This is a genomic window from Frankia sp. KB5 (assembly GCF_002099325.1).
GTDB classification, from domain to species: domain Bacteria; phylum Actinomycetota; class Actinomycetes; order Frankiales; family Frankiaceae; genus Frankia; species Frankia casuarinae.
On the sequence record NZ_MRUJ01000044.1, the window covers coordinates 1 to 57,671 of the forward strand.

The following is a 57,671-nucleotide window of genomic DNA, read 5'->3' on the forward strand; positions in this document are numbered from 1 at the left end:
CGCCCTGACCTGCGGCATCGCCGTGGCCTTGGCCGCCCGGCGTCGTCTCGCCAGCGTGCCCTGAGCGCGGCGCCCGTGCCCTGAGCGCGGCGCCCGTGCCCTGAGCGCGGCGCCCGTTGCGTCCGTCGCCGGGCCTCACGCCTCGTCGGCGGCCCGGCGCAACTCCTCGATGTCGAGCTTCGACATCTTCAGCATCGCCTGCATCGCCCGCTGGGACCGGCCCGGGTCGGGATCGTCAAGGAGCTCAGACAGGGCCGTGGGCACGATCTGCCAGGACAGCCCGTACCGGTCCTTGAGCCACCCACACGGTCCTGCCTCGCCACCGTCGGTCAGCCGGTCCCAGTACTCGTCGATCTCGGCCTGGGAACCGCAGCCGACCTGCAGCGAGATCCCCTCCGAGAAGGTGAACTCGGGTCCGCCGTTCAGCGCGACGTACTCCTGGCCATCCAGTTCAAACCGGACGGTCATGACCGTGYCCTCGGGACGGGGCCCGGCCGGGCCGTAGCGGGTGATGTCGACGATCCGCGAGTTCGGGAAGATCGACGTGTAGAACCTGGCCGCCTCCTCGCCCTGAGTGTCGAACCACAGACATGGCGTGATTGCTGGCATCCTCCGGTCCTTCCTGTCTGGATGAGAAGCGCGCGGCCATTTCCCGCACGAGCTTTTCCCGAAGAGCTTTTCCCGAAGAGCGTCGTGGTACCCCTGGATCAGGGGCGAAAGCGGTCCGGGTCGGCCGCAGCCCAGTCCGCGGCCCAGTCCGCCGGCGGCTCGACGAGCAGTTCCCCGGGTTCGAGCCACTCGTACAGCTCGGCGTAGCTACGGGTGTCGGTGTGGGTGACCCGGCGCATCAGCATCCCCGGATGCAGCTGTTCGGGACCGGCGCAGCCCAGCGAGGCGATCATCTGTACCGCCTGGGCCACCGCGGCCTGCTGGTAGCGGCGCACCCGCTCGCCCTTGTCCGCGACGTCCACCGCGCGGGCGCGGCGCGGATCCTGGGTGGCCACCCCGACCGGGCAGGTGTTGGTGTGACAGCGTTGCGCCTGGATACAGCCGACCGCCATCATCATCGCGCGGGCCGCGTTGGTGTAGTCGGCGCCCTGGGCGAGCCGTTTGACGATGTCCACCCCGGTGGCAATCTTGCCGCTCACCCCGATCCGGACCTGGTCTCGCAGGCCGACGCCGACGAGTGCGTTGTGCACCGTCATCAGGCCCTCGGTGAGCGGAGTACCGACGTGGTCCTCGTATTCCAGCGGCGCGGCGCCGGTGCCGCMCTCACCTCCGTCGACGACGATGAAGTCGGGGGTGATCCCCTCGGCCAGCATCGCCCGGCAGATCGCGAGCAATTCCCGCCGGGGCCCCATACACAGTTTGAATCCCGTGGGCTTGCCACCCGCGAGCTCCCGCATCCGGGCGATGAACAGCACCAGTTCCMGCGGAGTCGAGAAGACCCGGTGTCCCGGCGGGCTGACACAGGTCACCCCGGCCGGGACACCGCGGGCCCGCGCGATCTCGGCGCTGACCTTCGCCGCGGGCAGGATGCCGCCGAGGCCGGGCTTGGCGCCCTGGCTCAGCTTCAGCTCGACCATCCGGACCGACGGAAGAGCCGCCTTGTCCTTGAACAGCGCCGGGTCGAAGTCGCCGTCCGCCGTGCGAGCACCGAAGTAGCCGCTGCCGATCTCCCAGACGAGGTCGGCGTGGTAGCGCAGGTGATGCTCGGTGAGACCGCCCTCCCCGGTGTCATGGGCGAAACCGCCCGCCGCCGCGCCGCGGTTCATCGCGAGCACGGCGTTGCCCGATAACGCTCCGAAGCTCATCGCCGAGATGTTGAGCAGCGCCATGTCATACGGCTGGGTGCAGTCCGGGCCGCCGATGCGCACCCGGGGCGGCGGGGTGCCTGGCGCAACCGCCAGTGGCACCGTCGAATGCAGCAGGTACTCGTAGCCGACCGCGTTGACATCGCGCTCGGTGCCGAACGCCTGGTCGCTGTGGATGCCCTTCGCGCGTTCGTAGATGCTCGTCCGGATGTCGCGGTCGAACGGGCGGCCGTCGTAGTTGCGTTCGATGAAGTACTGCTGGATCTCCGGCCGGATGGACTCCAGCATGAAGCGGAGGTGGCCGAACACCGGGTAGTTCCGCAGGATTGCGTGCCGGCGTTGCGTGACGTCGTGGACGGCCAGGGCGAGCAGGGCGCCGGACACGGCGGCGGCCCCCCACCAGTCCGCCGACCACCACAGCCCGGCGGCGATTGCCGCCGCCATGAGCCCCGCCAGGGCCGGCAGTATCCCGAACGAGAACATCGCGATCCTTCCCTGCACCGGCCCCGTGCGCAGGCTGTGCGCGGGCCGCGGCCGGCGGAACCCGGCCGATCTGCCTGGACCCGTCGGGTCCGGCGCCTTCGACGCTATACGCCGGACGGTTCACGAGGTGTTCCACGGCCGCGCCGCGGCCGCGGGGACACGCAATGGGCGGGAACTCGCAATGGCGAGCTGGCCGTCGGCGAACAGGGTAACTCCCTGTTCACAACAACTTTCACAGCACTCCGGAATGTCGGCCTCTTTCTCTCGGGCATCGGACCACCGGGGCACCGACGAGGTGCTCGATCCGGGAGAAAGTTTCACCCCAACTTTCCGCAAGGCGGGATCCTTCCTCCACCGCTGTCGTTTCCACTCGAACCTGGATGACTTCAACCAGCCGGTCGCACCTGGGCCGGAGGGCGGCATCCAGGACGCCAACGGCAACTTCGGAACGCCTATGATGGGGGTCATAACCGTGTCGGACAAAAAGCGGTAGACGTCATCAAGCGGTAGACGTCATCGAGGGCCGGCATCATTGAGGTGTGCTGGAAGGAGCGGCACCACATCGTCAACATCCTGGACCGGGATGACGGTCGGCAGCGATGAATCCCGGGTGTCCACGGCCCAGGTGTCGAGACCGATCACCGTCTTCCCGGTCCGGAGCGCGAAGGAGATCTCACTGAGCGTTCCCCAGCTTCCGCCGACGGCGACCAACGCGTCGCTGCCGCGGACGAGCAGGCCGTTGCGCAGCTCGCCCATCCCGGTCGGGAGGCTGACGGTGAGATGGTCGTTTCCCTCGTCCCGGGACAGGCCCGGCAGCAGCCCGATCGTCGTCCCGCCGCATCCGTCCGTCCCGCCACACCCGTCCGTCCCGCCACACCCGTCGATCCTCCCGCCGGTGAGCCGGTCGGGCGACCGCGCGCCGCATCGGACACGCCGCGCCCTGCACGCTTCGTCACGTTTTATCGAGGCCCGGCGGGATAGTAGAGACCCTGGTGGGCCCGTCGGCCCCACCAGCAGGGCCGACGGGCCGGACGGACGGGTCGGACGAGAGTGGCCGCGCGGGTGGGCCGGGCTAGGCGTCGGGTTGAGGTGTCGGGTGGCGGCCGGTACCCGACGATGACAAGGGTGGGGGTGCAGGTCCGTGGCGAGTAGCGCGGGATTCTTCCCGAGGCGGGTCATATCTGTGACACGCATGCGTAACCGGCCGGCCGTAGCGTAGCCCGCCATGAGCGACGCACGAATCGTGGCCGTCGGCGTCGAGGAGGAATTTCACATCCTCGATCTCACTACCCGTCAGCTCGTTCCCAGGGCCGAGGAGGTCCTCCGTCGACTCGACGGGGACTCGTTCTCTCCAGAGCTATTGAAATCGGTTGTCGAGACGAACAGTCAGCCGACGGCGGATCTGCTGGAGCTGCGGACGAACCTGCTCGATCTGCGGCGGCGACTCGCGGAGGTGACCRGCGAGCTCGGGCTCGGGCCGGCCGCCGCGGGCACCGTGCCGATCGTGGACATGGATCTGCTCGACGTCTCCCGGGACGACCGTTACGAGCAGATGACCGAGGACTACCAGATCGTCGCGCGCGAGCAGCTCATCTGCGGCGCCCAAGTGCACGTCGACGTGGCCGACCGCGACCTCGCGATGGCCGTCGTCGCCTGGACCGCGCCGTGGCTGCCGATGCTGCTGGCGCTCTCGGCCAGCTCGCCGTTCTGGATGGGCGCCGACAGCGGCTACGCGAGCATGCGCACGCTGGTGTGGCAGCGCTGGCCGACCGCGGGGGTCGCCGGGTCCTTCCGGACCGCCGCGGAGTACGACCAGCTCGTGGCAGACCTGATCAAGTCCGGGGTGATCAGCGACCCGGGGATGGTCTACTTCGACGTCCGCCCGTCGGCCCACCTGCCCACCGTCGAGCTGCGCATCTGCGATGCCTGCCCGGACGTCGACAACGTCATCCTTATCGCCGGGCTGTTCCGGGCGCTGGTGTGCCAGGCCATCGAGGAGATCGAGGCCGGCGGCCAGGCCCCGCCGCCACGCGCGGAGCTGCTGCGCGCGGCGACCTGGCGGGCGGCCCGGTCCGGCCTGGAGGGCGACCTCGTCGACATCCTCGGTGCCGGCCCGATACCGGCCCAGGCCATGCTGCGCCGGCTGCTCACCGAGGTCCGCCCGCAGCTCGAACGGTTCGACGACTGGGAGCTCATCGACAACCTGGCCGAACAGGCCGTCGGCCGGGGCAGCTCGGCGCACCGCCAGCGCCGGGCCTTCGCCCGTCGGGGTCTGCTCACCGACGTCGCGGATCTGGTGCTGGCCGAGACCCGCGACGTCCCGCCCGCGGGGGCGGCGGCCGCGCTGGGGAGCGCGCCCGCTGTGTCCGCCTCCGACCAGATCGCGCCGCGGCTGCTCGAGCGCTACCAGCCGACCGGGTACGACGAGATCGTCGACGCCCGCGGCGCGGTCCGTCCCCAGTACCGGGCCGTCATGCGCACCTTGGAACGGCTCGGCCCGGGCATCCTCGACGAACGGGTCGGGACGCGCGAGGCCGAGCAGAACGACCGGGGGATCGTCTTCCGGGCCTCGGGGGACTCCGCCAGCCGTCCCTTTCCGTTCGACCTGGTCCCGCGGATCATCGCCGCCGACGACTGGACGACCCTGACGACCGGGCTGAGCCAGCGGGTCCGGGCCCTGGAGGCGTTCCTGCACGACATCTACGGCGAGCGGGCGGCCGTCGCCGACGGGATCGTGCCGGCCTGGGTGGTCAACGACGCGCCGAGCCTGCGCCACGGCGGTCGCGCCGTCGGCCCGGACGCCATCCGGGTGACCGTCGCCGGCATCGACCTGGTCCGCGGCGGCGACGGCGGCTGGCTGGTGCTGGAGGACAACCTGCGCGTGCCGTCCGGTATCGCCTACGCCATGGAAGGCCGGCGGCTCGCCGAGTCGGTGCTGCCGGAGCTCGGTCCGCCGGCCGGCATCCTGCGACTGGACGGCATACCCGCCCTGCTGCACGAGGCGCTGGTCGCGGCGGCCCCGGCGGCGGCGACGGGGGACCCGGCGGTGGCCGTGCTGACCGGCGGGAAGACCGACGCGGCGTACTTCGAGCATTCCCTGCTCGCCGAGAAGATGGGCGTCGCGCTGGTGGAACCGGCGGATCTGCTGGTCGACGACAACGACGTCGTCTACCGGATCGACGGCTCCCGGCGGTGCCGCGTCGACGTCCTCTACCGCCGGATGGACGAGGACGACCTGTTCGGCGCCCTCGGAGCCGCCGGCACCCCGCTGGGGCTCCCGCTGCTGCGCGCGATCCGGGCCCGCCGGGTCGGCATAGCGAACGCTCTGGGTAACGGGGTGGGTGACGACAAGGTCGTCTACGCCTACGTCCCGCGGATGGTCACCTACTACCTGGGCGAGCAGCCGGTGCTCGATGACGTGCCGACCTATGTCTGCGGCGACCCGGAGCAGTGTGAACACGTGCTGGACAACCTCGATCAACTGGTGGTGAAACCGGTCGACGGGTACGGCGGGTCCGGCGTGGTCATCGGGCCGCACGCCGAGCCCTACCGGCTTACCGAGGTCCGCGAGCGGATCCTGGCCAATCCCCGGCAGTGGATCGGCCAGGAACTGGTGTCGCTGTCGACCCATCCGACCTGGCATGACAGCCATCTCGAACCCTGCGCGGTGGATCTGCGGGTCTTTGTCTACGCCGGGCGGGAGCCGCGGGTGGTGCCCGCGGCGCTCAGCCGGGTGGCGCCTCCCGGCAGTCTGATCGTCAACTCCTCGCAGGGCGGGGGATCCAAGGACACCTGGATTCCCCGCCGTTAGCCGGTGATTCCCCGCCGTCAACCGTTCCGTGGCCGATACTCTCCGTAGTCGGATCCAGGGTGGCCCGGTCTTCCGTCGCGGGATGCGCTGCGGTTCMGTGCGGGATGCGCTGCGGTTCCGTGCGGGTTGGCGACCGAGGGAGTTGGCAACATCGCGGACACTGTTGTGAAATCTCCGTCCTCGAAAGTGAGGTCGTAGTCAACGGCTGCGGTATCGGGAAGGAAGCCTCGGGGAATGGATCTCGCCTGACCTCATCGATCGACGGGAGCGCACATGTGCGGGCTGAGTGGCGAGCTGAGATTCGACGGCCGGGGAGCGAACGTCGACGCGGTGGTGCGGATGACCGCGACGATGGTGCCGCGGGGCCCGGACGGCGTGGGAGTATGGTCCGCCGGCCCGGTCGCGTTCGGGCACCGTCGCCTGAAGATCATCGATTTGTCCGAGTGCGGTGCCCAGCCCATGGTGGACAACGAACTCGGCCTGACCACGGTGTTCAACGGGTGCATCTACAATTATCAGGAGCTGCGTGACGAGCTGATCGCGGCCGGCTACCGCTTCTTCTCCACCTCCGACACGGAGGTGATCGGCAAGGCGTACCACCGGTGGGGGAGACGCTGCGTCGACCACTTCGCCGGGATGTTCGCCTTCGCCATCGCCGAGCGGGACAGCGGACGGCTGATCCTCGCCCGGGACCGGCTCGGCATCAAGCCGCTCTACCTCACCGGGAACAGCGAGCGCCTGCGGTTCGCCTCCACCCTGCCGGCCCTGCTCGCCGGCGGCGGCGTCTCCTCCGACATCGACCTGGTCGCCTTTCACCACTACCTGTCGTTCCACTCCGTGGTGCCCGCACCGCACACGATTCTGGCCGGGGTGCGCAAGCTGCCCGCGGCGACCGTGCGGGTGGTGGAGCCGGACGGCACCTCGACCGACGACCTGTACTGGCGTCCCAGCTTCACCCGCGATCCCGCGCACGCGGACTGGACCGCCCGTGACTGGCAGGACGCGATCGCCGAGCGGCTGCGCCTCGCGGTGYGCCGCCGGATGGTCGCCGATGTCCCGGTCGGCGTGTTGCTGTCCGGTGGGCTGGACTCCAGTCTGATCGTCGCGCTGCTCGCCGAGGCGGGGCAGAAGGATCTCGCGACCTTCAGTGTCGGGTTCGAGGCCGTCGGCGGCGAGCCCGGCGACGAGTTCGTCTACTCCGACGTCATCGCCCGGTACTTCGACACCGACCACCATCAGATCCGGGTGCCGGGGACGAGGCTGCTGCCCGCCGTCGACGCGGCCGTCGCCGCGATGAGCGAGCCGATGGTCAGCCACGACTGCGTGGCCTTCTACCTGCTCTCCCAGGAGGTCTCCCGGCACGTCAAGGTCGTGCAGTCGGGGCAGGGCGCCGACGAGGTCTTCGCCGGGTATTCCTGGTATCCGCCGCTGGCGGGTGTTGGGCGGACCGACGCCGTCGACGCCTACCTGCGGGTCTTCGCCGACCGACCGCACCGGGACCTGCCCGCGATGGTGGAGCCGCACCATCTCATCGAGGCCGATGCCAGCCGGCACTTCGTCGCCTCCCACTTCGCCCGGCCGGGCGCCGAAACCGCCGTTGACGCCGCGCTGCGCATCGACTCGACGATCATGCTCGTTGACGACCCCGTGAAACGGGTCGACAACATGACGATGGCCGCGGGGCTTGAGGCCCGCACCCCGTTCCTCGACCACGAGTTGGTCGAGCTCGCCGCAGCCTGCCCGCCGGAGCTGAAGCTCGCCTCCGGCGGCAAGGGTGTGCTCAAGAACATCGGCCGCCCGCTGATGCCGGTCGACGTCATCGACCGACCCAAGGGGTACTTCCCGGTGYCGGCGATCCGCCATCTCGACGGGCCGTTCCTGGACCGGGTGCGCGAGGCGCTCACCGATCCGGCRGCGAAGGCGCGGGGTCTGTTCCGGCCGGTGTGGGTCCAGACGATGCTCGCCGCCCCGAACGACAACCGCACGGCGCTCGGCGCGAACGCCCTGTGGCAGGCCGCGCTGCTCGAGATGTGGCTCCAGACCCACACGGTCGCATGATCTACGTACATCGCACGACCCACGTACATCGCACGACCGAGTCGCATGATCCCTTGGAGTGACATGATCCGACCCGCGGTGGTGGCGCAGCCGGTGGTGGGACGGCCGGTGGTGGCGCACACCGTCGACTCCGGGCGTCCCGGCGATCTGTCCGACGCCTGGGTCGCGGCGGCGAGCTGTCGCGCACCGAGTACCGGCCCGCATGGTCGGCTCGCCTTCGTCGGCGATCGCGGCGGCGCCCCCGCGCTGTGGATCCGGGACCCGGATGGCCGGGAGCGCCCGGTTGACACCGGCCCCGGTCATGTCCGGGCGGTCCTGTGGTCGCCGACCGACGACCGGATCGCCGTCCACGTCGCGCCGGGCGGCGGGGAGCTCACCGAGGTCCGGACCGTCCGGGCGGACGGCGGTGACCTGCGCCACCTGGCCGGCGGCGGGAGGCGGGCCGCCACCCCAGCCCGCTGGACCGACGACGGCCACGGCCTCGTCGTGACCGAGTCCGACCGCTCCGATCCGTCCGGCCGCACCGCCGCGGTGCTGATCGACTCCGACGGGCGACGGACCCGCCTCGCCGCCGGAGTGGCGCTGCAGGTGTGCGACGTCGTCGTTCTCCCCGACCCCGCGCCGGACGGGACGGGGAGCGGCGGTCCGGGGCGGGGCCCGGCCGGTGGCGGGTACCGCCTGCTGCTGCGGGAGGGCCCCCGTGGCGTCCGGCGGGTGCTCGTGGTCGACACCATGATCGCAGCCAGGGAGGGGATCGCAGCCAGGGRGGGGATCGGCGGGTCATGGCAGGTGCCCGGCGGGACGGCGACCACCGTGACCGGTCGGTTCGTCGCCGACGGCCGTCGCCTGCTGCTGCTGTGCGACATCGGGCGGGACCGGGCCGCGTTGTTCGACGTCCCCGTCGACCCCACGGGCGATCCGACCGGCGGGCCGCGGGTCCTCGCYGCCCGGGATGACGCCGATCTGGAGCGGTTCGCCCTGCTCGATCCGGATCGGGCGGTCGTCGTCTGGAACGTGGGCGGGCGCAGCGAGCTCGCGCTGGTCGATCTGCCCACCGGACGGTCACTGACGCTGCCGCCGCTTCCCCGCGACGTCGTCACCGGCGTGCTCGTCCGGCCCGGGGGGCGGGAGCTCGTGCTTGCCCTGGATGGTGCCACCAGGCCGGGGGAGATCTGGACCTGGGATCTCACCGCGCCATCCGCCGGCTACCGTCGGCTGATCTCGCACGCTCCCGTCGAGGCAGTGACCATCCCGGGACCGCGGGTCGTCCTGAACATCGACGTTGACGGCCTGGGATCCGACAGCCCGGGGCCATCCGGGCCATCCGGGCCATCCATGCCATCCGGGCTATCCGCGCCGGCGCGTGTACCCGGGATCCCCGGGCCCCGCACCGGTGACCACCCGCGGCTGGTCCGTCCGGTGCCGTGCGCCCTGCCGGCCCACGACGGCCGGGAACTGTCCGGTTGGTGGTACCGCCCGCACGGCCCGCGAGGACCGGTCCCGACCCTGCTCCACCTGCACGGCGGCCCGGAGGCGCAGGAGCGTCCCGTCTACAACCCGCTGTTCCAGGCCGTGCTCGCCCGGGGGATCGCGGTGTTCGCGCCGAACGTGCGCGGCTCCACCGGATTCGGCCGGTCGTTCGAGGAGGCCGATCACACCCATCGTCGGTTCGGCGGCATCGCCGACGTCCGCAGCTGCGTGGCGCATCTGGTCGCGACGGGCCTGGCTGACCCGGACCGGATCGGCGTCGCCGGCCGCTCCTACGGCGGCTATCTGACGCTGGCGGCGATGGTCCACTTCCCGGAGCTGTTCCGGGTCGGGGTAGACGTCTGCGGGATGGTTGATCTGGAGAGCTTCTATCAGTACACCGAGCCGTGGATCGCCGCGTCCGCGGTCACCAAGTACGGTGATCCACGCACCGAGCCGGCGTTGCTGCGGGCGCTGTCCCCGCTGCACCGGATGAGCGCCCTCGCCGCGCCGTTGCTCGTCGTGCATGGGGAGAACGACACCAACGTCCCGGTGATCGAGGCGGAGCAGACGGTCGCCGCGGCCCTCGCTCGCGGCGTCGACTGCCGTTACCTGCTCTTTCCCGGCGAGGGGCACGAGATCGCGGATCTGCGCCACCGCAGGTCGTTCGTCCGAGCGGTCGTCGACTGGCTGACCCCCCGGCTGCTGACCCCCTGACCCCCTGACCCCCTTGTCCCCTTGCCCCCTTGCCCCCCTGACCCCCTGTCCCCTGACCGCCGGACGGCTGACGGCCGGGGGAGGGACTGCGGCGGAGGGACCTCAGAGTCGGCGGGTGAAGTGGAAGGCCGCGATCGTGAAGCCGGTTCGCAGGTAGAGCCGGTGCGCCTCGTAGCGGTGGGTGCCGGCGTCGAGATGGATATGTTCGCAGCCGAGCCGGCGCGCCTCCCGTTCACTCCAGGCGAGCAGCCGGGTGGCGTGCCCCCGCCCCCGCGCCGCCAGGATCGTGGACAGATCGTCGATGACCAGATGCCGCCCGTAGGCGAGCGAGGTCACCTGCCGGAATCCGACCGCCGCGACCACCCGTCCCAGCTCCCCGTCCCATGACGCGACCAGGCGGTAGCCCTCGGGGCGCTGGACCTCGTTGACGAGCTTGACGAACCCGGTGGAGGTCAGGTGCGGCCGAAGCTGCCGCATGGGGTCGAACGCCAGCCAGGTACGATCCGCCTCCAGCTCCTCGATCTTCACATACCGTATTCTTGCAGCTTCACCAGGTGAGCCGACGTCCCCCGGACGGGTAGAGCGCTCAGAACCAGCCGCGGCGGCGGCCCAGGTGCTCCAGCTGCTGGTGGAGCAGCCCGGCGAGCTGGTGCCGGTCGGTGTCGTGGTGGCCGAGCCGGAACCGGCTGAGCTCGTCGCCGCCGGAGGACAGCAGCCCACCGCGGCGGTCGGCCTCCAGGACGACGTCCACCCCGGAGCCGTCGACGAGGAAGGTGACCTCCAGTTCGGAGATGCGCCGGGCGTACTCGCCCGACGGCTTCAGCTCGATCTCCTGGTAGAAGGGCAGGTCGGAGCCGTGTAGGCGGCCCTTCTCGACGTTGGCGGACTTGAAGTGGAAGCCGAGGTCACCGAGGGCGGCGAGCACCGCCTCCTGGACGGGCAGCGGGTGCACGTTCACCGCGTCGAGGTCACCCGGGTCCACCGCCCCGGGGATGGCCAGCTTGGTCCGCACCCCGATCTTCATCCCGTGCAGATGCCACCCGCCGATGTCGGTGATCGGGGTCTGCCACGGCACGGGCAGCTCGAAGCGGCCGCTGATCTGCTGCTCCGGGTGGATAGTGAAGCCGCCACCGATCTGCTGGGTACCGAAGGTGACCTGCTCGTGCCAGGTCGAGTCGTCGGTCTCGACCTCGACGGTCGCCTCGAGCGCGACGAGGACCTTCTCGATCTTCTGCTCGACCTTGCCGCCGGTGACGGTGGTCAGACCGGTCACGACCTGGCCCGGCAGGGTTTCCGGACGGTCCAGCACGGTCTCGACCGCGGCCCCGCCCACGCCGAGCCGCGACATGAACCGCTTCATCCCCATGGTGTGCCCGTCCTCCGCTTCCGTTCTCGTGTGTGCGCAGGACACGTTCTCACATCCGCCTGACGACCGGACCGCCGGAACGGCTCCCGGGTCGGCAGGGTGACAGCGGGCGGGGCGGGTGACAGCGGGCGGAGCGTGTCAACGGGCGGAGCGTGTCAACGGGCTGGTGACGCGGATGGGGTACGGCGTCCGGCTTCGGGGCGAACCGGTACCATTCCGCTTCGTGACCTGCATCGTCGGGGTACAGCAGGACGGCCGGGTCGTGATCGGTGGGGACAGCGCCGGTGTCGCTGGCTGGTCTWTCACTGTCCGTGCGGATACCAAGGTGTTTCGTAACAGTGAGTTCATTATGGGGTTCACTGATTCGTTCCGGATGGGCCAGCTGCTCCGCTACAGCCTCGTGCCCCCGGTCCCGCAGGACTGGGATCTCGATCGGTTCATGGCGACGGACTTCATCGCGGTGGTCCGGGACTGCCTGCGTGACGGCGGCTTCGCCCGCAACGACTCCGGCAATGAGAGCGGCGGGCTGTTCCTGGTCGGCCTCCGCGGACACCTCTACCGCATCGACTCGGACTACCAGATCGGCCGCAGCGCGGACAACTACTATGCGGTCGGCAGCGGCGACGAGTACGCCTGCGGCTCGCTGCACAGCACCCGGGGCCTCGACCCGAAACAGCGGGTCCGGATGGCGCTGGAGGCCGCGGCCCACCACTCGACCGGGGTGTGCCCGCCGTTCCACATCATCTCCTCCGACGACATCTCCTCCGACGACGTGACCACCTACGACGCCTCGGACTGACCGGGCGCCTCGGACTGACCGGGCGCCTCGGACTGACCGGGCGCCTCGGACTGGCCGGGCGCCTCGGACTGGCCGGGCGCCTCGGACTGGCCGGACAGCGGTCAGCGGTGGAGCCGTTCCGCGGCCAGCGCGGCGAAGGCCGACGTGCCGGCGAGCGGTTCGAAGCGTTGCGCGGCTGCGGTCAACGTGCCGTACTCGTCCTCGGTGAGCGTGATGTCGGCCGCGGCGGCGTTGTTCTCCACCTGGGCGACGCTGGACGCCCCCGGGATCGCGACGACCGACGGATGATGGATCGCCCAGGCCAGCGCGATCTGGGCGGGGGTGGCGTCGTGCGTGGCGGCGACCTCGCGTAGGACGTCGAGCAGCGGGGTGGCGCGGGCCAGATTCYCGGTGAGGAACAGCGGGTTTATCGCGCGGATCCGCCCGGTCGGGCGGTTCGTGACGTCGTAGCGGCCCGAGAGCAGCCCCTGGCTCAGCGGGCTCCAGGCGATCACGATCCGGGACTCCCGGGCGGCGAACGCCAGCAGCTCCTCGCCCCGCCTGCGCCGAACCAGGCTGTACTCGACCTGGTTGGACAGGATGGGCGCGCCGAGCGCCGCCTCGGCGTCCTGCCAGCGGGTCAGCGAGTAGTTGCTGACCCCGACGTCCCCGACGAGGCCGACGGCGCGCAGCGCCGCCATCCCGCGCATCGTCTGGCCGTCCCTGATCACCGGATTGGGCTGGTGGACCTGATACAGGTCGATGCGGTGCACCCCGAGCCGGTTCGCGCTCGCGACCGCCCGCTGCTCGACGATCGGAGCCAGCGGGAGCACGGGGAACACCTTCGTCGCCACGTACGCCCGGTCCAGCGCGTCCGGGATCCCGGCCAGCGCCGAGCCGAGGATGCGTTCGCTGCGTCCCATCCCGTAGATCTCGGCGGAGTCGAACAGCGTCACCCCGAGTTCGAGGGCCCGGCGCACGATGCGCCCGGCCTCGGTGTCGGCGTAGCTCGCCCCGTACCCCCACTCCCTGGACCCGAACTGCCAGGTTCCGAGGCCGATCTTGGATATCTTCTTACCGCTGGCTGTCGTGATGCCCTCGACGTAGCGCATCTGTCCAGTGAACGCCCGACCATGTCGGAGCGCGAGAGGAGCCTCACCGGTAGCCGCTCCGATGCCGGTGTCGTCGTCGAATCGTCCTGTCCGCGAATCGTCTTGTCCGGGGATCGACAGCGTTCCCGGCGCCGACGTGTTCGGCTGTACTCTCCGGCAGCTGCTAGGTTGCCGGCAGTCCGGTTCGTGCGGATGCGGGCGGGTGCTGGCTGGCCGGTTGGGCACGGTAACGCCGGTAGGTCATGGTTGCGCCGGTCCGGCACGGAATGCCAGGTGGAGGGAGCGTGTTGGTCACCCAGTTCAGTCGAGGGCAGAAGGCGCAGCTGTCGACGATCACCCCGGGCACCGACCTGTACGTCGGGATCCAGATCAATGCGCCGGGGGAGTGGGACATCTCCTGCTTCGGCCTGGACGGCGCCGATCGCCTCACCGACGACCGCTACTTCGTCTTCTTCAACCAGCCGGCGTCGCCGGAAAAGTCCATCCAGCTCCTCGGGCCGCAGGCCGGCGACAGTCAGGCGTTCCGGGTCACCCTCGACCAGGTGCCCGCCTCGATCGGCCGGCTGTCGTTCTGCGCCGCCCTCGACGGTGCCGGTAGCGCCTCGGCTATCTCGTCGGGGTACCTGCGGGTCGTCGTCGCGGGAACCGAGGTGCTGCGCTACTCCTTCACCGGCGCCGACTTCACCAGCGAGCGCGCCGTGATGATCGCCGACATCTACCGCAAGGGTGTGTGGCGGATCGCCGCCGTGGGCCAGGGGTTCCAGGGGGGACTGGCCGAGCTCATCCGCTCTTACGGTGGTGAGGTCGCCGACGAGGCGCCGCAGCCGGCCCCCGCTCCCGGTTTCGGCGCTCCCGGTTTCGGCGCTCCGCTCGCTGCACCGCCGCCCATGGGCTTCGCGGGTGGGATGCCCGCCACCGGCATGCCGGGTGGGATGCCGCCGACCGGCGCGTTCGGCGGACCCGAGATCCTGCCGTCGCAGGCGCGACCCACCCTGCCCGGGGCGATGAACAGCCTGGATCCCTACCGTGAGGTGCCGACCGCCGGTCGGTGGACCCAGCAGAACGGCAAGCTGGTCAAGGTCACCCTCGGTCCGGACGCGTTGGCGCTGCGCGGGTCGATGGTCGCCTACCAGGGCAGCGTCGAGTTCGACTACAAGAGCAGCGGGCTGCGCGGTCTCATCGAGGGCAAGCTGACCGGCCAGAGCCTCAAGCTGATGACCTGCAAGGGCTCGGGTGAGGTCTTCCTTGCCCAGGACGCCGCGGACCTGCACATCGTCGAGCTCGGCAGCTCCTCCCTCTGCGTCAACGCGAAGAACCTGCTGGCGATGGACGCCACCGTGCGCACCGAGGTGCGTCGGATCGAGAGCCCCGGCATCCCCGGCGGGGGGTTCTTCCACTTCGAGGTCTCCGGGCCGGGTTCGGTGGTCGTCATGACCAAGGGGTCTCCGATGACCCTCACCGTGCAGGGCCCGACCTTCGCGGACATGAACGCCCTCGTCGCCTGGACCACCGGCATGCGGGTCAGCGTGTCCACTCAGGTCCGGATCTCCCGGCAGATCTACGCCGGCGGTAGCGGCGAGGCACTGGCTCTGCAGTTCATGGGGTTCGCGGGGCACTTCATCGTCGTCCAGCCGTACGAGGTCTGAGGCGTGTCGACCATCCGGGAAGCGCGCCTGGCGGGAGGACCGCCGGGGGAGAGGAGCGGGCCGTGCAGGGCAGCCTGATCCAGCACTACGGACCAACTCCGATCATGGAACGGATGAGCAGGCACGGCTCGAAGATCGCCAAGGTGGTCATGAACCCGGGCCAGGATCTCTTCGCCCGGGTCGGGTCAATGATCGCCTACGAGGGGTTGATCGACTTCAATCCGCAGCCGCCGCAGCTCGGCCGGATCGCCTCCTCCTGGGCGACGGGTGAGGGCGTTCCGCTCATGACGGCGACCGGCCAGGGGCTGCTGTACCTCGCGGACTACGGCAAGGAGGTCATCGTCGCGCAGCTTGCCGGCGAGGGACTCTCGGTCAACGGCAAGAACATCCTGGCCTTCGACGCCGGGCTGCAGTGGAGCATCGAGCGGGTCCGCGGCATCACCATGCTGTCCGGAATGGGGATGTTCAACGTGGTGGTGCGTGGGCACGGCTGGGTGGCGCTGACCGCCAAGGGCAGTCCGATCGTGCTCGACACCCGGGAGGCGTCGACCTACGTCGACACCGACGCCCTCGTCGCCTACACCGATGGGCTGCGCGTCGAGCCCCGGCGCACCGCCCGGCTCGGCGGGCTCATCGGGCGCGGCTCCGGGGAGGCGTTCCAGCTCGGCTTTTCCGGCCAGGGGTTCGTCGTCGTGCAACCGAGCGAGGACGAGCGGCCGACCTTCTCGGTGCGGGGCTGAGGCCGCGATGGCACGGTGGGGGCGGGCGGCCGGGTACCGGCGCCGGACGGCGGAGCGCACCGCGGAGAGGACGGGGACGGCGACATGACGCAGGGCGGGATGTACGGCGGCCACCCGAGTGGTCCGCAGGGCAACTATCCCGGCGGTGGTCCGGGCTATCCGCCGGGCCAGGGCTATCCGCCGGGCCAGGGGACACCTCCCGGTGGCTCCGGTGGGCCGGCCGGCGGCATCCGCAGCAGTCTCCTGGACAATCCCGAGCGTCCCTCGGACGAGCCGTTTTCCCTGCAGAACGGCAAGATGCTCAAGGCGACGCTTGGCGCCCGCGGGATGCGGGAGTTCTATGCCCGCAAGGGCGCGATGGTCGCCTACCAGGGTGCCGCGAACTTCGACGCGCACTGGGAGGGCTGGGGCTCGCGTTTCCACAGCTTCTTCAGCGGCGGCGAGGGCCTGAACCTCATGCAGGTCTCCGGATCGGGTTCGGTCTTCCTCGCCAACCAGGCGCAGGACATCCACATCCTCGACCTGGTCGGTGATGGGCTCACCGTCGACGGCAAGAACGTGCTCGCCTTCAACGCCGACCTGACCTGGGACCTGGTGCGGGTGGACAGCCAGGTCGGCATCGCCGGTGTCGGGAGCTACCAGGTCGAGCTGCGCGGCAACGGCCGGGTCGCTGTCTGCACGTCCGGGGCGCCGCTGGTCATGCACGTAACGCATCAGAACTACTACTTCGCGGACGCCGACGCGGTCGTCGRCTGGTCATCGAGCCTGCAGGTCTCGATGCAGGCGGCGGTGACGTCCTCGGCCGTGTGGCGACCCCGGGGGAACACCGGGGAGAGCTGGCAGATGCAGTTCACCGGCGAGGGCTTCGTCATCGYGCAGCCCTGCGAGCTACTTCCGCCGTACAACGCGCTCGCGGGTGCCGGTCTCGCCGGACAGTTCGGCCTCGGCCAGGGCGGGTTCCAGGGCAACCARCACGGCGGTCACGGTGGTCACGGCCCAGGCGGCGGTTTCGGCGGTGGCGGCCTAGGCGGTCTGTTCGGTAACCGCTGAGGCGACACCGCCTGCGACGGACGGGCGGCGAGGCGTGGGGGGTCATCTCGCCCGCTCGACGCCCTCGGCGTATCCGGCATTCTTGGCGTATCCGGCATTCTTGGTGTATCCGGCATCCTCGGCGAACACGTCGGGGGTGCGGACGTGTTCGGGCCGAAATCCGATGCCGATGACTCGCCCGAGTAGCCGCCCGAGTACCCGCCCGAGCACCCGCCCGATCCGCGGCGCCGCCGTGGYGGTCACCCCATAGGACATCATGGCCGTCACCAGGTTGGACATCCCGGCCCGCACCGCCCCCGTCATCGTCCTTGCCGTCGCGTTCGTCGTCGCGTTCGTCAGGGGGGCACGCGCGACCTGGCGCGACGGGCTGCCGCCGTGCGCTGGCCGCTCGTCGTCACCCAACAGGCGTACCAGGAAGGCGCCCTGCCGGACCTGGATCATCTGCATGAGCACGACCGGCCAGGTCCGCCGGCGCTGCACCCGCCGCAGCTCGGCYGGCTCGGGTGGCCCGGCCCGCAGCGTCACGGCCATCAGGTTCGCCGTCGCCACCGCGTCCTGGACGGCGTAGTTCACCCCGACGCCGCCCGCCGGGGACATCGCGTGGGCGGCGTCGCCGATGCAGAGCAGACCCGGCTGGAACCATCGGCGAAGCCGGTCGACCTGCACCACCAGGGTCTTCACCTGGTCCCAGTCGGTGAGGTCGTCAACGGCACCGGACAGCGCCGGCGCCGCGGTGGTGATCTGCGCACGGAACGCCGCCAGCCCGCCGGCCGTCCTTGGCTGCCGCTGCGCCGACCCCTTCCGGACCACCATGCCGCACTGCCAGTAGTCGCGTCGATCCAGGGTGATCAGGGCGTGGCCCTTGCGGAGGTGCGCCAGGGTGAATCCGTCCCCGTTTCCCTCCTCCCCACGCTCGTTCCCCTTCTCCTCCCCACGCCCGTTCCCCTCCTCGTTCCCGTTCCCGTCCCTCGCCGCCCGGCGGCCGCTCGCGGACCTGTCACCCATGTCTTTCGGCAGCCGGAACCAGAGGACGTCGAAGGGAGCGCCGCGCTCCCGCACCGGCAGGCCGGCACGGGACCGCAGGGTCGAGTGCCGGCCGTCGGCGGCCACCGTCAGATCCGCCCGGATCTCGACCTCCCCGAGGGGGCCGGCCGCGCGCACGCCCACGACCCGTCCATTCGCCCGGACCAGGTCGGTCGCCTCGGTGCTCATCGCCAGGCGGAACGTCGGATAGGCACCGGCCCGCTCGGCCAGAAACGTGAGAAAGTCCCATTGGGGCATCAGGGCGATGAACGGGCAGGGCGTCCGCAGGTGCCGGAAGTCCACAACGGTCCGGCGCCGGCCCGCCATATCCAAAGCCAGCGTGGCGGCCCGGGTGTGCGGGATGCGAAGGAAGTCCGTCAGCAGGCCCAGCTCCGCCATCACTGCCATCGTGGACGGGTGAATCGTGTCACCGCGGAAGTCACGGGCAAAATCATCGTGCTTTTCCAGCACGATGACGTCCACCCCTGCGCGGGCCAGCAACAGACCGAGCATCATCCCCGCCGGCCCACCGCCCGCGATGACGCATCGGGTGGTCCAGCGCAACGGTGCGGATGATGTTCCCATGCCAGCTCCCCGGATCCCGCCCCGGGCCTGCCCCGCGTCGGCCGCCACCAGGCGGAGCGACCGCGGCGGTCCCCGGAGCCCGTCGTCCCCGTCATCCTGCCCGGACGTCCTGCCCCGCCGAGGAGATGATCGAACCTGCCGTCGCCAGGCGCTGAGACTCCCGCTCGTCAGGTGCAGCCCTTCCAGCGCGAACCATTCGATGGCCGGAGGCTGGACTTCCGCGAGTACCGGTAACAGTTCGACCTCGTCGCCCGCCAGGAGGGGGGCATCAGGAGGGGGGCATCGGGGCGGGGGCATCGTGGCGAGAGACGTCAGGCAGGCGACGGGTGGGGCGTGGCAGGGCGGGCGAGCGGGCGAGCAGGACGACCCCGCCCACGACCAGCAGAGCCGCCACCGTGACACCCGTGATAACCCCGGGGGTGTCCGGGGCGGGTACCCCGAAGACGAGCACGGCGAGAGTGTAGGAGACCGTCGGATTGGTGATGTTCATGGCGGTGACGGTCGGCGCGAGCGGACCCACGGCGAACGCCATCTGCCCGAATACGAGGCTGGCCATCGTGACTCCGCACAGGGCGTAGGCGAACCAGTGGGTCGCGGTGGTAGCGATCCCCTCGTTCAGGGTCTCGTCGGTGGCCTGCTTCATCAGCAGGGCGCTCAGCGCGAAGAACAGCCCGGCGCCGACTCCGAGCATCGCCGCACGCATTGCTGGTCGCCGGCCGCGGGAGAAGACCGTCAGCGTCGCCGCGAGGGCAATGATCGCGAGGATGGTCAGCGCCAGCCGGTATTCGTCCAGGGGAGCATGGGCGGGTAGGCGTCCCTGGACCGTGAGGAGCAGCGCGAGGCCTGCGCAGATCGATGCCACCGCCCACCATGCTCCCCGCGCCATCCGTAGATGGGTGCGGACCAGGCCCAGCGGGAGCGCGAACAGTAACTGGGTGACCATGAGGGGCTGCACCTCGGCGAGGGAACCAAGGTGTAGGGCGAGCGCCTGGGTGAAGAACCCGGCGACGTTTGTCAGCCAGCCCAGCAGCCACATCGGTTCGCGTGCCAGGTCGACCAGATGCCCCATTCCGGGCAGCGCGTGCGTCCGGTCGTCACGGGCGGCGAACCGGCTGCGTCCGGCGGCGCGTTGTTGCAGAGCCGCGGACGACGCGAGCAGGAACGCGGCGCACAGGGCCAGCGGGATGAAGAGCAACACGGATCGTTCGGTCCGTCAGGCGGAGCCGGCCCGCGGGGCGGCTGCCGGCGGGCGGCCGGACGCGCCGGCGGGATGGCGGCCGCCCCGCGCGGGCGTACTCATCGGGCTGGGTGCCTCGTCGGGGAGCGTCGGAGACAGCGGGACCGCCGGGACCGCCGGGACCGGGTGTACGCCGCCGAGCGGCCGGTCGAGCCGCCGCGGCGCATCGCCTGGACCGCGCATGTTGGACACGATGGCCGTAATGTACCGGCCCGGGGAACCGGATGTGATGTATCCCGGCTGGTGGGCGCCGGTGTGATCCGAGCGGGAACGTCCTGCTCGCCGGGCCTCGGCGTAGCCGTCTCACACCCCCGGTCCACGGAAGCGGGATCGCTCCAGACCGACGGGAGCGCGGCGTACGGCCGACCGGCCGTACGCGTTCCACGCCCATGGCGGCAGCGACACCACCGGCGTCGTGCGCGGCGTCGTGCGCGGCATCGAGACGATTACCACGGGGCTGAATTAGAAACGCCTGCGCGAGCCGTTTTCGTCTGCCATGTGAAAAAGATTTCCGTCGGCGACCGGTAGGGTCCGACACGGGCCGGGTGGACGGCTGCCTGCTTGACGCGGCATGGCGGCGATGCAATTTTTTTTGTGACCACCGGCACCGGATGGGATCGGTGGGGCCGGTGCCGTGCGTGTCGTCAATTTCCGTCCCGGGCACGTGGTATTCTTTCCGCTGCTCTACCAGATTCGGAGGTGCGCTTGTGCGTCACTCTCTTCGTGGGCTCGCTGTGGGATCCTGCATTGCGAGCACCGTGCTGATCGGAACGTCGCAGATCTCGGTGACCGCGGCGATCGCGGCGCCGGCGGGGCCGGTACCCGCGCCCGTCCCGGATTCCGCGGTCGCGGCTGGCGCGGTCGGCGCGGATGGCCTGCGGGGCAGGAGTTCCCCAGCCGGCATCACGAAATCCGCGCGGGTGTGTTATTTCGAGACCAGAGGCGAYGACGTACACGTCTCCAGTTCCGCTCATGAGGCGTCCGGACACGGCTGGTGGGTCAACATCGACTGCGACGTCACCAAGGCGGTCGTCACCGTCCAGCTGCAGGAGTACTACAGCGACGGCACGTGGCGGAACGTCGGCGCGGTGGGCCGGTCGACGGTGAAGTCCGGCGGCGGCGCCGGAAACCGGGCGACCGGGCGGGGCCACTGCAGGAGCGGCAGTCTGACAGGGTGGCGTAGCGTCATCGACGTGGATCTGGTGGGCGTGCCCGACGACCCGAACAAACTCGTCACGACGGGTCGGAACATCAGGTGCCGGCGGTAGTGCACGAGGGTGACGCGGCCGGGCCCGCCGGCACCCTGTTCGCCTCCCTGTACGGCGAGCTGGCGCCGCACCCGTGGCGGGATCCCTTCGTCGCATCCTCCGACGCGTACAGCCTGTTCGTCGCGAGGTCGTCCGCGCTGGGCTGGCTCACCGAGGCCATGCCGGACGCCTCCGGCGGCCTGTGGGGGATGAACGATGCCGGGCAGGACCGGCCTGCCGCCGCCGGGGCGTCGCCGTCCCGCGCCGCCTGGTTCCAGGTGTCGTTGACCGAACCGGTCCCGAACCGCCGCCCCCTGCCGGTGCAGCCGTTCCTGGCCTGCGCGGACGATGTCGTGGCGCGGATCGGCACGCTGCGGCTGACGGCGGTGCAGCTCCTGCTGCCGGTGCAGCTCCTGCTGCCGGTGCAGGTGTCGCCGGTGGAGGGCCTCGGGATCTCGCCACGGACACCCGCCGTGGGAAGTCTACTGCAGGATGCCGGCTGGTTCGCCGACTGCGCCCCKCGGCACAGAACGCGGGTGCGGGTGACGGTGGACGGCGGGCAGGACCCGGCCATCCGTTCCGCCGCCCCCGCGATGCTCGACTGGCTGCGCAAACTCGACCAGCACGTCTTCTCGGATGACTCGCTCTCTCCGGCGAACGACGACCATCCGGTGCTGGAACCCGCCGTCATCGATGAACTGTGGCAGGGACCTGCTCGGCACCGGGTCACCTTCCAGGGGGCCCTCGCCGAGTGGACGTTGGACGCGCTGGGCTGGCTGGCCGCGTTGCTCGCGGAGGCGAGTGCCCGGCACGGGGTCGGCATCCCGCTACTGGTGACCGCCAGCCGATCGACGAGCCGAACGGGTTGAACTCCCTGGCCGGGGTGACGGCCATCCGGCGCGCCGATATCGTCCGGGTGTGGCCGTCATCGTGCAGTTTATCGTCGCTATAGTGCTGGAGATCACTGGAACGCTGGCGCTCCGGGAGACCAGCGGGTTCACTCGGCTCTGGCCGACCCTGATGGTCTGTGTCTGCTATCCGCTGTCATTTTTTTTCGTGTCTCGAGTGTTGCAGCATCTGGAGATCGGCTTCACTTACGCGGTGTGGTCCGCGGCCGGCACCGCGGCCATGGCCGTCATTGGCGCGGCCGTCTTCGGCGAATCGATGAACGCGCTAAAGGTCGCCTCGCTGGTCCTCGTCATCGTCGGAGTGGTCGGTCTCCAGCTTAGCGGTGCCCGCCGCTGACCAGCTGGTAGCTGGTAGCGGGTTTTTCGGTCGGTCAAAGCGCGGGTAGTTATATTAAGAGCGTGTCTTGTGTGGCCGCTCCGGGTGAACCGCCCCGGGTTCGGTGGAGACCGGGGCGGTTCAGTCAGTCTGACCCCGACCGCTTGGACGTCGTGTGGCGCGCTTAGGGTATCCGGCTCCCCAGATTGAGGCCCTACCAATTCCGGTGGATGTGAAGGTTCATCTCGCCTACCGGGAACCGGGCGGCTGGACCTCTCCCCATCACCGCTTCGGGGATATGGAAGCGGCATCGCGCTACATGGATGCGATCCACCACCTTGCCGGCCATGATGCTGCAMGGAGGCGCGTCTGGGTATATAGCCCGTGTACCTGTCCCTAACCACTTGCCCACCTTCTCGTATGAGGGGGTGGGCCTTAGCTTGGTAGGGTATGGCTGTGGCGAAGCTGCTGGTGGTCCATCACACCCCGTCCCCGACCATGCAGGAAATGCTGGAGGCGGTTCTGTCGGGTGCTCGGACGGACGAGATCGAGGGCGTAGAGGTTGAGGTGCGGCCGGCACTCTCAGCCACGGCCTCGGATGCGTTGGCTGCCGATGGGTATATTCTTGGTACTCCGGCGAATATCGGCTATATGTCGGGCGCTTTGAAGCACTTTTTTGATGGTGTGTATTATCCTTGCCTTGAAGCAATCGTCGGCCGGCCGTATGCCCTCTACGTCCACGGCGGCAGCGACACCACCGGCGCCGTGCGATCAGTCGAGACGATCACTGCGGGGCTGCGGTGGAAGCGCTTGCGGGRGCCGCTGACGGTGGTGGGAGCGCTCGACGCTGCTGCCCGCGAAGCATGCTGGGAGTTGGGCGCGACCATGGCGGCCACGCTCGCGGACACGTAGTGTAACCATCCGACGCATGCGACTTTGTGCAAGTTCTGCGACCAGACCTACYTTCCCGTGCTTGAGGCGACCATCGGCCGGCCGTACGCCTTGTATGTCCACGGCAACAGCGACACGACCGGTGCGATCCGTGGGGTCGAGACCATCGCGACCGGGCTGAAGTGGAAGCGCCTTCGGGAGCCGCTGTCGACCATCGGCGAGGTAGATGCCGCTGTACGCGAGGCCTGTTGGGAGCTCGGCRCCACAGCTGCGGCCAGCCTGATGGACGATTGACCCGGGCGTGCCGGTATGGCACTGAACGTGACCGCACGGCGCACGCGACTTTCCTCATGTTTTTGCGGCCAGATCTACTACCCGTGCCTCGACGTGGCGGTAGGCCGGCCGTACGCGCTGTCCACGGTAGCGCGGTAGGTCCACGGCAGTAGTTATACGACCGGCGGGACTCGCGCCGTCGCAACGATCGCCACCGGACTGAAGTGGAAGCACCCCACGAACCTTTTTCGATCATCGTCGAGGTGGACGCGGCTGCCCGCGGAGCCTGTCGGGAGTTCGGCGCCACGGCAGCGGCCAGCCTGATGAAGAGACCTGGAGGGACCGGCCGAAGGCGAGTGCTGTCTGGACGCGTCAGCGGACGGGAGGCATTGCGTGCCAGGGGTCCCAGGTGGACCAGGCCTGCCAGTTCGGCAGGCCGTCGTCGCACAGCCAGTTCCATGAATGCCAAACCGTGCCGTCTCGGTCTATACCAACGAGCTCTTGGTGGCGGTCGGAGTGGGAGCCGGCGGCGATGGCGGTGAGCCACCCGGTCCGCACGGGGCGGGTGGTCGTGTCGGAAGCGACGGTCAGGCGCTGCTCTGCTCCGGTAGCGGCATGTGTGGGGGCGYGGTGTCGTCGCGTGGAGTGGTCATGTCCGTCCAGTCCGACCAGCCGGGCTCGGGCCAGTACCACCGGTGTCGCATCCGGCCGGTGGCGTCGAGCGCGTATACCTCCAGGTGACCTTCGGTGAGGGAGGACACCGCGATGTCCGTCGCTGTCATGCCCAGGCGGGTTAGCTTGTGCCAGTCGGACCATTGCGGTTCGGGCATCCACCAGCGGTGCCAGACCTCGCCCTCGACGAGGACGAACAGTTCCTGGTGGGCTCGTCCATGGGAGCCCACCGCGATGGCGTCGAGTGGCCGATCCCAGGGCCCGGCCATGTGGTGCCAGTCGGACGTACGTAGTCGGAAGTCCCGTTGAGTTGATCGACGTTGGCGGTGGCTGGGGGGACTGGGTGTGGTCTGATGGTCTCCGTGGGTGACGGTTCGCTGGTCGGGATGGTTTGCTGCGGTGCGTGGCGGTTGTCGAGTCGGGTGTTTGCGGCGTTGCTGGTGGTGAGGCGCTGGCGGATGTGTTGGTGGAGAACGGCCGTCTGCGAGTCGAGCTCGCGGAGCTGAGGACGGAGCATGCCCGGCTGCTCGCGGGACAGCTCCACCAGGGCCGCACGCACCTCATCCACGGTGGCCTCCCCGAATTGGATGTTCACGGAGAAGTTGAACTCATCCCGACCGCGCATGGCCTCGTCGAGCCCGCCTTCGGTGAGGTCAACGGCGGTGTAGGCCAGCAGTTGCGCGGGCTGGTAGCGGCCGGTAKCCACGATGCGGTCCCACTCCGGCGTCCCCGGATACGGGCGGAACTCGAAGACGGAGGCCCGGAAGTTCCCCGGCTGGCCGTCGGCCACCTCCCACAACTCCCTGACGTGGCGGACGGTGGCCGCCAGCTCCTCCCGCGTCTCGGTGGGGAAGCCCAAGATGAAGTATCCCTTCACCGAGATGCCGCGCTCGTTGAGGCGGCGGACCACGGAGCGGGTCATGTCCGGGGTGATCCGCTTACCCATGTACTTCAAGAGCCGTTCACTGCCGGACTCGACGCCCAGGGCAACTTCGCGCAGGCCGTTGGCGGCCAGCACATCCAACAGGGCGTTGTCGACCCGATGCAGGATGTTGATGCGGCCGGTGGCGTCCCAGACGAAGCGGTCCCCGAGGCGAGCGGCGGTGAAGGCCTCCATGCACTGGCGGATGAACCGCTCGTAACCGAGAAAAAGATCATCGACGAAGCGGAAGGCGGTCACGCCGCCTGTGGCGTGCAGCACCTCCATCTCCGCGATGATGCCGGCCGGGGTGCGGGTGCGGATGGTGATGTCTGGGTTGGCGCTAACAGCAGCGCCGCAGAAGGAGCAATCGTAAGGACACCCGCGGGCACCGACCATGTTGGCCTCGACGCGGCCGTCTGGCGCCTGGTACGGGTCGCCCACCAGAAACCGGCGGTCGACGAAGGGCAGGCGGTCCACATCCGGGCTCAGGTGGTGGCCCGCGCCCGGACGGCCGCCGGTGACAGGCTGGCGAAGGATGGGATCGAGCCACATCACGCCGGGCAGGTCGGCGCGGGAGCGTTTGTCCTGCAACAGCTCAGCCACGCGGGTCTCGCCCTCGCCCAGCACCAGGGCCTCCAGCGCCCCGAAACGGGGGTCGGTGATGATGGCGGCAGGCATGGCCTTGGCCTGGTGCCCGCCGATCATGACCATGATGTCCCGGTCCAAGCCGGCGGCGATTTCGGCGCTCACCTCGTAGGTGGGGGCCAGGAGGTTGAAACCGGCCCAGCGCGGTCCGAGGCGGTTCACCAGTTGATAGGTCTCTTTGACGCCGAGCCCCAAAGCCTCGGCGTCGAGCACGCCGACGTTGAAGCCTTGGGCCGCCGCGTAGGTTGCGATGTAGGCCATGCCCAACACGGGCAACGTGAAGTCGTTTACCCGTGGGCGGACGCCGTAGTCACGCAGCGGGGCGTTAATAAAAACGGCGTCGAGCGGCTGGTTCAGGTCGGCGCCCAGGACGGGGCCGTCATCCAATGTCTCCACGGTATGAACCCCAAGCGAGGGTCAGTATGGTCAAGGTTGATAGGTGTTCCCCCGCCAGATGCCGCCACTGGGCACCGAAGGCACGCTCATTGTTGAACCAATGGTGCGCTGGGGCAGCTCGCCCCGCCCACGTGCGTACGGCCAGATCGGCGTAGGGGTAGAGGTCCCAGGTATTGGTGTAGTCAGCAACAGCAGCGCCGGCCGTCCAAGGGCCAATCCGCTGGACGCTTTGCAATTCGTCGACCAGGGCAGCCAGGGGTAGGCGGTTCCAGTTTTCGCCGTGGGCCAGGTAGGCCGTAGCGGCGGCCCGCAGCGCTGGCCGCTTGAAAGCTAGCCCTAGTTCTCCGTACTGCTCGTCGTCTAGCTCTAGGATTTTTTCGGGGCTCGGAAACAGGCCGAACGCGCCACCGTCCGGCAGCGCCACTTGCTCGCCGTGGGCCGCACATAGTGCCCGGTAGAGCTTCTTGGATTGCCCCGCCCGGATGACTTGACGCAAGATCGCGGTCGCTAGGGCCTCCSACAGCGAGGGGTTGCGGAAACGTCCCACCAGCCCGAGGCCAGCCAGCTCCTTGGCGAGCTCCGGCACTTCGCTAGCTGCTCCCTCCGGCAAGCCGAAGACATCCGCCAGCGGCTCCGCCGCCTCATCGCCCAGTGCCGCGAGCGTCAATTTGCCGCCGTGAACCTCCGCCAAGACCGGGCCGCCAGGCAACGCAAATACGCGGCGTACCCCATCTGCTGCGGGAAGCCAGGCGGGGTACTCGGTCATCCAGCGGTCTGCGGCAAACGGCATGAGGAAACTCCGGAAGTACGACGGTATTGGGCGAAGATATTGGCGCTATTATCTCATGGCGTCACTCCGGGGTAGGCGACTGTCCAGGGCTTGCAGGCCAGCGAGCACCCGTTTTAGAACTGCCATGTCATCGAAAACCAACCCAGGATCGGCACGTGCAACCGTAGCCCGACGGTGCGGGAGAAGCGGGTGCGACTCCTGGGATTCGGGCGGTGCCGGTGCCTCAATCTGGCACCAGGTCACTTTGCCAACTCCGGTGGGTGATGGGCAGTAGGCTGCCGCCGTGCTCAGGGCTTCGACAATGTGAAGGCCCCGGCCACTCTCACCGTGAAGATACTGAACCTGAAGTTCGGGCGGCTTCGGGTTGCGATCCCAGACTTCAAGTATGAGGCTCCCGGCGGCCCAACTGATGCGCATGGATACGATGGGCCTTGAGCCGCCGCCGGAACTTTGGGTGGCCCGGACGGCATTAGTAATGAGTTCTGAAATCAACAGGGCCGTGGTGTCGAGAAGATCTGTAAGCCTCCAGTCCTCCAGCAGCTCGGCCGCCGCTTGCCGCGCCAAGGCCGGGGCCGTGGTGGTGGCGGCGAACCTGGTGGACGCTCGCGCGCAGGTGAGCGGCTGGCTGGGGTGCAGTGCTGGCCGGAAGGTTCATGTCGACCTCGGCGAAGGGACGGCGGGCGTTACGGTGAGCACCCGCGCGCCCAACACCTCGATCTCCACTTCGATGGCCTGCCGGACGGCGGGCAAGGGAGAGAGGTGATCGAGACTTGCCACCAGGACCCCGGCGGCTTCCGACCTCATGACGGCTTCGAGGAGGACCGTGAGGCCGGGACGCACGATGCGCCCCGGGGGAATGGAACGGTCGACAAAAATTTCTGCCAGGGCCAAGCCTTCGGCCTGCGCGTGGGCGGTGAGCTGGTCGTGGAGCCGGTCGATTTCGGCTTCGTCGGCGTGCTCGGAGCTGATGTAGCCGTACACCGTCCGCGCCGACTGGCACTCCGCCGAGGACGGCGGGCGGCCGTTCATGAGGCGGTGAAGCGGGTGGTGGCCTGGCTGCTCGGAAGGAACCCCGGCCAGATGAGGAAGGCCCGGCGGGACAGGCTAGCGGCAGGGGTGCGGCGCTGGCGGGCCAGCATCCGCCGCGCCTCGCCGTGTAACCGGCGCAGTTCCGCGGTGACGGCTTCGGTTCGCTCTTCCAAGGCTGCCTGCTGTACAGCGGTGGTGGGCAGGTCGCCCGCGTCGCAAGCGAGGACGACGCCAGCGGCTTCCAGCCGTCCCAACGCTGCCCCGAGCCCTTCGGTGATGAGCCGCAGCGCCGCACTGCCCGGCGGCCCCAGTACGGAGTCTTGCCTTCCGGTGTTTGCATCCACCGGTGCCTCCAATCCTGGCAGGAAGATCCACTGATGTGGACGGGCGCCCGAGGCCGGGGAGCAGGGTCCTCTACCCGGCCCCGGGCGCCTTGGTCCTCAGCGTGAGCGGGCGGGACGGATGCGGCCATGCCGGGCCATGTATGACGGCTATACGTGCCGCCGCCAGTTCCCCACCTGGCGTGACCAATGCCCCTTTACGCTGCTGCCGAGCGCACTTGGATGACCACGAGTGGGAGCGGCCGGGGGCATGGACAGGGCATCAGGCCGGTACTGCCGCTCCTGCGGGAGCCGTCTCGCCCGCGACAACGCGGCCGGGTCCTGTGCCCCCTGCCAGCGCAAACAGGAGCAGCTGCGCCTTCAGGCCCCGGTGGTGCCTGATCACTTCTGGCAGACCGATGAACTACGCGACGCCCTGGCCAGCTGGCACATGGGCCGGGTGATCGCCGCCTACCGCCGCAACCCCTGGCACGGCCGGGTGCTGGCGCAGGAACTGGTTGGCGGCTGGGCCGACCTCTCCCAGGTGCAGCTATCCCGCATCGAGTCCGGCCCGCCGATCAAGGACCTGGACCGGCTGATGATGTGGGCGCGCACCTTGCGCATCCCCGCTCATCTGCTGTGGTTCCAGCTCCCCGAGCAGCGCCCCGCACCTGTAGCGGCGGCCCCGACGCCGCCGGTACCCGCGGGGCCGGACCTGCCGGCGCTGCTGGGCAGCCTGAYGGCTGGGCGCCTCCCGTTGGCCGCCGGCGAGACCCGTAGCCCCACCATCGGCATTTCCGCCTTCGAGGGCATGACTACGGGCCAGAGCGCCGAACTGCTGCTGAAATTGTTCTTGCAGCTTGACGACGAGTTGGGCGGCGACAGCCTGTATCTGCCCCTATCCCGGTACGTGGCCCGGATGGCCGTGACGGTGGAGCAGGACCCCGGTGATGGTTTGCTCGCTTTCGGCCAGCTCGCCCAGATGACGGGGTGGCTGGCGCTGGACGCTGACCACCACGCCCAGGCCCGCCGCTACTTCACCACCACCATCTACGTGGCCCATGAGAGCGACGAACCGGGCCTGGCCGCCAGCGCCCTGGGTTATATGAGCCTTCAGGAGACCTACCGGGGGCGGCGGGGGCCGGCGCTGTCGCTAGCGCAAACCGCGCTCGCCTCCGGGACGGCCGGGCTTACGCCGCTGACCAAGACGATGTTGGGTACCCGCCTGGCTCGGGCCCAGGCCGGCGTTGGCGACCAGGACGGCTGCCGCCGCACCTTGGACGCCGCCCGTACCGACTTCGAGGCCGCCGGCCACCGGGACGAGCCCATGTGGGTGTCCTACGTCGACGAGGTAGAGGTAGCCGCCCAGGAAGGCGCCTGCCTGCTGGAACTGGGCCAAACCGGCGAGGCCGCCTCGGCGCTGACGCAGGCCATTGGCCTGCTTACCCAGCGCACACCCCACCGCATCCGGGACCAGGTGCATTACCTGTCCCGGCTGGCGAAGTGCCACTTGAAGGCGGGCGACGTTGAGCAGGCCTGCCAGACGGCGGCCGATGCCCTCTCCCTGAGCGAAGCCATCGGCTCGACGCGGGTAGCTCTGCGCCTGAAAGAATTTGCGGACGGGCTTGAGCCCTTCGGCACCGTGCCCGCGGCGCGGGACTTCGGCGAGCGGTTCCGCCTGGCGACCGCTGGCCCCGGCAGTTAGCCCACGAGGCCGAAGACGGCCGCTTGGAGGGCGCGGGGCCGGGTGAGGTCCGGCAAAACGGCTTCGGCCCCAGCGGCCTCGAGGTCCGCCACGGTGCTGCCGCCGGTGGCAACGCCCACCGCCCGCACACCAGCATCGTGGGCGCCCTTGACATCGTGCGGCGTATCCCCGATCACCACCACCCTGGGCCGGGGGAAGCTCACCTGGTGGGCGGCCTCGGCCCGCTTAACCGCCAGCCGGACCAACACGGCCCGGTCGCTGTCGTCGTCGCCGTAGCCGCCCACGGCCAGGTCTAGATGCTCCGTGAGCCCGAAGGCGGCCAGCTTGACTTCGGCGATGGAGTGCAGGTTGCCCGTCACGACAGATTGCACAACACCATCGGCAACGAGAGCCGCGATGGCCTCCCCAGCACCGGGCAGGCTGCGGCCGGCGCCCCGCATCCGGTCCTGGAGCTGCCGGGCCGCCTCGCCCAGGGCGTCGTAGAAGGCCGGTAGCAGCGGCTCCGGCTCGGTGATCCCGCCGAGTTGGAGCGTCTCGATAATGATCGCCCGCTCCGTGCGGCCGGTCATGTCGGCCAGCTGTTCCATGGGGCTGCCCGTTACCAGCTGGTAGGCGCGGGCGTAGATGTCCCGGCTGACGCCCTTGATCTCTAGCAGGGTGTGGTCGACGTCCCAAAGGATGAGGGCCGGTGCGGTCACCCGGTCATGATCCCACATCGAAGGAACGGCGGGTGGTGACCGCCGGCTCCCGTCCGGTGGACTTTTGGCCGCTACACTCTCGATCACGTTGATACCCAGGCGGCATCCCACGGGAGCGATCACATGCCGGAGCTGGCCGCGCCTTACTGCGAGTGCGGCACCCGGCTGGCCGCCGACAACGCCGGCCCCCGCTGCACCGGATGCCTGGGGCGAGTCCGCCGGGAAGCCGAAGGCCCGCCGGCGCTTCCGGATCACTTCTGGCAGACCGATCAACTCCGCGACGCCTTCGCGGCCCAGCACATCGGCCTGATCTCCGTGGCCTACCGCCAAAGCCCGTACCACCGCCGGCCCATCAGCCAGGAGCGGCTTGGTGGGTGGCTCAATTTGACCCAGGCCCAGGTGAGCCGGATCGAGAGTGGCCCGCCCATCCGGGACTTGGACCGCCTGACGMACTGGGCCAGGACACTTCGGCTGCCGCCTGCCCTGCTTTGGTTCGACCTTCCCGGGCAACCGCGGGTACCCCTGGCGGCGTCTTCCACGCCGGCCTGGATGGGTGGACCGGGTTACGGCTCCATCGCTGCCACCGTCGAGGGTGGAGCCCTGGAGACGATCCGCGCCGCCGCCCTGGCCTTCCGGGCTGCCGACCGCCAGCTCGGGGGCGGGCGGCTGTACCCAGTGGTAGTGCGGTTCATCCAGACCGAAGTTGCTCCGCAGCTGGTGGGCCACCAGCACCCGCCGTCGGCGGTATTTTCGGCGGCCTCGTCGCTGACGGACATGGCCGGCTGGCCTACGACGACGAGCGGGGCGACCTCGCGGGGCAGCACTTCGTGCAGGCCTTCGGCCTTGCCACCGCCGCCGGCGACCAAGCCCTGAGTGCCCAAGCCCTCGTGAGCCAGAGTCACCTAGCCTTGGAGGATGACCGTCCCCGCGACGCCGTCCGGCTGGCCGAGGCTGGCCTTGCCCTGGTGCCGGATGATCCGGGCTGCGGCGCATTGCGTACCCGGCTTCATGCCATGAAGGCCAGGGGCAGCGCCTTGGCCGGAGCACCGGCCGACTGCTTGACCGCCCTCCGGGCCTCCGTACTGGAACTGTCACGTGCCGCCACCGGTGGCCACGAGTGGCTGAGCCCATTCGACGAAGCAGCGCTGGCCGCTGAGGCCGCCATTTGCTTGCGGGATCTTCGTGACCTTGCCGGAGCCGAGCGCCAGGTTGCCCGCGTGCTGGAGCTTCGAGGCCCCGACCGGGTTCGTAGCCGGGCCTTCGGGAACCTGACCTTGGCCACGGTGCGTCTTGGGGCCGGCGACCTTGAGGGGGCGTGTGAAGCCGGCGGCCAGGTGCTCGACGTGACGCCGCATCTGGCATCCGATCGCGTCGTCGGCCAGCTTCGGGCCCTTGGCCACCGGCTTGAACCTCACGGAGCTGTTGGGCCCGTAGCCAATTTTCTTGGGCGGATGACCACGACGTTGCCACGACCCCGGCCGGCTGAGGCTTCATGAACATCGAACAGGAGTGGGAGGCCAGCTACGCCGGCCGCGATGCCGCCGAGTTCGCCCACCTGGCCGAAGGCAACGCCCGCCAGGCCCGCAAGCGGGTATCGGCTGATGCTCTGATCCGCGACGAAGCCGGCCGCCTCCTGCTGGTTGATCCGACATACAAGCCGGATTGGGATCTACCGGGCGGGATGGCTGAAGCCAACGAGCCGCCGCGGGACGCCCTGCGGCGCGAGCTGAAGGAAGAACTCGGTCTTGATCCGCAGGTGGGTGACCTGCTGTGCGTGGACTGGGTTTCACCGCATGGGCCGTGGGATGACCTGCTGGCCTTCGTCTTCGACGGCGGCGCCCTCACCCAGCAGCAAGCGCAGGGGCTGCGCTCCGTGGACCCGGAGCTGGCGGCCGTCCGCTTCTGCTCCCCGGAGGAGGCGGCCCAGCTACTCCGGCCGTATGTATGGCGGCGGGTACACGTAGCACTCGCCGTGCTGGGCGGAGGAGGTGTCCGCTACCTCCAGGACGGCCATAGTTGACCGTCCTGGTGCTGCTGGGACGGTCGTTCAACAGAAGTACAGGCACTTTGCACCAGCCTGCCGCCCTCGACAACTCCGCGCGAGCCTGGGCGGTGGAGCTGGCCCGCGCAGCCTGGCGCATGTTCGTCGTCGTCTGCCTGGCCATCGAGGTCACGCATTGCGTCCTGAGTGGTCGCAAGCGGCCCCGGCACCGCCGCTTGCCGAGCATCCGGCCRCCCTGAAGCGGCGCAAATGAAAAAGCGGCTGCCCGCTGGAACGGGAGCCGCAATAAGCACTAACGGAAAAACTCACTCTTAGCTTACCGGGCATCCGGATGTCGGTCAATGCCTTTCGTCAGCCTACCCCTCCCCTTACAAGTCAAAGGGGTCGCGGCCGGTGCTCGGCTAAGAGGGACAGTAAACAAGGAACTCCGCCATGAGCGCCTTCATGGTATCTAATACACACATTGATRCCCTCCTCACAGCTGCTCTCCATTTCGGYACGCAACTTCCCTTGTCCTGGTATGACACCAAAGAGAAACCCGCTGAGGGCTACCAGCGAGGAGCACCCTGGGGGCCAGGGACGGCCGAGTGGTAAAACAACACCGCCGTACCTTGACGCCAGAGAGTGTCCATTCACGGGTGTGCCGGGGTAGCCCGCTGACCTTGGGGTTTGTGTTGCGGGGACGTGCTGTGGCCGTTGCTTGATCCTGGTGGCTGGGCGTGGATGATCAGGGTTGTGGCTGAGCTGTCCGCGTCGTCGTGGGAGTCGCGTCTCGCGGCTGCCGAGGCGCGGATCGAGGAACTCGCCGTCGGGCAGGCCGCGTCGGTGGCGGCGAACGAGCGGTTGGTGTCGGTCAACGAGCGGCTGCGTCGGGTCGTGGAGGACTCGGCCGCGCGGCATGAGGTGGAGCTTGGCGCGGTGCGCGCCGAGCGGGACCGGGCCGTGCGGCGGGTCGAGGAGCTTGAGCTCGAGTTCGCCGAGCTGCGCCGGCGGCTGTYGCGGGACAGCACGAACTCCTCTGTGCCGCCGTCGAAGGATCCGGTCGGGGCGAGGGAGAAGCGGAAGGCCGAGCGGCGGGCGTCCTCGGAGCGGGTCCGGTCGAAGGAGAAGAAGCCGGGTGGGCAGCCGGGTCATCCGGGGGCGGGGCTGGCCCGGGAGGAGACGCCGGACCGGTCGTTATCGGCGGACCCGCCGTCGGAATGCTCGTCCTGCGCGGCGGATCTGTCCGGCGCGGGGGTGCTGGCGGACGGGTGGGCGCAGGTCTGGGACCTGCTCGAACCGGTGCTGGAGAAGGTCGAGTGGGCGCTGCCTCGGCGGCGCTGCGCGTGCTGCCGGAAGGTCACCACCGCCGTGGTTCCGGGGGTGCGGCACGCGGCGGCGGGCGCGGTGTCCTGCGGGCCCAGGCTGCACGGCGCGGCGGTGCTGCTCGCCTCCGAGGGCAACGTGCCGGTGGAGCGGGCCGCGATGGTGATCGACGGGCTGCTGGGGGTGCCGGTCTCGTCCGGGTTCGTCGCCCGCGCGAACGAGCGGCTCGCGCAGGATCTTCAGGCTGCCGGGTTCGACGAGGCGATGAAGGCGGCGCTGCGGGCCGAACCGGTGCTCTGCGGGGACGAGTCGCCCGTCAACGTGCTGCGCAAGGATCGTGACGAGGTCACCGGCACCGCCCTGTCGGGCACCCCGCACCTGCTGGTGGTGCGCACCCCGGCGCCCGGGCTGGTCTGGTATGCGGCGATCAGCTCCCGCTCGTCCGGGGCGATCGACGCCACCGGCGTCCTCACCGGCTGGCACGGCTACCTGACCCGCGACGACTACGCCGGCTGGCACCAGTACGACCCCACGCTCGCCGGCGTGCAGTTGTGCTGTGCCCATCTCATCAGGGCGTTGCGTGCGGTGCTGATCCTCGCGCCGAAGGTCCAGAAGTGGGCGGGCCGGCTCATCGACCTGCTCCGCGAGGCCAACGGCCTGGTCGTCGCCGCCCGCGCCGCCGGGAACAGCCGCCTCGGCCAGGCCGCGATCGACGCGCTGCGGGCCCGCTACGACGCCGACGTCCGGATCGGCGAGCTGACGAACATGTCCCGCCCCTGGGCCGACGAGAAGAACCATCCCGGCCTGGTCCTCGCCCGCCGCCTCGCCGCGAAAGCCGACCAGGTCTGGCTGTTCCTGACCGACTTCAAGATCCCCTGGACGAACAATCCCAGCGAGCAGGCGATCCGTCTCCCGAAACGCCACCAGGCCGTCTCGGGCTACTGGCACACACCCACCACTCTCGCCGCCTACCTCCGCGTGCGTTCCTACCTCGTCTCCGCCCGCGACCACGGCCTGACCGCCGTCGACGCCATCCGCCTCGCCCTCGCCGGTACGCCCTGGATGCCAGCCAGGCGCGCGGCCAGCCCCACACACGCTCTCGCCACCTAAACCAACATCAACACGGGGCTGCTCAAGCCGTCACCCGTGAATGGACACTTGACTGGGGGCGGGGTCAAACGGTCGTAGCGACGCCTCGATAGGATGATCGCGATGGCGTCGAGGCTGCGGGCAGCCAGGTGCACCAGCGCGGTCCGCTTGATCTGTGACCACACCCCTCCGCCGGGTTCAGCTCGGGGGCATAGGCCGGCAACGCCACCACGCTCACCCCATCGGCGTGTTCCTGGAGAAACGCGGCCATCTCCGCCTGGCGGTGGATGTTCACCCCGTCCCAGACCAGGATCATCCGGCCCCCGGGAAGCTGGGCGTGCGCGGCGGCCAGCAGATCCCGGCAGTCCTGCCAGCCGATGCCTTTCCGGCCGCTGCCACCACGCCAGGTCCGGGCCCGGTAGAGCAGCCCTGGGCCGCCACCCGGGGCGGTAGCAGACCATCGGCGACCACACTCACCCGTCCGGACCCGCCCGGCCGGGTACCCGCACCACCGGTGTTCGCCCACGTCGACCCCAGGTCCGTGCCCGTGGCGGCCTGCGGCTCTGTCCTGTCTCGCCGAGGAAACCCGGCCCAGGCCGCTTGCTCCAGACAGTGCGGGGGCGTGGTTTGTTGCCTGTCACGCAGCGGGCGTGTCGGTGCCGCGCAGGATGTAGAGATCGTCGCCGAAGACGGCGGTGATCTGGATCTGGCCGCCGAGGGCCTGGACGTAGCGGGCGATGACGTCGACGGTGGAGACGTCGCCGCGTTCGATCTGGGAGACCCGGCTCTTGCTGACACCCATGTGCTCGGCGACCTCGGTCTGGGTCAGGCCGAGGAGCCTGCGGCGTTCAGCGAGGCGGTGGCCGTCGATGTAGGCCTGGTTGCGCCTGCGGGCCTCGGTCAGGGTCTCCTCGGCGTCGGCGATCAGATCGGCGCGGACGTCGTTCCACCGGGGGAATCTGGTCATGAGCTGCCCTCCTCGGCTTCCCGTTCCTTCATGTACTCGGCGTACAGCGTCTCCGCGCGTGGGATCGCCGTGCGGTACCAGCCGGACCAGTCGCCCGACTTGTCCCCACCGACCAGCAGGATGGCGCAGCGCCAGGGATCGAAGACGAACAGGACGCGGATCTCCGAGGTGCCCGCGGAAGCTGGCCTGAGCTCCTTGAGATTGTGGATCTCCGAGCCGACCAGGYGGTCGACCAGTGGTCGGCCCAGGCTTGGCCCGGCATCGGCCAGCCGATCGATCGCGTCGACGACGAGCGCCCTGGACCTCGGATCGAGCTCGTTGACCCAGGCCAGGAACTCGTTCGTCACGCGGACTTCCCATTCGTCCACAGACAGAGTTTAGCAAATTCTCGACCTCGGACGTGGGAGCGGCGGCGCCGGGCTCGCTGTCTTCTACGTGGCCGGCCGTGGTGTCTCGACCTCGCGGACACGTAGCGTGGCCACGTCGCGTACCCGAGTTTCGGTGAAATCTGCGAGCAGATCTACTATCCCGTGCTTGAGGCAACCGTAGGCCGGCCGTACGCGCGGCAACAGCGACACCACCGGCGCGATCCGCGGCGGTGGTGTCACCACGGGGCTGAAGTGGAAGCGCCGGCGTGAGCCGCTGTCGATCGTCGGCGAAGTGGACGCCGCGGTACGCGAGGCGTGCTGGGAACTCGGCGCTATCGTTGCCGCCAGTCTGGCAGACGGCTTGAGCGCCGCCCCCGTTGGCCGTGTGGATCGGGAGCTAGCTGTGCGGCGCCGTCTGGGATGTCGGTGTTCGCCGGTACGGTGCCGCCATGTCGAGTCCGCCTTCGCCGCATGACGCGGTGTTCCGCCGGGTCCTCGGTGTGCCGTCGAACGCGGCGTCGCAGCTGCGCGCGACGCTGCCGGCGGCTCTTGTGGCCCGCCTCGACCTCGACCGGCTGGCGATTGTCCCCGGTAGCCTGGTCGACGCCACGCTGCGGTGGCGGCACACCGACCTGCTCTTCACCGCTCCGCTTGACGGCCATGAGGCGTTCATCTACGTCCTCGTCGAGCACCAGAGCAGCAGCGACCCGCTTATGGCGTTCCGGATGCTGCGTTACGTCGTGCGTGTTTGGGACCGCTACCTGGCAGACCATCACAAAGCGGCCCGGCTGCCAGCGGTGGTCCCGCTGGTCGTGCACCACAACGAGCACGCGTGGGTCGCCCCGACTCAGGTGCTCGACCTGGTCGACCTGGCTCCGGACCTCGCCGGCGCCTGGCGGGAGCATCTGCCCCGGTTCCAGTTCCTGCTCGATGACCTGGTTCGCGTTGACGAGCGGGAGCTGCGGGAGCGTCCGCTGACGCACTCGGTGCGGCTCACTCTGCTCCTCCTCAAGATCGTCCCTGGTAACCCCCGGCTCGCCCAGGACCTGCGACCGTGGGTCGACGAACTGCGCGCGGTCCTCGACGGCCCGGATGGCAGGGAGGAGTTCGCCACTTTGCTGCGTTACATTGAGCTGGTCGGAGAAGCGGACGCCCGCGACGAGTTGCATGACCTGATCGCCGGCCTTGGACCTGAGGCGGAGGATGCCTACATGACCATCGCAGAGATGCTCCGTGCCGAGGGTCGTGTCGAGGGTCGCGTCGAGGGTCGTGTCGAGTCGCTCCTCCAGCTGTTGACCCTCAAATTCGGTCCGCTTCCCGAGGCCGCGCTCGCCGCTGTGCACGACGCCTCCGCCGGCCAGCTCCAGACCTGGACCGCTCGCGTCCTGATCGCCGACACGCTCGACCAGCTTTTCCTCTGACCAGCTGCAACGCCGCGGTAGCTCTCTTCGCGCGGGTTGCCTGTCAGCACGAGYACGCGTCCTGACGCGCCTTCAGCCCGGCCGCGGCGATGTTGGCCGGGTCGCCGCGGGGGATCGCGTCGGTGACCACGCGCACCAGGCGCACCCCCACCCATATGCACGTACTGGCCTTCCCGGACATGGATGATCCGTTCGGGTCCCCCGCTCCGACCGTGGTAGCCGGAACCCCCTGCTGTGCGAGATCATCCGGGCGCTCACCGCGACGGACCTGACAGCCGTCCCGCTGCGCTCGCTGCGGCAGGTGACCGAGCTACGGCTCGGCCTGCCCCAACCGCGCGACGACCGCGTCGCCGCGCTCACAGCGGCGCTGGCCGGTGATCCCGCCGATCCGCGGACTCGGGCCGAGTTCGGCGCCACCGTCGGGGCGAGTGAACGTACAGTGAACGTACCTTGAGCCGCCTGTTCCGTTGCCAGACCGGGATGACCTTCCCGCAGACCGTGCTCAGGTCCCCCAAACTCACCGGTCGACGGATCGCCGTCACCTTGGTATGTCGATTTATCCTGTATCGTCCCCAATGGCATCATGAGCGGGGTGCCCCGGGGGACCGGGGAGAATCGGGAAGCCGGTGAAAGTCCGGCACGGGCCCGCCGCGGTAACCGGGAAGTCGCCGTCCATGCGCGTCGCGCAGCCACTGGGCCCTCGGGTCCGGGAAGGCGGACGGCCGGCGTTGATCCGGAAGTCCGAAGACCGGCCCCGCATCGACGTCGCCCGTCGTCGTGCGGGCGGCCGGACAGCGGGAGCCTGCCATGCCCACCGACAGCCACCCCACCGACAGCCACCCCACGAACCTCCGCCCCACGGACCTCTACGATGTCCTGCACCGGCGGCGCGACGTGCGCGGCCAGTTCACCGGCGCGCCGATCCCCGCCGACGTGCTCGACCGGGTGCTCGGGGCGGCTCACGCCGCGCCGAGCGTCGGCCTCAGCCAGCCCTGGGACTTCATCCTCGTCACCGACGAGCGGTCCCGGCGGGCCTTCCACACCCATGTGCACCGCGAGCGCGCCGTCTTCGCCGGGGCCCTGGCCGGTGAGCGTGCAGCCCGGTTCGCCCGGATCAGGATCGACGGCATCCTGGAGTCGTCGTTGTCGCTGGTTGTGACCTACGATCCGCACCGCGGGGGGCCGGCGGTGCTGGGGCGGCACGCCATTGCCGACGCCGGCTTGTACTCGGTGTGCCTGGCGATCGAGAACCTGTGGCTCTCCGCAACCGCCGAGGGCCTCGGGGTGGGCTGGGTGTCGTTCTACCGGGAGCCGTTCGTTCGTGACCTGCTCGCCATCCCCGCCGACATCCGGCCCGTGGCGTGGCTCTGCCTCGGGCCGGTAACCCACCTTGAGCACGTTCCCGACCTCGAACGCCATGGCTGGGCCCGGCGGCGTCCCCTCGCCGACGCCGTCCACGCCGAGCGCTGGGGCRCGATGCCGTCCGGGGGCGCGATGCCGTCCGGGGACGGTGCTCCCRCTGATCCTGGAATCGAGGGGCCAGCGGGTGTCCAACACTTGTTGGACTTCAGGTATGACTGTGGTGAGCATGCGGGATCTCAGCCACGCCGTGGGTACCTGGGTTGACCGTGCGCACGCGGGAGAATCGATCGTCATCACTCGCAACGGACGACCGTGGGCGAGGCTGGTGCCCGAACTGACGCAGACGGGCAGTGACTACCTGGACCAACTCGTTGCCGAGGGGCGCGTTACCGTCCCCACCGCGAGCCTGGCTGATCTCCCCGAACCGACGTCTACGGGCAGCTGGGACGGCCGTGACTCCGTGGACGTGGTGGCGGAGCTACGCGGGGAATCTTCTTGAATTATCTGGACTCCAGCGCATTGATGAAGTTGACCCATCCGGAGCGTGGGACGCGTGCGCTGCGCTCCTGGCTTGCCGTCCGGCCAGGCGTCGCGGTGTCGTCCGCGCTTGTGATGCTCGAAGTGACCCGAGCGTTGCGCCGCAGCGACCCCGCCGCTCTTCCCCGTATCCCCGACGTCCCGTCGCGGATCACGCTCGTGCCCATCGACCAACCGATCATGGTCTCCGCCGCGGCCTTGACGGATCCGTTGCTGCGTTCGCCGGATGCCCTGCATCTCGCGACGGCGCTCCGGYTCGATGCGCCGTCACTGGTCTTCGTCAGCTACGACAAGCGCCTGTCGACCGCCGCCGCCCAGGAAGGCCTGACCGTTGCTGTGCCCGCCTGAGCCAGGTATGAGTATGTACCCATACCCATACCCATACCCATACCCATRCCCTACGAGCGTGTGAAGGGAGACGTCCCGTGACCGATGCCAACATCCGCATCCCTGGTGAGGCAGGCGACCGGCTCGCGGAGGTCGCGGCGGCCGAGGGTCTGTCTTTGCGCGCCTATCCCGCCCGTCTCGCTGATCAGGTCCTCACTCTGGACGACACTGCCTTGGTCGCAGCCGGCCGGGCAACGTCCTGGCGTCTCGCCTGATCCACCGGGCGCATGCCGAGCCTGGCTGGTTTCTTCGCCCGAGCCGGTGGCCGGCGTTGGGAGCGGACCATGCCTGAGGAAGGGTGGACCATGCCTGAGGAAGGGTGGACCATGCCTGAGCAAAACGTGGCGTCCGAGCAAAATATGGCGTCGGTGCTGCCCCGGTCCTTGGGTACTTCCTCGGATTCGCGCCGAGGATGGTGAGCCGGGCACCCCCGTTCGGCCCCACGTTTCCGTTCAGGTCGTGTTGAGCATTCCCGAAACCCGTGGCCAGGCTAGGCTCGTCCCACGTGAACGGCGTTCCCGAGCCACTGAACTAGCCGCTGAAAGGATCCTCATGCGACGGCGTCTGTCGATCACCCTGGCCGGCCTCGGCTTGTTCACCGCGTTGTTCGCCGCTGCGGCCTCGGCGGTGGCACCGGCGGCTCCGAGCGCCACGARGGTCGTCGCGGAGCCGGTCGCGTTCACGACCTGGAACGAGAAGCAGCCACCGGCGGCCGTCACCTACGACCGGCATCTCGTTCCGGTCGGCGCCGGGGCGGTCGTACTGGCGGCCGGCGGACCTCGTACCGTGGTGGGCTTGGTGGTTCAGGGGCTGCTGCCCGGCCACAGGTACGGGGCGCATGTTCATCAGAAGGCGTGCGGCGCGACGGGTACGGCGGCCGGGCCGCATTACCAGAACGTGCCGGATCCGGTACAACCCTCTGTCGATCCGGCGTACGCCAATCCACACAACGAGGTCTGGCTGGATTTCAGTACGGACGCCGACGGCAACGGCCAGGCGTTCGCCGTCGTCGACTGGAACTTCCGAGCCGGCGGTGCCAGGGCCGTCGTGCTCCACGAGCACGGGACGAGTGGCATGCCCGGCGAAGCCGGATCCGCCGGTCYGCGGGCGGCCTGCATCACCGTTCCGTTCTCCTAAATTTTTCCTAGATCCGATCGCTTCGCTATCTTGTGGCGAAGCCGAAGGCGGCGGTCGCGTAGCCGGTTTGCCACAGTCAGAGTCTCCGGTGCGTGGTGGATGAGCACCAGGACGCCGGACAGTGGCGTGACGCGGCCGTGCGGCGGGTTCAGCAGGGCGGCCGTGCGGCGGGTTCAGCAGGGCGGTGCGGTCGTCGCGCCCCCGACTGGGGCGCCCGTCGGGCAGCTTGTCGCCGTGGTCGAGGCGCCCGGGCTCGGCGACGGGGTCGGCGCGACCGTCGGGGAGGCGCCCGTCGGCTGCGATGGCCGGCTCGTAGGCGTGGCGCTCGGCTGCGCGCTCGCCGTGGTGGGTACCGGTGTCGCAGTGCCCGGGTCCGTCGGTGTCATCGGCTGTTCGTCGCCGACCGGGGGTGGGCTGGCCGGGCCGGGCCGAGCCGGGCCGGGCCGGGTGCCCGGCGTCCACAGCGGAGCACCGGCCGGCGGCTGGTTCGCGGGGCCGCCGGGGGCCGCCGGGCCGAACGACGGGGCGGGGGCGGCCGGTTCCACCTGGGGATCGGAGCCGCCGGCCCCGATGAGCGCGGCGACGAGCCCGACGAGCCCGACGATTCCAGCGAGCAGGACGACCGGCAGCGCTCCGTGCGCGCCCGGTGCCTGCCGCCGCCAGGACGCCGGGAGCCGGCCGAGCAGCATGCCGAGGAGCCCGCCGTCCGCCGGGTGTCGCGGCGGACCGGCTGCGCCGCCGTCGGCGGGATCCTGCACCGAGCCGTCCGCGCCCCGGCGGGGCACCGGGACGGTGCGCCACGACTGGTCGTCGCCCGGCGGTGGCGTCGGCCGGTTGGCCAGGGGATGGGTCGGCTGATCGGGCCGGTCAGGGTCCAGCGGCGCGCCGTTGCTGTTGCTGTTGCTGCCGTTGCCGGGTCCCGCGCTCAGCGGCGGGCGGGCCTGCCAGGGGGTGAGGGCCAACGCCGCAGCCCGGTCGGCGTCGGCCGGGGTGCGGACCGCGGAGTCCGAGACCAGGCTGCGGACCAGTTCGGCGGCGCTCGGGCGCTCCTCCGGCCGACGCCCGAGCGCCGCGCGCACCAGCGGGGCGAGCTTCACCGGCACGCCGGCGATGTCGGGTGGTCGGTCCTCGCGCATCCTGGTCAGYACGTCGGACTGCTCGGAGGCGAACGGCGGATGTCCCGTCGCCGCGTACGTCACGCAGGCGCCCCAGGCGAACACGTCGGCGGGGGGCCCGGCCCGTTCCCCGCGCAGCTGCTCGGGCGCCATCCAGGCCAGCGTGCCAATGAGAATCCCGGTGCGGGTGTGGCTGGGGATCCCCGAGGCCCGCGCGATGCCGAAGTCGATGACCTTCGGGCCGTCCCAGGCCAGCAGGATGTTCGAGGGCTTGAGGTCGCGGTGCACCACTCCGGCGGCATGGATGGCGATCAGCGCGTCGGCGAGTCCCACGCTGAAGCCGTGCAGCAGCCGTTCCTCCAGCCGGCCGTGGCGCAGCACCGCGTCGGCGAGGCTGGTGCCCTCCACGTATTCGGTCGCCAGCCACGGCGACGTGGCCTCGGGATCGGCGTCGAGTACCGCCGCGACCGCCCGGCCGTGCACCCGGCGGGCGGCGGCCACCTCGCGGCGGAACCGTTCCCGGAATTCGGGGTCGTCGGCGAACCGGGCGTCGGGAACCTTCACCGCGGCGGCCCGGCCGTCGGCGTTGAAACCGAGGTACACGGTGCCCATGCCGCCAGCGCCGATCCGGTTGTGGATCGTGAACGGGCCGACGTGGCGCGGGTCGTCGTCAACAAGCGGGGTCAGCATCGTGCCGCCTGTCCTGATCGCCGCGTTCGGTTCCGCGTTCGGTTCCGCGTTCGGCCGTGAGACTCGGAATGCCGGGGCTCACCCGAAAGCTCACTCCTTCGTCGGCGGTGGGCACGGGCCGAGGCCCGATGGCCGCCGGCCCGCGCCGCACCGGTGTCCGTGGGTCGACGGCATTCACAGCGTCATTCACAGCGTCCACGGCATCCGCGACGTCCACGGCCCCGCGAGACCCCTAACCCTGAACCGTAATGCTTCCAGCGCAGCGATGTGCGGCTGGGCGCGGAGGCGGGCGCCTCGGGTCCGCCACCCGYCACCGCCATCCGCCACCCGCCATCCGGTACCGCCCGCCGCCACCCGGACCCCGGCGGACGGCCCTACCGTCGGCTGCCGGAGACATTCGGGTCGCTCGGCGGAATCTTGTCCAGGGTGGAGAAGATTGTGCCAGTCCAGCGGAAGCGGACGTCGGCGTGGCCCGACGGGGCATCGACCGGGTCCCGCGGGTCGTAGGTGGCATAGCGCAGCACGACTTCATGATCGTTGCGCTGGCGCTGGAGGGTGATGCGCGCGCTGGGTGCCTTCGTGTCCGTGCCACGGTACTCACCGTCGGCGAAGACGAAGGCGAGCTGCCGGGGGGTGTCCCCGGCCGGCTGGCCGGTGCCGATCACTACGTTCAGTCGCCGGTCGGCCGCGTAGGTGCTCATGTCCGGCTCATAGCCCTTCCGGCGCACCGTGGCGGCGGCGTCGGCGGCGGACAGCGTCGCCACCGTGGTCGCCACCGTGGTCGCCACCGGTGTCGGGCTCGCTGACGCCGACGCCCGCGCCCGCGCCGATGCGGGCCCGGTTGTGGCGGGCGGCGCGGCGGCCTGCAACGGACCCGTCGTCCCGGCGGCCTGCAACGGACCCGTCGTCCCGGCGGCCGTCCCCGCCGTCGCCAGCGGGTCTGGCGTCGACCCCGTGATGGTGGGCGTGTCGTCGCTACGGTTGAGCACCAGGGCCGCCGCGAGGCCCCCGCTGAGCAGCACCGCGAGCAGCGCGGCCACCGCCACGACGGCTCCACGCCGCCCGCCGCCCCCGCTCCCGCCTCTGCCCGACCCGACGCGCCACCCGTCGTCCTCCCAGCCGTCAGCGCCGTGGCTCACGGTCGGCGGGGCGGACGCGCGGTGGTGGGCGGACGCGCGGTGGTGGGCGGACGCGCGGTGGTGGGCGGGATCGGGACCGTAGCCGGCGTCGCGGTACCCCCCGTGGGGACCCTCGCCGTCCGGCGGGGTCGGCGGCAACGACCACCAGCGGGCCAGCGCCGTCTCGCTGGCCCGGTCCGATTCGGCGGGGGAGCGGACGTCGTGGCCGACCAGTCGGGCGAGCAGCTCGGTGGCGGCGGGGCGGCGCGCCGGCTCCTTGTCCAGGGCCGCCCGCACGACGCCGACCAGGGACGCGGGCAACCCGTCGAGGTTGGGCTCCGCGGTGAGGATCTGCAGGCCGATCGCCTCCGCCCGTTCGCCCCGGAAGGGGGGCCGGCCGGCGGCGGCGAAGGTGACGCAGGCCCCCCAGGCGAAGATGTCGGCCGCGGGTCCGGCCCGCTCGCCGCGCAGCTGCTCGGGCGCCATCCAGACCAGGGTGCCGATCAGCATTCCCGTCCGGGTGTGGCTCGTGTTGTCCCCGGCGCGGGCGATGCCGAAGTCGATGACCTTCGGGCCGTCCCAGGTGAGCAGGATGTTCGCCGGTTTGAGGTCGCGGTGCACCACCCCGGCGGCATGGATCGCGACCAGGGCGTCGGCCAGACCGACGGCGAGTCCCTGGACCAGTCGATCGTCGAGCTGGCCGCGGGTGGCGACCGCGTCCGCCAGGTTCCTGCCCTCGACGTACTCCGTGGCCATCCACGGCCGTTGCCCGGTCAGGTCGGCGTCGAGCACAGCGGCGACGGCGCTGCCCCTGACCCGGCGGGCCGCGTCGACCTCGTGCCGGAAACGGGACCGGAACTCGGGATCGTCGGCGAGTCCGGCCGACGRCACCTTCACGGCCGCAGGCCTGCCGTCGGTGCCGAAACCGAGGTAGACGACGCCCATCCCACCCGCGCCGATGCGGTTCGCCAGCCGGTAGGGGCCGATGCGTCGGGGATCGTCCGTGGTCAGGGGCGTCAGCACGCCGCTTGCCTTCTCTCCGTCGTCGGGTGTCGGGGTAGCCCGGGTGTCGGGGTGGCCCGGGTGTCGGGGTAGCCCGGGTGTCGGGGTGGCCCGGCGGTTCCGGCGCACCTCGCGACGGTGCGGGGTGGAGATGCGCCGATTGTCTCCCGTGCCGTCCCCTGCACTCATCTGACGGCGTTGCCTTCGCTCTGTGTCAAGTGTCCGCCACTTTATGTGTGCGGTGTGGTCGACGCGCCGCTCGCGGTGTGGTTGACGCGTCGCCGCTACGCCCTGACGACCTTCGCGCGAAGATTTGTCCAATGCTTGGTATGGAACGAAAGAATTAGAGGTTGTAGCGTAATCTTGCAGGGATATTTTCGTAAGAAGATCGACGTCGCCGAGACGGCTCGTGGGATGGCGACGGGATCCGGATGAAAGTGGTCCGGGGGAGGAGAGCGGGATGGTCGTCCCCTTGCGGTCAGCCCAGCCCTTGCGGTCAGCCCAGGTGTCTGCGTCCGGTGCCCGGTCGGCGGACGCGATGCCGGCGGAGGGGCTAGCGGCGGACGCAGTGCTGAGCACGCTCGGTCGTCACGTCCTCGTCGACGGCTTCGACCTCGTCTGCGACCTGGCGATGAGCCGCGGCAGCGTGCTCGTCGACGCCCGTGATGGGCGGCGCTATCTCGACCTCTACAGCTTCTTCGCCTCGGCGCCGCTCGGGATCAACCCGCCGGACCTCGTCAACGACGCGGGCTTCGTCGCCCGGCTGGGCCGGGTGGCGGTCAACAAGCCGGCGAATCCGGACGTCGCCACCGTCGCCTACGCCGAGTTCGTGCGGACCTTCGCCCGGGTCCTCGGCGATCCGCAGTTGCCGCATCTGTTCTTCGTCGAGGGCGGGGCCCTGGCGGTGGAGAACGCGCTCAAGTGCGCCTTCGACTGGAAGAGCCGGCACAACGCGGCACACGGCCGTCCCGCGGCGCTCGGCCGTCGGGTTCTGCACCTGCGGAACGCCTTCCACGGACGCAGCGGCTACACCCTCTCGGTCACGAACACCGATCCGGTCAAGACCGAGCGTTTCCCCGTCTTCGACTGGCCGCGCATTGACTGCCCGGCGATGATGTTTCCCTGCGTGGGGCCGGCCCTCGACGCCGTGATTGCCGCGGAACGTGTCGCGCTCGGCCAGGCCGAGRCCGCCTTCGCCGCCCATCCCCACGACATCGCCTGCTTTCTGRCCGAACCGATCCAGAGCGAGGGCGGGGACAACCACCTGCGGGCCGAGTTCTTGGCCGCGATGGCCGCGCTCTGCCGGCGCCACGACGCGCTGTTCGTGCTCGACGAGGTGCAGACCGGTGTCGGCGCCACCGGCTCGGCGTGGGCCTACCAGCAGCTCGGCCTGCGCCCGGACGTCGTCGCGTTCGGTAAGAAGGTCCAGCTCGGCGGGGTGATGGCCGGCCGGCGGGTCGACGAGGTCGCCGACAACGTCTTCCGCGTGCCCGGGCGGATCAACTCCACCTGGGGTGGTGGCCTGGTGGACATGGTCCGCGCCACCCGCATCCTGGAGATTATCGAGGCACAGGGGCTCATGGCCCGGGCCGGCGAGCTCGGCGTGGGCATGCTTGCCGGGCTGACGGAGCTCGCGRCCCGCCACTCCCGGCTGCTGCGTAATCCCCGTGGGCGCGGTCTGCTCTGCGCGGTGGACCTGCCGGGCAGCGCCGTCCGGGACGAGGTGCTGCGGCGGCTGCGGGTGCGCGAGGGAGTCCTCGCGCTGCCCGCCGGGGAACGGGCCATCCGGTTCCGACCGGCGCTGACGGTGAGCGCCGAGCAGCTCGCCGCCGGGATCGCGGCCCTCGGCCGGGTCCTCGACGGACTGCCGGGTGGTGGATTGGACGGGCTGGGCGGATCCGATGGGCCGGGCGGATTAGATAGGCCGGATGGACCCGGTGGACCGGATGGGGGATCGTCATGACGCTGGTACGGCCACGGCGGGTTGGTGCGCTCATTGGCGGACGTCCGCGGGACGGACGTCCGCGGGACGGGTGCGCGCCGCCCGGCGCGGCCGAAGCGGAGCTCACCCCGGTCCGGACGGTGCCCTCGACCAACCCGGCCCGGCTCGACGACGTGGTCGCCGAGGTCGAGCTGGCCGGCCCGGAGACGATCCTTGCCGCCGCGGTGGCGGCCCGTGACGCCCAGCGCACCTGGGCAGACGTGCCGGCCCCGGTCCGGGGAAGCGTGATCGGCAATCTCGGCCGGCTCGTCGCGGACAACGCCGCCGCGCTCGCCCGGCTCGTCACCCGGGAGATCGGCAAACCGGCGGCCGAGGCTCGCGGCGAGGTCCAGGAGATCATCGACACCTGCGAGTTCTTCCGCGGCGAGGGACGCCGGCTTTACGGCGAGACCGTTCCCTCCGAGATGCCGGACAAGCAGCTGTTCACCTTCCGGGAGCCGGTCGGGGTGATGATGGTGATAACAGCGGGGAACTTCCCGGTGGCGGTGCCGTCCTGGTACATCGTGCCGGCCCTGCTCGCCGGCGACACCGTGGTCTGGAAGCCTGCCGAGTACGCGGCGGCCTGCGCGCAGGCCCTGGTCGAGCTGATGGCCGCCGCCGGGGTTCCCGCCGRCGCGGTGAACCTCGTGCCCGCCGACGGCGCGGCGACGTCGCTCGGGCTGGAGCGGGCGCTGGCGGCCGGCGTCGTCGACAAGGTCGGCTTCACCGGATCCACCGAGGTCGGCCGGTTCATCGGCGCCCTGTGCGGCCGGTACCTGCAGTCGCCGTGCCTGGAACTCGGCGGGAAGAACCCGATGGTCGTTGCGCCCGACGCCGATCTCGACGCCGCCGTCGAAGCGGCGGTGTTCGCCGGGTTCGGCACCGCCGGGCAGCGGTGCACCTCGCTGGGTACGGCGATCGTGCACGAGTCGGTGCACGCCGAGTTCGTGCGTCGGCTCGACGCCGCCGTGTCCGCGGCGGTCGTCGGCGATCCGACCCGGGACGTGCTGTACGGGCCGCTGCTCGACGCCCGGTTCGCGGCCGGGTTCGCCGACCATCTCGACCTGATCCGGGACCATCACCGGATCTTCGGGTCCACCGCGGTGGGACGGATCACGTCGGCCGGTTTCGGGACGTCGGCCGGTTCATCGACGCCGTTGACACCGGCAGGGCCGGGAAGGTGGCCGGGCGGACCGCGTCGCGGCTTCGTCGGCGATCCCGACTCCGGGCTGTACTACCACCCGGTGGTGCTCGACGGCGTGCGCCCGGACGACGAGGTGTTCCGCGAGGAGACGTTCGGTCCGATCATCGGCGTTACCACCTACCGCAGCCTCGACGAGGCCATCGACCTGGCGAACCTGCCCGGCTACGGGCTGTCGTCGTCGATCTACACCGGCGATGCGGCGAGCGCGTTCCGGTTCCGGCGGGGGGTGCGGGCCGGGATGGTCAGCGTCAACTCCTCGACGTCGGGCGCGGAGGCCCACCTGCCCTTCGGTGGCAACGGGCGGTCCGGTAACGGAAGCCGCCAGTCCGGTCGCTGGGTCCTCGACCAGGTCACCCGATGGCAGTCGATGAACTGGGACTACTCCGGCAGGTTGCAGAAGGCCCAACTCGACACGGCCGTGCCCCCGGCCGACCTGTCCTTCCGCCTGTCGGACCCGTGACGTTCCGACTGAGACGGGTGCCGTGCTGCCGTCTCGCCGTGCTGCCGTGCTGCCGTCTCGCCGTGCTGCCGTGCTGCCGTCTCGCCTCATGGACCCGATGGGGTTTTCTCGACGATGCGGAACAACGCGGCTGGTCACGGCGGATCGGGGCGTCCGGAGGTTCCGCCGTCCCGGTGCGTTGTCGCATCTCGCCGCATCCAGGACTGGGCCCCGGCGCCGGGCGCCGGTCCGCGCCATAGTCGGCRCATGCCAGACCTGGTGATGCAACCGATGCCCGGGATGCGGCCGACCCCCGGCACACGACGGGCCGGCCGCCGGGAATGGGCYGGTCTCGCCGTACTCGCCCTGCCCTGCCTGCTGCTGTCGATCGACGTGACCGTGCTGTACTTCGCCCTGCCGTTCATCACCGCACGCCTCGCCCCGAGCGGCGCCCAACTGCTCTGGATCGTCGACATCTACTCCTTCGTGCTCGCCGGCCTGCTGATCACGATGGGGACGGTCGGCGACCGGATCGGGCGTCGCCGGCTCCTGCTCTACGGCGCGGCCGTGTTCGGAACCGCGTCGGTACTCGCCGCCTACGCCACCGGCCCGGTCATGCTGATCCTCGCCCGGGCGGCGATGGGCGCCGCCGGTGCCACCCTGATGCCGTCGACCCTCGGGCTCATCCGGGTCCTGTTCGTCGATCCGGACCAGAGGCGCGTCGCCGTCGCCATCTGGACGGCGAGCTTCTCCGGCGGTGTCGCGCTGGGACCGCTGCTCGGCGGCTTCCTGCTGGAGCACTTCTGGTGGGGTGCCGTCTTCCTGATCAATGTGCCGGTGATGCTCCTGCTGCTGGTGCTGGGTCTCGCGTTCCTGCCCGAGTTCCGGGATCCGCGTCCCGGCCGCTTCGACCTGACCAGCGCCGGGCTCTCCCTCGCCGCCGTCCTCAGCGCGGTCTACGGCATGAAGCGCATCGCCGAACACGGCTGGACCGCCGTTCCGATGACCGCCTTCGTCGTCGGTGTGATCCTGGGTGGCCTCCTTGTGGTCCGGCAGCGCCGGGTCGACCAACCGCTGATCGATCCGCGGTTGTTCGCGTCCCGTGCCGTGCGCACGGCGTTGGCCGTCAACGCCCTCGCCCTGTTCGCCCTCGTCGGGTTCAGCTTCTTCGCCACTCAGTACCTGCAGCTCGTGGCGGGCCTGACCCCRCTGGTCGCCGGACTGTGGACGATGTTGCCGGCGACCGCAATGATTATCTCTGTGCTGGCCGCCCCCCGGCTGCTGCGGCTGCTGCGGCTGGGCGGCGCGCTTGGCGCGGGGCTGGTCGTCACCGCGCTGGGATTCGGCATCGCCAGTCGGCTCGGCGTCTCCGGGGGTCTGCCGGTGCTGCTCGGCGCCTATGCCGTGCTGATCAGCGGGGTCGGTGTCGTCCTCACGATCTRCACCGACGTCGTGCTCGGCAACGCCCCACCCGAACGGGCGGGTTCGGCCTCCGCCCTGTCCGAGTCGGCCATCGAGTTCGGGGGCGCGCTCGGGGTCGCCGTTCTCGGCAGCATCGCCACCGCCGTCTACCGGAACGAGGTGCCGACGCGGGCACCGTCCGGCCTGCCCACGATCGCGGTCGACGCGGCGCGGGAGACCCTCGGCGGTGCGGTGGAGGTCGCCCACCGGCTCCCCGGCGGCCTCCACCCGGGTGGTCTTGGCGACATGCTGCTGCGGGTGGCACAGGAATGCTACGTCGACGCGATGTCGGTGACCGCCCTGATTGCCATGACGGTCATGGCGGTCACGGCCATCGCCGTCGTGGTGGTGCTGCGCCGGGACGCTGCGCCGTCGATGCCTGAATCGTCAACGGTCGGATCGTCAACGGCCGGGGACGCGGTCGCCGGGCGGGCCGAGAGCGTCGGCACCGAAGGGTCCGACCGTACGGTGGCGGACTCCGCCGCTCCCGGGGCATAGGCGTCGCTTCCGATCGTAGACGCCGCTCCCGGGCGGGCTCCCGGGCGGCATAGCCGGGTCAGCCGGCCGTCGACTGGCTCGGTGCGGTCGTGGGCGTCGGTGCGGTCGTGGGCGTCGGTGCGGTCGTGGGCGTCGGTGCGGTCGTGGGCGTCGGTGCGGTCGTGGGCGTCGGTGCGGTCGTGGGCGTCGGTGCGGTCGTGGGCGTCGGTGCGGTCGACTGGCTCGGTGCGGTCGTGGGCGACTCGAAGCGGGGCCGCAGGGGCATGCCGGCGGTGCCGGCGTCCGGCCGGACCGCGAGGGTCTGGTGGATCTGGGTCCGCCCGCTCTCGAAGCTCAGCGCCGATCCGGCCATGTAGAGCCGCCAGACGCGGGCCCGACCCGCCCCGACCATGCCGACCGCGGCCGGCCAGTTCTTCTCCAGCAGGCGTACCCAGGCCCGCAGGGTCAGCGCGTAGTGCTCGCGCAGGGACTCGACGTGGCGCGCCTCGAAACCGGCCGCCTGCATCAGGGAGACCATGACCCCGATCTCGTGTAGTTCCCCGTCCGGGAAGACGTAGCGCTGGAGGAAGTCGCGTCCCCTCGGCAACGGGACCGGGCCGAGGCCGGGCCGGGCCCGGCGGGCCCCCGCGGGGTCGCCGGGAAACGAGATGCCGTGGTTGAGCAGGCGCCCCCCGGGGCGCAGCAGCCGGTACAACTGGTCGAAGTAAGTCGGGAGCATCGCCCGGCCGACGTGTTCCACCATGCCGATGGAACTGATCGCGTCGAAGGGGCCGTCCGGGATTTCCCGGTAGTCCTGCAGGCGGATCTCGATGACGTCGGCGAGGTCCGCCTCGGCGACGAGGCGGCGGGCCTGCGTGGCCTGTTCCACCGAGATGGTCACCCCCACGCCGCGGACCCCGTGGTGGCGGGCGGCGTGGATCAGCATGCTGCCCCAGCCGCAGCCGATGTCCAGCAACCGCTCGCCGGGACGCAGGCCCAGCTTGCGGCAGACCAGCTCGTGCTTGGCGTTCTGGGCGGCGTCCAGGCCGACCTGCTCCGATTCCCACACCCCGCAGGAATAGGTCATCGTCGGGCCGAGGATGAGGCGGTAGAACGCATTGGACACGTCGTAGTGATGGGATATCGCCGCCGCGTCCCGGTCCCGGGTGTGCTGCCGGCCGCGCAGCCGGGCCTCCTCGGGCGGCGGGGCCGGCATGCGCGGGCCGAGTTCGCGCAGCAGGGTCGCGGCGGCGCGGGCGGTCGCGCCGGTCAGCCGCGAGCCGGCACCGGCGATGCCTCGGCGCACCGCGAGGGCGGCGAAGATGTCCCCCTCGACGTCGATCTCCCCGGCGACGAAGGCCCGCGCGAAGCCCAGCTCACCCGGGCGGAACAGAATGCGGCGCAGCGCCTCCGGCGAGCGGACCAGGATCCGGGTGGTGGTGTCCGGTCCCAGCACCGAGCCGTCCCACAGCGCGATCCGTACCGGCGGGTCGTCCCCGATCAGGCTCTCGAACAAGATGCGCGTCGCCCGCGCCACGTTCGGTGACCACTGCGGCTCCCGGCGCGGAATGGTCGCTTCGGCAGGGTCGTGCTCCGCCGGCTGTCGACTGATCGTCACGGCGCATCCTCCGGTTGTTACCTGGGCTCATCGTCCCCCGGAAACCTGCTGCCGCAACGGTGTCGGGTGTTGCATGTCCGTATCCCCGACGGGATCCTCGGTAGCGGGAATGCTCCGGTCCGTCCCGCGCCGCTCAGGCCACGGCGGAGGCGCCGAGCAGGGCCTTGAGGTCGCCCATGAGGGCCGGAGTGCGCTGGACCGTATGCGCGTCGTCGAACCGGAACACGGTGGTGCGGCTCGCGGTCTGCAGCCGCAGGTGCACTTCCGTCCGCCCGGGAGGGGCGCCGAGAACCTCCCGCAGCCGCTCCACCGTCAGCGGCGCACCCGCTGCTTGAGCGGGCGGGATTCCGGCGCGACGTACGCCTCRCAGCCGATGATGGGCTTGACGCCGGCCGCCGTCGCCTGCTTGTGGAAGTCGTAGGCGCCGTACATGTAGCCGTGATCGGTGATTGCGACCGCCGGCATCTGCTGGCGGAAGACCTCTTTGAGCATGTCCTTCAGCCGAGCCGCCCCGTCCAGTGTCGAGTACTCGGTGTGAACGTGAAGGTGGACGGAAGAGTTGGACCGTCAGACCTTCCCGCGCGCGCGGTCCGGACACCTCCGCCGTCGTGTCTGCCGGGTACTACGAAGCGATACCGCCGCGGTGCGTACCGCCGCCGCTCGGCGCCGCCACGGTCGTCCCCCGCACGGTCGTCCCCCGCACGGTCGTCCCCCGCACGGTCGTCCCCCGCGCCTCGGCGACGGCGGCCTCGATCACCGCGATCGTCCGCTCCACCTCGCCGTCCGAGGTCGACCAGTTGCTTACCGAGATGCGCATCGCCGTGCGCCCCGCCACACCGTGCCGCTCACGAACGCCTCGCCGCTCGCCGTCACCGCGGCCGTGACCGCCGCCGTCAGCCGGTCGCCCTCCGCCCGCCCGGCCGCCGTCCGGTCGCCCTCCTGGTCTGCCACCACCCGGATCAGCACCTGGTTGAGCTCCACGACGCGGCCCGGGCCGGCTGACCCGGCTGACCCGGCTGACCCGGCTGGGCCGGCCACCGAGTTCAGCACCGTCACCCCGGGAAGAGCGGCGAGCCGCACGGCGAAGCGGTTGGCATACTCGCAGCACCGGTCCACCAGATCGCGCAGCCCCGCCCGGCCGAGCGAGCGCAGCGCCGCGTATACGGCGAAGGCCCGTGCCCGGCGGCTGAACTCCGGTGTCCAGTCGACCGGGTCGAGCCGGCCGGCGGAGTCGAGGACGAAGTAATCCGCCGAGACCGACATCGACCGCCGGTGCGCCTCGCGGTCCGCGATGAGCGCGATCCCGCAGTCGTACGGGACGTTGAGCCACTTGTGGCCGTCGGTCGCCCACGAGTCGGCCCGCTCGACCCCGGCGACGAGGGCGCGCCGGGACGCCGCCGCCGACACCGCCGCCCACAGCCCGAACGCACCGTCCACGTGTACCCAGGCGCCGTGTTCGCGGGCCAGCGCGCACACCTCCTCGAAGGGGTCGAACCCGCCGGTGTTGACCTCCCCCGCCTGGGCGATCACGATCGTCGGCCCGCTCCCGCCGCTCTCGTCGGCAAGGGCCGCCCGCAGCGCCTCGGGGCGCATCCGCCCGAGTTCGTCGGCCTCGACGGCGATCGTCGCGCGGGTGCCGAATCCGAGCAGGCGCAACGCGGCGTCGACGGTGGCGTGCCGGGCGGCACCGACCAGGACCCGCACGGGCGGCGCCCCGGCGAGACCGTCCGTCTCGACATCCCAGCCGGCCCGCGCCAGCACCCGGTGCCGTGCGGCCGCCAGGGCGGTCACGTGCGCCATCTGGGTGCCGGTGGTGAACCCGACGGACACCCCCGACGGCAGGCCGAGCAGTTGCGCGATCCAGCGGCCGGTCAGCGCCTCGACGGCGCTGGCGGCCGGGGAGAGGGAGGCCAGGGCGGCGTTCTGGTCCCACACGACGGTGAGCAGGTCGGCGGCGAGCGCCGCCGGCAGGGTCCCGCCGACGACGTAGCCGAAGAAGCGGCCCGAGCCGGTCGCGGTGAGGCCGCCGGCCACCGCGTCGACCAGGGCGTCGATGACCGCCACCGGGTCGCTCGGGCCTGCCGGCAGCGTGTCGCCGAGCCGGCGGCGGACCTGCTCGGCGGTCAGGCTGGGGCCGACCCGACGATCGGCCAGACCCGCCAGGTAGGCGTCGGCATGCCCGGCGGCGGCGCGCAGTGCCGCGCGGAGCGCGTCAACGGGCGGCATGCCTCGCATCGGTGGATCTCCTCGTCCGAGATGGATGATCGTTCGCCAGCGGGTCCGATGCCCGGCGGCGTCAGTCGGCCGCCACCGCCGCCGCCGGGCGTGCGCCGCCTCCCGGCCCAGCCAGTCCAGCACCAGCTCGGCGGTGAGCCTTCGCCTCAAGCATCGGCATGTGGCCGAACCTGTCGAGGATCTCCACCCGCCAGTCCGGGCGTTCCGCGGCGACATGGCGTGCCACGCCCACCGGGATCAGCCGGTCGGCGGAGCCGTGGACGAGCAGCGTCGGTTGCCGGACGGTGCGGACCATGTGCGCGAGCGAGGCCGGGCGCACCAGTGACCAGACGACCGAGCGCGCCGCTCCCACGTACGCCTGGTCCGCGCCGGGGATCCCGCCGCGCTCGCTCTGCGCGCGCACCATCGCCGCGATCGCCGCCGGCGGGACGCGGCCGGGGTCGGCGCAGAGCCGCCGCAGGTTCTCGTCGACGAGCTGGTGGGGGGTGTAGCGGCCGCGGCGGTACGCGAGGACCGCCGCGGCGAGGCGGGGGRCCGGCAGACCGGGGTGAGCAGTGGGGCGAAGGCGAGCCAGGGGAGGTGGGAGCCGCCGAGACCGTGCGCGCACAGCAGCAGCGGGCCGTCGGGTGGCCCCCCCGAGGTCGACGTAGTGCACCGGCCCGTCCAGCTGGGCCCAGAACGACCGGTGGTTCTCCCGGCCGAACGGGTCCGCCGAAACCGGGGGTGTGGTCACCGGGGGTGTGGTGACCGAGGGGGCGGTCACGTCGCGGCTGCTCATGCTGTGACGGTAGGACGACGCTCCTCGTGGCCGACAGACCCGCCAGCGGTGAAGCCGAYGGTGAAACAGCAAGGCCGGCCGCCCGACGGCGGCCGACCTCCAGAAGTCACAGTGACCGGGAGGCGCCGAGYCGGAGCCGGTTCGGGTTTGCGACGGACCCGAACGAGAATGTCTCCGTGGCCGGCTCGAAGACCTCCGCGCCGTCGAGGACGCCGGAGCCGGTCTCCCGCTGACCTGGTAGGGAAAGCCCCGGGACCAGGTGGGTCGTCTCATCCTGTTCCATGCGCAACGCTCCTTCCATCGTTACCGACACCTGTCCCTAAAACGGTATCGAGTGGACGTGGCGCGCAAAGTCTCCAAGTGATCCTGGTCACACCACAAATCCGAACGATGGCGATGCGTTGCGCCCTTCATTGGCCGTCGGATGGCCCTGGCATGCGCGGATCGTGCGCAGAGCATGCGCGAGCCGTTGGTCAGGCGCGTTCAACCGGCCAACCGGCCAACCGGCCCGGTCGAAACCGGGGCCGGTCGGCCGGAGCCCGCGGCCGGGGCGGGACGTCCGGTCGGGCCCGCAGGGGCGCGCCGGAGCCGGCGGTCAGGCTGTCGGTGCCGGTGCGGTGGAGGCCGTTCCGGGAGCGGCGCCCCGGCGCGGCGGGCGGCCGTGCCCGGTCGCCGGYCGCCCGAACCGGTGCCCCTCTCGCCGGGCGGGCCGGTGCTCGTTGCCGCGAGGCGTACCGCCGCCGCGCGGTCCCCGCCCGCCGCCCGTGCGGGCTAGCGGGATCTCGTCCTTGCTGATCCGGGGCGCGGGCGGCCCGGCGAGCTCGAGCACGATCGGATCGTCGGCGGTCGTCGGGATCGGCCTCGCCTCGATCCCGACGGCGCGCAGCAGCCCGCGCACCTTGCCGCGTTCGGCGGGCAGGGTGACGAGCACGTCCGCACCGTCGGCGCCGGCTCGGGCGGTCCGTCCGCCTCGGTGCTGGTAGGTCTTGGCGTCCTCCGGCGGACCGAGGTGCACGACGAGCCGGATGCCGTCAACGTGGATGCCGCGGGCGGCGACGTCGGTGGCGACCAGCACCCGGTAGAAGCCGTCGGTGAAACCGGCCAGCGCCCGGGTCCGCGCCCCCTGTGGCATTCCGCCGTGCAGCGGCTCGGCCGGCACCCCGGCCCGGCTCAGCGACTCGGCCACCCAGTCGGCGTCACGCTGGGTGCGCACGAACACCAGGGTGCGCCCCGAGCCGCCGGCGAGCGCGGTCACCAGGGCGACCTGCGCGGCCCGGTCGACGGCCTCGAGCGCGTGCCGGGCGAGCGTGGTGACCTGGGAGACCTCGGAGTCCACCGCGACCAGGACCGGGTCGGGCAGGTAGWCGCGCACGAGCACCTCGACCTCCCGGTCGAGCGTCGCGCTGAACAGCAGCCGCTGCCCGTCCGCCGGAGTGGCGTCGAGCAGTGCCTTCACCGCGGGCAGGAAGCCGAGGTCACACATGAAGTCGGCCTCGTCCAGGACCGTGATCTCGATCCCGTCCAGCACRCACGCGCCGCGCTCCACCAGATCGGTGAGCCGACCCGGGGTGGCGACGACCAGGTGCACACCGCGGCGCAGCGCGGAGATCTGCCGGCTGATGGACGTCCCGCCGTACACCGGCGCGAGCCGGAGGTTGAGCGCCTTGGTCAGGGGCTCAAGCGCGTCGTTGACCTGCTGGGCCAGCTCGCGGGTCGGCACGAGGACGAGCGCACGGGGCCGGCGGGGCTGGGCCGGCCCCTGGCCGGCCAGGCGGGCGAGCAGCGGCAGCCCGAAGGCGAGCGTTTTGCCCGAGCCGGTCCGGGCCCGGCCGAGGACGTTCTCCCCGGCGAGGACGTCGGGCAGGGTCGATGCCTGGACTGGGAACGGGGYGGCGATGTCCCGGTCGGCCAGCGCCTTGATAAGCCGGCGGGGCAGGCCCGCGGCCTCGAAGGACTCGGCCGGCGGCCGGGGCTCACGCGTGGTGATGGTCGGTCCGGCCGGGCGCGCCGGGCCACCGGAACGGGAGCCGCTGTACCGCGGGCCGCGCCCGCCGGCGCCGCGGCCGCCGGCGCCGCGGCCGCCACCCCGGGCCCCGCCACCGCCCGGACCGCCGCGGCCCCGGGCCGGGCGAGGCTGKCGCTGCGGGGCGTGCGACTGCTGGGAGCCGGGGGACTGCTGGCCCGGGTGGGACTGGGAGTTTCCGTACTGAGACAGAGGATCCGCCGATCAGGTCAGGGCCGCCATGGGTCCACCCGGACTGGATGAGGTGTCCCACACC

At 70.7% G+C, this 57,671-nt stretch carries 52 protein-coding genes, 4 pseudogenes and 1 riboswitch; of the genes and pseudogenes, 28 read left to right on the forward strand and 28 right to left on the reverse strand.

The window, feature by feature from the left end:
• Window positions 1–135: 135 nt before the first annotated feature.
• From KBI5_RS05120 to KBI5_RS05135, 3 genes are all read right to left on the reverse strand, one after another.
• Window positions 136–609, reverse strand: coding sequence for a VOC family protein (locus tag KBI5_RS05120; RefSeq protein WP_085014449.1), 474 nt, complete (start codon window positions 607–609; stop codon window positions 136–138).
• 98 nt (window positions 610–707) lie between these two features.
• The gene (locus KBI5_RS05125; protein WP_085014450.1) at window positions 708–2,297 is read right to left on the reverse strand and encodes an FMN-binding glutamate synthase family protein; all 1,590 of its coding nucleotides are present in this window, start codon (window positions 2,295–2,297) and stop codon (window positions 708–710) included.
• Window positions 2,298–2,810: 513 nt separating this feature from the next.
• Window positions 2,811–3,524 (reverse strand): hypothetical protein, encoded by a 714-nt coding sequence (locus KBI5_RS05135; RefSeq protein WP_347272467.1) that lies wholly within the window; start codon window positions 3,522–3,524, stop codon window positions 2,811–2,813.
• Between KBI5_RS05135 and KBI5_RS05140 the strand changes: the two genes are divergently transcribed.
• The 3 genes from KBI5_RS05140 (at window position 3,523) to KBI5_RS05150 (ending at window position 10,350) form a co-directional block, all read left to right on the forward strand.
• Entirely contained in the window at window positions 3,523–6,108 is a 2,586-nt protein-coding gene (locus KBI5_RS05140; RefSeq protein WP_085014451.1) for a carboxylate--amine ligase/circularly permuted type 2 ATP-grasp protein, read from the forward strand. The two genes, KBI5_RS05135 and KBI5_RS05140, sit on opposite strands and share 2 nt — an antisense overlap.
• 273 nt (window positions 6,109–6,381) lie before the next feature.
• The gene (locus KBI5_RS05145; protein ID WP_085014452.1) at window positions 6,382–8,166 is read left to right on the forward strand and encodes an N-acetylglutaminylglutamine amidotransferase; all 1,785 of its coding nucleotides are present in this window, start codon (window positions 6,382–6,384) and stop codon (window positions 8,164–8,166) included.
• 63 nt (window positions 8,167–8,229) lie between these two features.
• Window positions 8,230–10,350 (forward strand): prolyl oligopeptidase family serine peptidase, encoded by a 2,121-nt coding sequence (locus KBI5_RS05150; RefSeq protein WP_085014453.1) that lies wholly within the window; start codon window positions 8,230–8,232, stop codon window positions 10,348–10,350.
• 102 nt (window positions 10,351–10,452) lie between these two features.
• Here KBI5_RS05150 and KBI5_RS05155 read toward each other — a convergent pair whose 3' ends face one another.
• Both KBI5_RS05155 and KBI5_RS05160 read right to left on the reverse strand, forming a co-directional pair.
• Window positions 10,453–10,878: a GNAT family N-acetyltransferase gene (locus KBI5_RS05155; RefSeq protein ID WP_011437295.1), complete on the reverse strand. Its 426-nt coding sequence runs from the start codon at window positions 10,876–10,878 to the stop codon at window positions 10,453–10,455.
• Window positions 10,879–10,936: 58 nt separating this feature from the next.
• On the reverse strand, window positions 10,937–11,716 hold the full coding sequence (locus KBI5_RS05160; RefSeq protein ID WP_043591288.1) for a sporulation protein: 780 nt from the start codon (window positions 11,714–11,716) through the stop codon (window positions 10,937–10,939).
• Between the two features lie 223 nt (window positions 11,717–11,939).
• Between KBI5_RS05160 and KBI5_RS05165 the strand changes: the two genes are divergently transcribed.
• The gene (locus KBI5_RS05165) at window positions 11,940–12,515 is read left to right on the forward strand and encodes a hypothetical protein (RefSeq protein ID WP_085014472.1); all 576 of its coding nucleotides are present in this window, start codon (window positions 11,940–11,942) and stop codon (window positions 12,513–12,515) included.
• Window positions 12,516–12,616: 101 nt separating this feature from the next.
• On the opposite strand, the gene KBI5_RS05170 is transcribed toward KBI5_RS05165, so the two are convergent.
• On the reverse strand, window positions 12,617–13,606 hold the full coding sequence (locus KBI5_RS05170) for an aldo/keto reductase (protein WP_085014454.1): 990 nt from the start codon (window positions 13,604–13,606) through the stop codon (window positions 12,617–12,619).
• 287 nt (window positions 13,607–13,893) lie between these two features.
• On the opposite strand from KBI5_RS05170, the gene KBI5_RS05175 reads away from it, so the two are divergent.
• The 3 genes from KBI5_RS05175 to KBI5_RS05185 all read left to right on the forward strand — a co-directional run bounded on the left by KBI5_RS05175 (window position 13,894) and on the right by KBI5_RS05185 (window position 17,042).
• Entirely contained in the window at window positions 13,894–15,252 is a 1,359-nt protein-coding gene (locus KBI5_RS05175) for a TerD family protein (protein WP_035912209.1), read from the forward strand.
• 62 nt (window positions 15,253–15,314) lie between these two features.
• A complete protein-coding gene (locus tag KBI5_RS05180) occupies window positions 15,315–15,992 on the forward strand; it encodes an AIM24 family protein (protein ID WP_011437290.1) in 678 nt (225 codons plus the stop codon).
• Between the two features lie 84 nt (window positions 15,993–16,076).
• Complete coding sequence (locus KBI5_RS05185) at window positions 16,077–17,042, forward strand: AIM24 family protein (RefSeq protein ID WP_085014473.1); 966 nt, start codon at window positions 16,077–16,079, stop codon at window positions 17,040–17,042.
• Window positions 17,043–17,084: 42 nt separating this feature from the next.
• On the opposite strand, the gene KBI5_RS05190 is transcribed toward KBI5_RS05185, so the two are convergent.
• Both KBI5_RS05190 and KBI5_RS05195 read right to left on the reverse strand, forming a co-directional pair.
• A complete protein-coding gene (locus KBI5_RS05190; protein ID WP_085014455.1) occupies window positions 17,085–18,650 on the reverse strand; it encodes an FAD-dependent oxidoreductase in 1,566 nt (521 codons plus the stop codon).
• 268 nt (window positions 18,651–18,918) lie between these two features.
• Window positions 18,919–19,848 carry a DMT family transporter gene (locus KBI5_RS05195; RefSeq protein WP_011437287.1) on the reverse strand — a complete coding sequence of 310 codons (930 nt, stop codon included), beginning with the start codon at window positions 19,846–19,848 and terminating at the stop codon, window positions 18,919–18,921.
• Between the two features lie 797 nt (window positions 19,849–20,645).
• On the opposite strand from KBI5_RS05195, the gene KBI5_RS05200 reads away from it, so the two are divergent.
• The 5 genes from KBI5_RS05200 to KBI5_RS05220 all read left to right on the forward strand — a co-directional run bounded on the left by KBI5_RS05200 (window position 20,646) and on the right by KBI5_RS05220 (window position 23,543).
• The gene (locus tag KBI5_RS05200) at window positions 20,646–21,155 is read left to right on the forward strand and encodes a hypothetical protein (protein WP_049760948.1); all 510 of its coding nucleotides are present in this window, start codon (window positions 20,646–20,648) and stop codon (window positions 21,153–21,155) included.
• Window positions 21,143–22,003, forward strand: coding sequence for a hypothetical protein (locus KBI5_RS05205; RefSeq protein WP_011437285.1), 861 nt, complete (start codon window positions 21,143–21,145; stop codon window positions 22,001–22,003). The genes KBI5_RS05200 and KBI5_RS05205 overlap by 13 nt, the downstream gene beginning before the upstream one ends.
• A 49-nt stretch (window positions 22,004–22,052) precedes the next feature.
• A complete protein-coding gene (locus KBI5_RS05210) occupies window positions 22,053–22,379 on the forward strand; it encodes a multidrug efflux SMR transporter (RefSeq protein ID WP_023841168.1) in 327 nt (108 codons plus the stop codon).
• 429 nt (window positions 22,380–22,808) lie between these two features.
• Window positions 22,809–23,270, forward strand: coding sequence for a flavodoxin family protein (locus KBI5_RS05215; protein WP_076804692.1), 462 nt, complete (start codon window positions 22,809–22,811; stop codon window positions 23,268–23,270).
• A 57-nt stretch (window positions 23,271–23,327) separates the two neighbouring features.
• Window positions 23,328–23,543, forward strand: coding sequence for a flavodoxin (locus tag KBI5_RS05220; protein WP_085014474.1), 216 nt, complete (start codon window positions 23,328–23,330; stop codon window positions 23,541–23,543).
• A 566-nt stretch (window positions 23,544–24,109) separates the two neighbouring features.
• On the opposite strand, the gene KBI5_RS05230 is transcribed toward KBI5_RS05220, so the two are convergent.
• The 6 genes from KBI5_RS05230 to KBI5_RS05255 all read right to left on the reverse strand — a co-directional run bounded on the left by KBI5_RS05230 (window position 24,110) and on the right by KBI5_RS05255 (window position 28,320).
• The gene (locus KBI5_RS05230; protein WP_085014456.1) at window positions 24,110–24,304 is read right to left on the reverse strand and encodes a hypothetical protein; all 195 of its coding nucleotides are present in this window, start codon (window positions 24,302–24,304) and stop codon (window positions 24,110–24,112) included.
• An 11-nt stretch (window positions 24,305–24,315) separates the two neighbouring features.
• Window positions 24,316–26,157, reverse strand: a complete 1,842-nt coding sequence (locus tag KBI5_RS05235) for a radical SAM protein (protein WP_085014457.1) — start codon at window positions 26,155–26,157, stop codon at window positions 24,316–24,318.
• Complete coding sequence (locus tag KBI5_RS05240; RefSeq protein WP_198537518.1) at window positions 26,141–26,947, reverse strand: hypothetical protein; 807 nt, start codon at window positions 26,945–26,947, stop codon at window positions 26,141–26,143. Before KBI5_RS05240 ends, KBI5_RS05235 begins: the two co-directional genes overlap by 17 nt.
• A 48-nt stretch (window positions 26,948–26,995) precedes the next feature.
• Entirely contained in the window at window positions 26,996–27,511 is a 516-nt protein-coding gene (locus tag KBI5_RS05245) for an ATP-binding protein (protein WP_235187118.1), read from the reverse strand.
• A gap of 87 nt (window positions 27,512–27,598) precedes the next feature.
• Entirely contained in the window at window positions 27,599–27,928 is a 330-nt protein-coding gene (locus KBI5_RS05250; RefSeq protein WP_035733191.1) for a recombinase family protein, read from the reverse strand.
• 44 nt (window positions 27,929–27,972) lie between these two features.
• A complete protein-coding gene (locus tag KBI5_RS05255; RefSeq protein ID WP_043591286.1) occupies window positions 27,973–28,320 on the reverse strand; it encodes a hypothetical protein in 348 nt (115 codons plus the stop codon).
• 247 nt (window positions 28,321–28,567) lie between these two features.
• Here KBI5_RS05255 and KBI5_RS05260 point away from each other — a divergent pair, with 247 nt between their 5' ends.
• The gene (locus KBI5_RS05260) at window positions 28,568–30,001 is read left to right on the forward strand and encodes a DNA-binding protein (RefSeq protein WP_085014458.1); all 1,434 of its coding nucleotides are present in this window, start codon (window positions 28,568–28,570) and stop codon (window positions 29,999–30,001) included.
• Here the strand turns inward: KBI5_RS05260 and KBI5_RS05265 are convergent.
• A complete protein-coding gene (locus KBI5_RS05265) occupies window positions 29,998–30,699 on the reverse strand; it encodes a haloacid dehalogenase-like hydrolase (protein WP_198031025.1) in 702 nt (233 codons plus the stop codon). The two genes, KBI5_RS05260 and KBI5_RS05265, sit on opposite strands and share 4 nt — an antisense overlap.
• Before the next feature lie 123 nt (window positions 30,700–30,822).
• On the opposite strand from KBI5_RS05265, the gene KBI5_RS05270 reads away from it, so the two are divergent.
• Window positions 30,823–31,572: a helix-turn-helix transcriptional regulator gene (locus tag KBI5_RS05270; RefSeq protein WP_085014459.1), complete on the forward strand. Its 750-nt coding sequence runs from the start codon at window positions 30,823–30,825 to the stop codon at window positions 31,570–31,572.
• Between the two features lie 218 nt (window positions 31,573–31,790).
• On the opposite strand, the gene KBI5_RS05275 is transcribed toward KBI5_RS05270, so the two are convergent.
• Complete coding sequence (locus KBI5_RS05275) at window positions 31,791–32,099, reverse strand: hypothetical protein (RefSeq protein WP_023841126.1); 309 nt, start codon at window positions 32,097–32,099, stop codon at window positions 31,791–31,793.
• A 92-nt stretch (window positions 32,100–32,191) separates the two neighbouring features.
• Between KBI5_RS05275 and KBI5_RS05280 the strand changes: the two genes are divergently transcribed.
• The 3 genes from KBI5_RS05280 to KBI5_RS05290 all read left to right on the forward strand — a co-directional run bounded on the left by KBI5_RS05280 (window position 32,192) and on the right by KBI5_RS05290 (window position 35,116).
• On the forward strand, window positions 32,192–32,719 hold the full coding sequence (locus KBI5_RS05280; RefSeq protein WP_011437272.1) for an NUDIX hydrolase: 528 nt from the start codon (window positions 32,192–32,194) through the stop codon (window positions 32,717–32,719).
• Window positions 32,716–32,940 (forward strand): hypothetical protein, encoded by a 225-nt coding sequence (locus KBI5_RS05285; RefSeq protein ID WP_023841125.1) that lies wholly within the window; start codon window positions 32,716–32,718, stop codon window positions 32,938–32,940. Before KBI5_RS05280 ends, KBI5_RS05285 begins: the two co-directional genes overlap by 4 nt.
• A 484-nt stretch (window positions 32,941–33,424) precedes the next feature.
• The gene (locus KBI5_RS05290) at window positions 33,425–35,116 is read left to right on the forward strand and encodes an IS66 family transposase (RefSeq protein WP_085014460.1); all 1,692 of its coding nucleotides are present in this window, start codon (window positions 33,425–33,427) and stop codon (window positions 35,114–35,116) included.
• A gap of 64 nt (window positions 35,117–35,180) precedes the next feature.
• On the opposite strand, the gene KBI5_RS05295 is transcribed toward KBI5_RS05290, so the two are convergent.
• The 3 genes from KBI5_RS05295 to KBI5_RS05305 all read right to left on the reverse strand — a co-directional run bounded on the left by KBI5_RS05295 (window position 35,181) and on the right by KBI5_RS05305 (window position 36,436).
• Window positions 35,181–35,621, reverse strand: a complete 441-nt coding sequence (locus tag KBI5_RS05295; RefSeq protein WP_011437270.1) for a transposase — start codon at window positions 35,619–35,621, stop codon at window positions 35,181–35,183.
• 111 nt (window positions 35,622–35,732) lie between these two features.
• Complete coding sequence (locus tag KBI5_RS05300) at window positions 35,733–36,062, reverse strand: helix-turn-helix transcriptional regulator (RefSeq protein ID WP_011437269.1); 330 nt, start codon at window positions 36,060–36,062, stop codon at window positions 35,733–35,735.
• Window positions 36,059–36,436: a type II toxin-antitoxin system RelE/ParE family toxin gene (locus tag KBI5_RS05305; RefSeq protein ID WP_085014461.1), complete on the reverse strand. Its 378-nt coding sequence runs from the start codon at window positions 36,434–36,436 to the stop codon at window positions 36,059–36,061. Before KBI5_RS05305 ends, KBI5_RS05300 begins: the two co-directional genes overlap by 4 nt.
• Window positions 36,437–36,879: 443 nt before the next feature.
• Between KBI5_RS05305 and KBI5_RS05315 the strand changes: the two genes are divergently transcribed.
• The 8 genes and pseudogenes from KBI5_RS05315 to KBI5_RS05340 all read left to right on the forward strand — a co-directional run bounded on the left by KBI5_RS05315 (window position 36,880) and on the right by KBI5_RS05340 (window position 41,274).
• Window positions 36,880–37,851 carry an Rpn family recombination-promoting nuclease/putative transposase gene (locus tag KBI5_RS05315; protein WP_011437267.1) on the forward strand — a complete coding sequence of 324 codons (972 nt, stop codon included), beginning with the start codon at window positions 36,880–36,882 and terminating at the stop codon, window positions 37,849–37,851.
• A 301-nt stretch (window positions 37,852–38,152) separates the two neighbouring features.
• Window positions 38,153–38,305, forward strand: a complete 153-nt coding sequence (locus KBI5_RS27580; protein ID WP_011437266.1) for a hypothetical protein — start codon at window positions 38,153–38,155, stop codon at window positions 38,303–38,305.
• Between the two features lie 119 nt (window positions 38,306–38,424).
• Window positions 38,425–38,623: riboswitch (cobalamin riboswitch) on the forward strand.
• 35 nt (window positions 38,624–38,658) lie between these two features.
• Window positions 38,659–39,324, forward strand: a pseudogene (gene bluB / locus KBI5_RS05325) (5,6-dimethylbenzimidazole synthase); the annotation flags it as partial.
• Between the two features lie 115 nt (window positions 39,325–39,439).
• Window positions 39,440–39,492: pseudogene (locus KBI5_RS28610) on the forward strand (type II toxin-antitoxin system prevent-host-death family antitoxin); the annotation flags it as partial.
• Window positions 39,493–39,538: 46 nt separating this feature from the next.
• The gene (locus KBI5_RS27590; RefSeq protein WP_235187108.1) at window positions 39,539–39,712 is read left to right on the forward strand and encodes a hypothetical protein; all 174 of its coding nucleotides are present in this window, start codon (window positions 39,539–39,541) and stop codon (window positions 39,710–39,712) included.
• Entirely contained in the window at window positions 39,709–40,098 is a 390-nt protein-coding gene (locus KBI5_RS05335) for a type II toxin-antitoxin system VapC family toxin (RefSeq protein ID WP_085014462.1), read from the forward strand. The genes KBI5_RS27590 and KBI5_RS05335 overlap by 4 nt, the downstream gene beginning before the upstream one ends.
• 77 nt (window positions 40,099–40,175) lie before the next feature.
• Entirely contained in the window at window positions 40,176–40,352 is a 177-nt protein-coding gene (locus tag KBI5_RS26855) for a hypothetical protein (protein ID WP_023841116.1), read from the forward strand.
• Window positions 40,353–40,689: 337 nt separating this feature from the next.
• On the forward strand, window positions 40,690–41,274 hold the full coding sequence (locus tag KBI5_RS05340; RefSeq protein WP_085014463.1) for a superoxide dismutase family protein: 585 nt from the start codon (window positions 40,690–40,692) through the stop codon (window positions 41,272–41,274).
• 173 nt (window positions 41,275–41,447) lie between these two features.
• Here the strand turns inward: KBI5_RS05340 and KBI5_RS05345 are convergent, their stop codons facing one another.
• Both KBI5_RS05345 and KBI5_RS05350 read right to left on the reverse strand, forming a co-directional pair.
• Window positions 41,448–43,079: a serine/threonine-protein kinase gene (locus KBI5_RS05345; protein WP_085014464.1), complete on the reverse strand. Its 1,632-nt coding sequence runs from the start codon at window positions 43,077–43,079 to the stop codon at window positions 41,448–41,450.
• A 374-nt stretch (window positions 43,080–43,453) separates the two neighbouring features.
• On the reverse strand, window positions 43,454–45,220 hold the full coding sequence (locus tag KBI5_RS05350) for an LppP/LprE family lipoprotein (protein ID WP_085014465.1): 1,767 nt from the start codon (window positions 45,218–45,220) through the stop codon (window positions 43,454–43,456).
• A 517-nt stretch (window positions 45,221–45,737) separates the two neighbouring features.
• On the opposite strand from KBI5_RS05350, the gene lat reads away from it, so the two are divergent.
• The 3 genes from lat to KBI5_RS05365 all read left to right on the forward strand — a co-directional run bounded on the left by lat (window position 45,738) and on the right by KBI5_RS05365 (window position 50,782).
• Window positions 45,738–47,162 carry an L-lysine 6-transaminase gene (gene lat, locus KBI5_RS05355; protein ID WP_085014477.1) on the forward strand — a complete coding sequence of 475 codons (1,425 nt, stop codon included), beginning with the start codon at window positions 45,738–45,740 and terminating at the stop codon, window positions 47,160–47,162.
• A complete protein-coding gene (locus tag KBI5_RS05360) occupies window positions 47,159–48,844 on the forward strand; it encodes an aldehyde dehydrogenase family protein (RefSeq protein WP_085014466.1) in 1,686 nt (561 codons plus the stop codon). The genes lat and KBI5_RS05360 overlap by 4 nt, the downstream gene beginning before the upstream one ends.
• Window positions 48,845–49,123: 279 nt before the next feature.
• Window positions 49,124–50,782 carry an MFS transporter gene (locus KBI5_RS05365; protein WP_241882662.1) on the forward strand — a complete coding sequence of 553 codons (1,659 nt, stop codon included), beginning with the start codon at window positions 49,124–49,126 and terminating at the stop codon, window positions 50,780–50,782.
• Window positions 50,783–50,840: 58 nt separating this feature from the next.
• Here KBI5_RS05365 and KBI5_RS05370 read toward each other — a convergent pair whose 3' ends face one another.
• The 7 genes and pseudogenes from KBI5_RS05370 to KBI5_RS05395 form a co-directional block, all read right to left on the reverse strand.
• Window positions 50,841–52,379, reverse strand: coding sequence for a class I SAM-dependent methyltransferase (locus KBI5_RS05370; protein WP_241882664.1), 1,539 nt, complete (start codon window positions 52,377–52,379; stop codon window positions 50,841–50,843).
• Window positions 52,380–52,512: 133 nt separating this feature from the next.
• Window positions 52,513–52,689: a hypothetical protein gene (locus KBI5_RS26140; RefSeq protein WP_011437256.1), complete on the reverse strand. Its 177-nt coding sequence runs from the start codon at window positions 52,687–52,689 to the stop codon at window positions 52,513–52,515.
• Between the two features lie 11 nt (window positions 52,690–52,700).
• Window positions 52,701–52,871, reverse strand: a pseudogene (locus KBI5_RS05375) (PHP domain-containing protein); the annotation flags it as partial.
• A 130-nt stretch (window positions 52,872–53,001) separates the two neighbouring features.
• Window positions 53,002–54,605 (reverse strand): annotated as a pseudogene (locus tag KBI5_RS05380) (pyridoxal-dependent decarboxylase).
• Window positions 54,606–54,675: 70 nt separating this feature from the next.
• Window positions 54,676–55,377 (reverse strand): hypothetical protein, encoded by a 702-nt coding sequence (locus tag KBI5_RS05385; protein WP_198537520.1) that lies wholly within the window; start codon window positions 55,375–55,377, stop codon window positions 54,676–54,678.
• A 121-nt stretch (window positions 55,378–55,498) separates the two neighbouring features.
• Window positions 55,499–55,675 (reverse strand): hypothetical protein, encoded by a 177-nt coding sequence (locus KBI5_RS26860; RefSeq protein WP_023840775.1) that lies wholly within the window; start codon window positions 55,673–55,675, stop codon window positions 55,499–55,501.
• Window positions 55,676–55,987: 312 nt separating this feature from the next.
• Entirely contained in the window at window positions 55,988–57,256 is a 1,269-nt protein-coding gene (locus tag KBI5_RS05395; protein ID WP_241882669.1) for a DEAD/DEAH box helicase, read from the reverse strand.
• Window positions 57,257–57,671 lie beyond the last annotated feature (415 nt).

Bases quoted from the DNA above. Each gene is read 5' to 3' on its own strand.
- KBI5_RS05300 (WP_011437269.1), bottom strand. From the start codon at position 36,062: ATGACCAGATTCCCCCGGTGGAACGACGTCCGCGCCGATCTGATCGCC.
- KBI5_RS05280 (WP_011437272.1), top strand. From the start codon at position 32,192: ATGAACATCGAACAGGAGTGGGAGGCCAGCTACGCCGGCCGCGATGCC.
- KBI5_RS05315 (WP_011437267.1), top strand. From the start codon at position 36,880: ATGTCGAGTCCGCCTTCGCCGCATGACGCGGTGTTCCGCCGGGTCCTC.
- KBI5_RS05135 (WP_347272467.1), bottom strand. From the start codon at position 3,524: ATGGCGGGCTACGCTACGGCCGGCCGGTTACGCATGCGTGTCACAGAT.
- KBI5_RS05160 (WP_043591288.1), bottom strand. From the start codon at position 11,716: ATGGGGATGAAGCGGTTCATGTCGCGGCTCGGCGTGGGCGGGGCCGCG.